Below are 43,784 nucleotides of genomic sequence, written 5' to 3' on the forward strand. Positions count from 1 at the left end.
CCAGGCAACGCTCAACCCGATTCATACGCCGGCCGGCCTGATATGGGAAACCACCCCATGATGCCTCCTTATGGAACGGATCATCCAATGGAGCGTTCAGGACCTCATGGATATAACATGGGCTATTTGATGAAACCTCACAATGCCGCCATCCACTTTCTTCAAATGAAAGATGCTCTGGAATTGAGTGAAAAGCAGGTGAACGATCTAAAAACCCTCAGGGATGCTTACCGCGCGGAAAACGGACTGAATGAAGCCAAACTAAAAACAGCGGAGCAGGAATTAAGAGAGATCATGGAGGAAGACACAATCAATCTGGAAAAAGCGGAAGCTAAACTCAAAGAAATCGGCGCCCTTGAAGGACCTTTATGGTCAAGTTTCGTCCGACAGCTGGCAAAAATCAAGACACTTGTTCCCAAAGAACAGATGAAGAAGATGCATGAGATGAAGCGGTCGCATCCCATGATGGAGATGGAATAGCTTTTTAACTACCTTAAATCTTTTTCGATTCTGTCGACGAATCGGTTAATCCCCGCGTTAAAGAGGGGTTCTGGGGGAAGAAGGCTTAGAATCAAACAGGCCTCCCGTGTAAAATCGTAAAAATGTCCCGGATGAACCAGAACCCCTTCTTTTTGCAACATTCTCACTGCCCATTCATCGTCTGTCCGGATTTGGGGCAATTTTAAAACGGCATACCATCCCCCTTCCGCATTAAAGCAGACACAACCCGGTATTTTTTTTAATTGTCGGATTAAGAAACGACGGTTTGAAAGAATCCGATGCATGACTTGGGATTGGATCAATAGCCGATTTTCAAAAATTTTCTTTAAACCATTCTGTACAGGAGTATTGATAGACAGATAGGTATCGGCAATCACTTCCAACCTGTCGACGGCCCTTTGAACCTCTCCCTTGGGTCCGGTAATGACAATCCAGGCTAATTTCATCTGGGGCAACCCCGCCACCTTGGATAGACCGTTTAACGTAAAGGTTAACGACCTGGCGTTTGCAGAAAAACTTTTAGGGAGAGCTTGGCCCCCGGGATAAAGATAATCAAAAAAGACTTCATCAGCAATGATCGGAAGGCGATGTTTCTTGGCCATCGAAATGAGCCTGTTCCGGTCCTCTGAATCTGCATAAGATCCTGTTGGATTATTGGGATGGACGATTAAAATTCCCCTCGTTCTCGAATGGATCGCTCCGGACAGAGAATCAAAATCTATTTTCCAATGTAAACTTTCATAACTGAGATCAAAAAAATCGACGTCGATATCGTTTAGCTGGCTCAAATAGCCAATTAACGGATAGCTGGGGCGTGGAACCAAAAGATGGTCGCCGCTATCGAAAAGAAGACGAAACAGGTAATGGTAAGCTTCACTCGTACTGGCTGTCAGAAAAACCTGTGTTGGATCTAATTTCACCCCTTTCAGATGATAATAGTTCAAAACCGCTTTTCGAGCTTCGAGACTTCCTCTGGGGTTCGGATCATATTTAAGATTGAGTGGATCTAAGAAAATCCTCAATAAATCAGGAGGATAGGTAAATTGACATCGAATCGGGTTGGACTCGGTTAGATCAATGATCCGCGCTCCCGCCCCCTGCTTGCGCATGAATGTTTTTGATAATCGGTTCTGCTTTTGGCTGAAATTCGACCGGGCTGAGAACATAGAAAGGCATTTTAACATGATTTTTATAGAAATTACGTTAGAATATAGAAAAGGACTCGACGATGAAATCCAAAAAGAGAAAGAAGATTGTCACTGCTTTATTATTATTAATCCTTCTGGGGTGCGGAAGTAAAAGTGATTCAAGCGGCGTAAGTTTTGTTTCAATTGATGTGAGCCCGCCGAGTCCAAGCATTATCTCATTCCCATACACTCAACAGTTTACGGCAATTGCCAGAGATAGTAGTGGAAACGGAGTTTCAGGAGTCGTTTTTACCTGGAGTGATTCTGGACCAGCATCCTGCATTGATCAGAAAACGGGGTTGGCTTCAGCAAAGCAGACTTTTGGAACGGATACCATTACAGCAACGGCAGGTAATATTGCAGGGTCTACCCCTCTATTCATTAATATACAAGGCTCCCCTCCTCCGCCTCCTCCACCTAATTGTCTTTAAAATCACCGGGTATTATCCAGTCCAATCGCTTCAGGCAGATTGAGTTGATAAACACCGCCGGTACCGGAAGGGCTTGAAACAAAAGCGCCTGAAATAAAAGCCTGCCCGTTGACTGAGGAGGCCTGATTGAGAATCAGGAGAGAAGAATACATTTGATACAAACCCAGATCCGACAAATAGAGTTGATCTGATGAAAAATCAATGACAATCGAAGAAGGGGCGTCAATCGAATGAAGAATATCAGCCGTATTATAAATTGTCCGATCAGGGGCGATATTACAGTTATTCGTTCCCGCGTTGACAATACAACTCTGGGGCTGGTTAAAAACTAAAACATCATGATAACCTTGATTGGCAATATAAAGCTGGTTTTTTGCGGAATCCATAAAAAGACCTGCAGGCGTAAAAAGGGAGGTTTGGTCTCCCTGAATTATTTTTGTCGCCGGCACCGATCCCGACAGCGTACTGGAATAACTAAACGACACTAAAGACCCCGGGCTGGAAAAACTTGACTGGCCGCGGTTTGAAACAAACAAAATGTCTCTTGGCTGATTGTTAGGGCCCAATCCCTCGTCTACCCATATTCCTGCCGGATTATCAAAATCCGCGCTATGGATCACCCGGACTCCACCGGGAATTAAATCCATATCGCAAAAGATTGTATTTGCCGGGCATAATGACACATCAAAAACCAATACGGCAAACATGCCTGCAAAGACTCCGGCCGGATCTTTTCTGGAATTCACCACATAAACCCATTCACGCGACTGGCTGGAATCGACAAAAATTCCAAAAGGGTTTTGAATCGCCGAACTGGTCATTATTTTATAAATAGAAGGATAGGCATTGCCGCTTAACGTACTGACCCCGTCCAATACCACAATCGAATTGTTAAAAAAGGCACTGATATAGAGACGGTCTTTTTGAGTTCCATTGATATCCTTAGAATTATTCAGGAAAAGTCCGGAAGGGGCTGAAATCGAAGAACTAATCAGTCGTTGGGGAGGAAATGAGCATTGAAAAGGAGGAAAGGTTCCGGAACATTGACTAAAATTTGCAGCGAGTTGATCAAAAAATAAAATTTGATCCCATCCTGAATTGGCCACATAGAGATTATCGACACCGGCAGAATCACTCACTGCAATCCCCACCGGTTTTCGGATTTCGTTATTAAATCCATGGAGGATTTCATTGGGCGAGGTATTATAAGAAACAGTCGTGGCGCTAAATAAGGGATTTGGCGAAAAGATACTGACATTATTATAAGAATAATCCGAAATGTAAAGTGACGGCATGCTGCTGTTTAAGCTATTGGTCATCGCCATCGTTACAGGCCAGAGGAGCCCTGTATTCGATCCGGCCAGATACTGAGCCGCAGGAGAAGAGGGAGGAGGACTGATCGTGCACGGGTTTGAAATTCCTGGAATAGACTGCGGCCCAGGCATGATCAAACTTACGTTACAGATGGCTACAATTCCAGGATAGGCGTTTAACGGTCCCAGACTGGCGCCCGGATTGGCAATATAAAGCGTATCCATCGGGCTATCGAGCCACAAACCGGAGGGCGAATTAAATCCTGAGATTGTTTTATACGCAGAATAAGTGCCGGGAAAGCTTTTCAGAATTGAGCCGGCGCCGTTATCGTTAAAAACTGCGACGGTTGAACCGGGAACAACCGGAGTGATATTCCCGGTATTGGAGTCTATGACCCGGAACGATTTAATATAGTTGGAAACGTATAAAAATTGCTTAACCGGATCAAATGCAATTCCAAAGGGGTTTGTTAAATCAGGACTTGTAAAATTGGCGCGCGGTGTGACCGAACAGGTTTGACTACCTAAAACTAACGTCTTCTGGCAGGATGACCATACGTTATCATAAATCGTTACGGAACTACCCACAAAATTGGCGACGTACAGAGTATCTCTTCTCTTCCCTGAACTATCCAGAGAATTATCGAGAAACACCCCGACAGGACCATTTAACCCGCTATTAACCAGCGTCCAGTCGGGCAACTGGTCTTTTCCCGGCAGGGTTGGAGTATTATTGTATACTGCGATCTTGCTGCTTCCAGGCTGGCAGACAACTGGATCCAGGGATTCAACCAAACTATAAAGGGAAACCGTTTTACAGGTGGAAATAAACAGCCGGTTGTTTACCTGATCATAAAATATTCCATAGGGATCAACGATATTGTTCAGAGAAGCTTTAATAGAACGGACAGTCGTCGCGGTCGAACTGCTTAATTTTGAAGGGTGATCGAAAGCCAGAATCTCGTTATTGCCGAAGTTGGCAACATATAATTTTCCGCCCCTGGTCTTTCCATTGACCACGACTGTGTTGGTGTCCCGGTTACCGGCAAGATCCTCAACCCTGACGATAAAATAATAAGTTGTTTCCGGCTTAAGTGATTTGACAACATAAAAAAAGTTTCCATTAGAATCGGTCGAGACGGTAGAACTTGATAATACGGGGGCATATCGGGTTTGACAGACAAAGGCATTGGTCGCATAACAAATTGAAAAAATGAGCTGGTCGGACGGCGTTCCTCCTGGATTGTCTGTTGCCGGACCCCACGTTAATTTAATGGACCCCATATCCACACCCTGGGCAGCGCTGAGGCCATTAAACGCCGGAGGTGTAAAATCGGCTGAGTTATTCGTTTTAAATGACCAGGTATTTAAACCGGTTTGAGCGTCTCCAGCCTGGCTTTTAATCCCTGCCCCTAACGCTACGGTATAGGTGGCGTCAGGATTTAAAAAAACCGGGGGCGTTTGTGAATAACTTAAAGGCGTAAGGATCAAAACAAAAGTCCCGCTTCCCGGAAAAGGGGTGTAGTCCAATTTGCAAGGGACCTTGTTTCCGGAAGAATCCATTAATAAAAAAAGATCGGGATGAATAGATTGAGGATCAAGAGGAGACTGGAAAACGGCTCGTATCGTCGTATTGATCGGAACCCGACGAAAATTATTCGCGGGAAATGGGGAAAAGCTCAGCTCCGACGGCTCGGATTTTCCCCCTTTCAGGTCACAACCAACGATGAACAAAACAAAAGAAAAAACGATTAAAATTGGGATTTTAGCCCAGTTGTCAAAGGTATAAATCAACTACTCCTTCTAGAAAAAATTTCCGTCCTTCTTAAGGAAAGCAAAACTCGTACCACAGGCATTCAGTTTCAACTCTTAAAATAGTCTATTTTTCAATTAGATAGATCGAGAAGAGATCTTTTCAAAAAAACTTTGACAAAAGAAGGAGACTTTTTTACATACAGTCAACCCTTCTGTTCCTATAAAACCTTAAACATCAATATTCTTGACCGAGGGTTTCACGGAATGTAACGGATCCTCTATTTCTTCCAATTTATTGTAAAAACGGTCGAGTTTTCTAACCGCATCCTCATATTTTAACCTGGAATTATTTAAATGTTTACCAAGAATTTCAAATTCTTCGTTGAACCTGACAAAATCTCCTTTTAAACGGGAGAGGTAGTCCAGAATTTCTTTAGCCGAATTCTCAATACGAAGCCCTTTGAGTCCCAGCACGATGGCCTGAAGATAGGCATAAAAACAATTAGGAGAAACAGGAATGACCTTCCGTTCAAGAGAATAAAGGGATATGGAAGTTTCCTCTCCTTTCAACTCTTCTTTGATAATCGTTTCATAATAGACATTCTCGGCCGGGATATACATCAAGGCAAAATCAAAGGTTCCCTCATCCGGAAGAATGTATTTGAGGGATATCTGATCGATGTGTTTTTTGACATCCTGAACAAACTTTTTCCGATACCCTTTTCGTTCTTCCTCATTCATAGATCCGATCATTCTTTTAAAATTTTCGAGAGGAAACTTGGAATCAACCGGAACACCCCCCTGTCCAAGGTGAATCAGAGCATCGACGATATCCCCGCTTTTAAAGACGTGCTGGAGAGTAAAACAAGAAGATGGGAGAATTTGTCCTAAAAGTTCCCCCAGGAAAAATTCCCCAAAAGATCCCCTTAACTTGGGGGTTTTTAAGATTTCCTGAAGGCTTGCAATATCTTTCCCGACCTCGTACACGTTTTCTGTCGCTTTGGAAAGCGCCCCCAGATTCTGCTGAACCTCACCCACGACGCAAGCGGCGTGATCTAAACGCGCTCCCATCTGTCCGGCGGCGCTATGGATCTGTTCGCCCATTTTTCCCAGTTGAGCGTGCATCTCTTGAACCAGGTTCCCCATTTGCTGATTCAATTGAAGGGACTGCTGGGTGAGGTGCTCATTGACATGCGTCAGCGTCTGGGAAAATTTTTCCGACATTTCCGTTCGAACATAGTCAATTTGCTGCTGGATGAGCAAGGTGGATGGAGAAATCAATTTGCTTTGAAAAAAGACAAAAAAAACCAAAACGCCGATTAAGGTCACTAAACCCGTTATCATTATCCACTCGATCATTTCCAAAAAACCTTTACCTTCCCCTGCAATTGTTCTATATGAATTATATGAAATGATTCAAATTGTCAAATTAGATTTTATTTGAACTGAAACGGCTTCCTTTATATAGTAAACCCGAACCATGATGAAACCTATTAAAAAACTCTTTCAACATCCCTTTGTGATCGCCCACCGGGGGGCGTCCGCCTACGTTCCTGAAAATACAATATCTGCCTTTGAAGCTGCCGTAAAGATGAAAGCGGATATGATCGAACTCGACATTCAACTGACCTCAGACGGTTACTGGATTGTCATGCACGATTTATCCTTAAAACGAACCTGCGGACTCAGAAAGAAAGTTCAATCCGTTACGTTAGGCCAAATAAAAACGCTTGATGCCGGATCATGGTTCTCCCCTCAATTTGCCGGTGAAAAAGTTCCGACCCTGGAAGAACTTTTAACCTGGGCAAAACATAAAGTCAGGTTGAACCTTGAAATTAAAGGCAGAGTAAAGAAAAATTCCCCCGCCATCCCCTCCCTATTAAAAACTTTATCAAAACATGGGATGGGAAAAGAAATTATCCTCTCTTCGTTTGATTGGAAGATCTTAAGACAGGTCAGGGCTTGTGATAAAAAAATAGCTTTGGGGCTCCTGGTTAACCGACAACCTCGATATCGTTATTTAAGAGAAGCAATTGATTTAAAAGCATTTTCTGTTAACTTACCCCCCCATAAATTGAAAAAAGGGGTCTCCGAAAAAATCCATCGTTTAAAAATGGTTGTCTGGGTCTACACCCTCAATTCTCTCCCTGAGGTTAACCAATACCTGAAAATGGGCATCGACGGGTTTTTTACCAATTTTCCGGACCTTCCGGTAAAAAAGAAAATATTGTTTAGCCGGTCAGGCTGAAAATTCCGTTGGGATTTTTTGTTGAAGAGCCCTGCCTGACATGTTATGATTTCTTTCATGGTTATTAAATCGACAACTTCCCCGGTTGAAGAACCTCCATCACTTTCCCCTGACCAAACCGATTTAAAAAATTTCTGTAAAACCGTTAAAGACGAACTCATTCGAAGTCATATTCCCCTCTCCTGGCGTGTGTCTCCGGAACCTTACGGGCTTTCTTCCCGGGAAGTTGAAACCCTTCAAAGACTTGGCACATCCATTTTTCGATTTTATAAAACCCAAAACAAGCTTTATTTTGAGAGCGTAAAAGGGACTCAACCCCCCTGGATCGCCTATTATCTTGACCTGGGAAAGCCCCAACAGATTGTGGAATATGGGAGAATGAACCGGTTTAAGTCGAATCTTCCGGGAATTCTTCGACCCGATTTGATCCTGACGCCGGAAGGAATGATGATTTCCGAGTTGGATTCTGTTCCGGGCGGATTTGGTTTAATCCACCAGTTGAACACCTCTTATTCAAAACTGGGATATCCGGTGATCGGAGGTTCTGACGGGATGGTTTCCGGTTTTAAAAAAATGATCTTTAACCTAACCGGGTCATCCTCCGACTCTCCCCTGAATTTAGGCATTGTTGTTTCTGAAGAGTCAAGGGATTATCTTCCAGAAATGGCCGCTTTTTCTAAAGCATTAGACGAGCCCGGATTTTCCGCAAAGGTTTACCGGCCCGAGGAACTCACTTTTACAGAAGAAGCGATTTACCCCAGGGGAGGCGAGAAAGAAAGTGCCTTAACGGTTTTATACCGTTTTTTGGAGCTCTTTGATTACAAAAATATCCCAAAGATTGATCTTTTGCTCTATGCCACGAAAAAGGAAAAGGTCGTCACGACTCCCCCTCTAAAGGCATTCCTTGAAGAAAAAATGTGGTTTGCGCTTTTTCATCATCCCGCTCTTAAGTCCTATTGGGAGAAAGAGCTGGGAGAGGAAACTTTTCATTTTCTGAAGGAGTTCATCCCGAAAACATGGATTTTAGATCCCAGGGAACTTCCTCCCTATGGAATCATTCCTGATTTGATTTTCCGCCAAAAACAGGTCTCTCAATGGACGGATCTTTTTATCGCAGGGCAAAAGGAGAGACGGTTTGTCATTAAACCGTCAGGATTCTCGGAATTGGCCTGGGGGGCCAGGGGGGTTAAAATCGGACATGATCTTTCAAGTCCGGAGTGGCAGGCGAGCCTGACGGGCGCGCTTTCTTCCTTTTATCAATCCCCTCATATCCTGCAGGAGTTTCATCAAGGGCAAAAGGAGGATTTTAACTATTGGGATGGCGGGACCGAATCGCTTGTTAAAATGAGTGGCCGGACCCGGGTTTGCCCTTATTACTTTGTCACGGGAGAGGAGGTCGTCCTGGGAGGGGCCCTGGCAACGATCTGTCCATCCGATAAAAAAATTATTCATGGGATGGCCGATGCCATTATGGCGCCCTGCAGTATTAAAAAACAGGGGGGGAGAAATGAAACTCTATAGTTTGGAATCATGTCCTTTCTGTGAGCTCGTCAGGGATAAGCTCGATGAGCTATCCCTGACCTGCGAAATAACAGAGGTCCCGGGCCCGCGACAGCTTCGGAAAGAAGTGTTTGAAGTTTCGGGACAATATCTTGTGCCGGTTTTTGTGGATGGAGATATCGTCCTGAATGACGAAGACAAAATTGTGAAATATCTTGAGGAAACTTACGGAAAAAACAAGAAAGAGAACATTGCCTAAATGATTCCTTCCGAACAATGGAAAAAAGACTTAAAAGAAAGCATTGAAACCATTGACGAATTGGCCCAACACTTTCCATTGCTTGAAAATAAAGAAGAACTGGAAAACCTGATCAAACAGTATCCCCTCCGAATCACCCCCTATTTTCTCAATTTAATGAAGGAAAAAGGGGATCCGATTATTAAACAGGTGCTTCCGATGTTAGAGGAATCCAACTATTCGGCCTCGTGTATGGACGATCCGCTTGCCGAAGGGCATGACAGTCCCGTGCCTAATCTCGTGCACCGTTATCCTGACCGGGTACTCCTTTATCTGACGAGCCAATGCCCGATTTACTGCCGTTTTTGCACCCGAAAAAGGTTTGTGGGCGAACCCGGGTTTATTCCCAGGGGAGTTCTTGAAGGGTGGGTCGATTACTTAACCGTCCATACGGAAGTCCGCGATATTATCATGTCGGGCGGAGACCCTCTTTTATTAACCGATGAATATCTTGAAAAGATCGTTAGGAGTTTAAGAGAAATTCCGCATATTGAGATTATCAGGATTGGAACCCGGGTGCCCGGAACACTCCCCTCCAGGATTACGGACAAACTCTGTCAGATGTTGAAAAAATATCATCCTTTTTACATGAACCTTCATTTTAACCATCCGGACGAAATTACTCCGGAAGTGAAAGAAGCCTGCGCAAAACTGGCGGATGCCGGAATTCCTTTAGGTGGACACACCGTGCTGTTAAGGGGAATTAATGATGATCCCGAGGTCATGAAATCTCTGATGCAAAAGCTTCTGGCGATTCGGGTAAAACCGTACTACCTTTATCAGGCAGATTTAGTTTCGGGAACTGATCATTTCAGAACCTCCGTTGAAACGGGCCTTGAAATTATCAAAGCGCTGAGAGGCCATACTTCCGGAATGGCGGTTCCTCACTTTGTCATTGACGCGCCCGGCGGAGGAGGCAAAGTAGCGATCCTTCCGGAAGATGTCTTGATTCACAAAGACACAAACCAGGTCATCGTTAAAAATTACGAAAATAAAATTTTCATGTATCCTCAGCCGGAAGAGTCCAAAGTTTCGGCTCCCGCCGTCAATCCCTGATCCCTGGTGTTCTGGCCTGCAAACGGCTTTTTTCGTAAAGGTTTGTTTGGCGAAACCCAACCGTCCGTCTCCCTGAAATCAGCCCTAAAACAGAGATAGAAAGTTGTCATTGCGAGCGAAGCGAAGCAATCTCAAGACTTTACGATAAGATTGCCACGCACCCTTCGGTGCTCGCAATGACATGATTAATAAGTGGGTGCGAAGTCTATCGCTGGTCTTGAAAAAGGAAGATTTATGGTTAAAAGCGATCGATGGATCACAAAAATGTCACTTGAAAAAAAGATGATCACCCCGTTTGAGGGAAAGCAGGTGCGAAACGGGGTGATCTCTTTCGGGGTATCTTCCTATGGTTACGATTTAAGGGTCTCGGATGAATTTAAAATTTTTACGAATATCAATACGACCATCGTCGATCCCAAAACCTTTGACCCCAAATCGTTTGTCGATTTTAAAGGAGAGGTCTGCATCATTCCTCCCAATTCATTTGCCCTTGCACGCAGCGTTGAATACTTCAGAATTCCCAGAAATGTCATTACGATCTGCCTGGGAAAATCAACCTACGCCCGTTGCGGCATTATCACCAATGTCACCCCGTTTGAACCTGAATGGGAAGGCTATGTCACACTGGAAATTTCCAACACCACCCCCCTCCCGGCAAAAATCTATGCCAACGAAGGACTGGCGCAGGTTCTTTTCTTTGAAAGCGATGAAATGTGTGAGTTTTCCTATGCCGATAAAAAAGGGAAATATCAATCTCAAATCGGAGTGACCCTTCCCAAAATTTAGGAGCCTGTCCCTGTTGATTTTTTTTCAAAAATATTTTGGTTTGCTTGTTTCTACGGTTTTTATTGTTACGGGCTGTACTCCTTCAAAAATTCCTCCTCCAGAGGGAATGGTGGCAGTTCCCGCAGGAGAGTTTATCGCGGGGAGCAATAAAATTGATAAAGACAGAGTTTCTACCGAGTTTGGAATGCGGCGACCCATGTTTGTCGACGAACACCCCGAGCATAAAATTTATCTCCCTCTCTACTTCATCGATCAAATTGAAGTGACCATTGCACAATATAAACTTTTTGTCGACGCGACCCGGTCAGTTTCTCCCCGCAGCTGGCCGAACGGAATTTTTCCTTCCAAAAGGGCCAATTATCCGGTAACGTCGATTAATTGGTACGACGCCTCTCGTTATTGCGAATGGCAAAAGAAAAGGCTCCCGACAGAAGCCGAATGGGAAAAGGCCGCGCGAGGAACAGATGGCCGCGAATACCCCTGGGGGAACGAATACCAAAAAGACTTTGCTAACATGGGAGATTCAGGAATCGGGGATTTAACCCCCGTGGGAAGTTATGAAAAAGGGAAAAGCCCCTACGGAGCCTATGACATGATTGGAAACGTCTGGGAATGGACCTCCGATTGGTACAAACCCTACCCCGGCACAGATTATAAAAGTGAAGATTTCGGGGAGAAAAATAAAGTCCTTAGAGGCGGCAGCTACGGCGGAGTGGGCCATTATACCCTGAAATATTTCTATCGAACCTCCTACCGGTTTTTTTCGGAACCTCAGGCGTCTTTTCAGGATGTGGGATTCCGATGCGCCAGGACCCCGGTCAGATAAAGTCTATTTTGATTTTATAAACTCGTTTAGTCTCTTTTCCTGGGCGATTAAAAATTCATAAAGATTCGGTTGATCCTTTGAATTGACCGGTTTTTCAAACTGGATCCCCACAACCCCAAATTCATTTTGTCTATCGTTGTTCCGGACGTGTCCCGCTAACACATAATTTAAAGAGATCGTTCCCGTGAAGCTGACAATCTGCAACGACACACGCGTTCCCGTCTCAATTTTTTCCTTGGTATAAATTCCAAGTCCTTCCATGGCAATCAACTCTATCGTCCCTGAAAATTGAAGATTTTTACCTGGAACATTAACGATGACCAGACCGGAAAGGGGAAAACGTGGAAATTTTCTTTTGTGGGATGCCATGAATTCTCCTTAACAACTCTTTTTTAGTGAATTTAGCGGGAAATATTGGATTTGTCAATAAAATGAAAGAAAATCCGCCGCTCTATCCTACAAAAGTTGGGCGATGTGTCTAACCTCAACCTTCCCGTTTAGACCATTCCGGAGCTGAATCATGCAGGCCGGGCATGAGGTCGCCACCACTTCAGCTCCGCTTTCCAGAATGGCTTTTTCCTTCCGCTTAAAAATAGCGGCAGATTGTTCAGGGTTTTTGATGCAAAAAGTCCCGGCCCCGCCGGCACACCTGTCGGCATCGGCCATCTCAACAAATTCAAGGTTAGGGTTTTGGCGAAGAAGATCCCTCGGTTCTTTGGAAACCCCGGCGGCGCGAAGATGGCAGGAAGAATGATAGGTCACCCGTTTTTTCTGCTGGACGGTTTGAGGGCGCTTGATTTCTAACTCTTTAACGAGAAATTCAGAAATATGAACCACTTTGGAGGCCAGGAGAACGGCCTCGTCGTGAAATTCCCCAACGGGAAAAATCGACGGATAATCCTTTAACATGAAGGTGCATGAGGCGCATCCGGTGATCACTTTTTCAAATCGGTTCAACGAATCAATATTAAATCGGGCATTTTCCTTCACCTGGTCGATTAAACCATAGGTCTGTATGGGTGTGCCGGAACATTTCTGAGGCGGTAGGGCAACCTCTATCCCGTTTTGGCCGAGCAAACTTATGATTGAATCTCCCACCCCGTCGTTAAAATAATTCGCGGCGCATCCATGAAAATAGGCCATCGAGCTTTTCGATTCCGTCAAATCCGCCTTCCGTTCCCGAAGATGACGTCTGGCCAGGCGGGGCAAAATCAAATCGGCAGGAATTCGCGCTGTAGGGGCTAGTTTCTTTAACCAGGGGAGGGAAAGATATTCGATCAGCCATCGGCCGATGCGATTATCCCAAAGGGGCTGGGTCCACGCCGCTCCTTTTAAAAGCCTGTTAAATAACTTTTCCTGGGTCTGGAGCGAAAAAATCTTACCCGCCGCAAGGTTGGGGTGCTCGGCTCTCTTTTTTAAAATGAGTTCCGAAACATCAATTCCTGCGGGGCAAACCGTTCGGCACGACTTGCAGTTGAGGCACGCCTCGACCACCCGACCTGCCTTTTCATAAGAATAGTCGGAAGCCGTTACGATGTGAAACCAACCGCGGGCCGCATTTGATTCTTCTCCGGTCACATCATAAACCGGACAGACGGTATTACATTTTCCGCACGTCGCGCACGATTTGGCATACCGTTCATAATCAATTTTTTCAGTAAAAGAACGGTCAGAAAGTTTCACCCCCGGGTTTAGGATCTGGTCGGGATCCAATAACTGCTTTACCTCCTTAAAAAGGCGATATAGCTCAGGGCCGTAAAGTTCGCTGAGGAATTCTCCCCTCACGCGCCCGTCCCCATGTTCACCGCAGAGAGAACCGTTAAACCGGTGAATCACGGCTTCATGGATTTCTTTGGAAAGGGAAACCATCTTTGAAAAATCGGCCGGGTCATTTAAATCAAGCAGAGGATTAATATGAGCATTGCCATTCCCGATATGGCCGTAAATGGCGACCACCACATTTTTCTCTTCAAATAATTGTTCAAGATAGGGGATGAGTTCGGGAATGCGGTCCACCGGAACCACGACATCATCTGCAAAGTGGATCGGTTTCTTACGGGCATCATATCGATACAGCGCCGGGTTAATCCCTTTTCGGACCCTCCAAAGTTCAGCCTGTTTTTCGGCGTCATAAGCTTCTGACGCAGGAGCACAGAGCTCGTACCGGTCCAGTACGGCGCGGAGGTTTTCCATTTTACTTTTAACAGATTCGTCAAATTCCGCGAGGAGCATCGCTTCGGCATTAAAAGGAATCCCATATCGTTCACGGCCAACGAGGTTCAGCGTATTTCGGTCCATCATTTCCAGCGCGCTTGGTGTAAGTTTCAAAATATCATTGACTGCGCCGCTCATTTCAGAAAGACTCTTAAAATAAATTAAGGCGGTCCCGGTCTCCTCCGGGCGGGGAACGAGTTTAATTTTCGCCTCTTTAACCAAACCCAGCGTTCCTTCACTCCCGATAAAAAGCTGATGAAGAGGGAACACTCCGTTTTGGAGGCCTTCGGCCAGGGCAAAAAGATTATAACCGCTCGAGTTCTTCGAAACTTTTCTTTTCTTCTCCAGAATCAAGGAACAATTCTCCTGAACCAGTTTGATTAAATCCGAAATGGCAGGGTTGCGGCTCTGAAGAGCTTTCAACGCGGGGTCATTAAGCGGGTAGTTTTTTGCCGTGATCCAGTTTCCATTGGTCAAAAGGAGTTCCATTTCGAGAACATTATCTTTCGTGGCGCCATATTTTAAACTATGCGCTCCTGCGGAGTTGTTCCCTAACATCCCCCCGATCTTGCACATCTCTCCGCTGGAAGGATCAGGCGCAAACATCCATTTATTTCCGGCCAGTTTGCTGTTTAATTCAGCGTAAACCATCCCTGGCCGGACCCTTGCCCACTTTTCACTCGAATTGATTTCAAGAAGCTGGTTGAACCTGGAAAATTCCAGGATGATTCCCTCTCCAATGGCATTACCGGTTAAATTGGTTCCTCCGCTTCGAGCCGTTAACGGGACATTATTTTCCCTGGCATACTTCAGCGCCTTTTCTAAATCATCACCTGATTCGACGAGGACAACAGCCTTTGGAGGTATTTTATAAATGCCGGCATCAATAGAATAAGCCGTGATCGAGGGAGAATCGGATAAGACTTTTTCAGGCCCCATGACCTGCTGAAGGGTTTCCAAATTAAAAGACATATTTGAATTATATCAACTTAAAATTGATTTGAACAATATGGAATTTCTTGACAGAATATTTTCATTAGGAGATGATTCAACAATGGAGTTTACGTTTACCCCAATTGGCTTGTTTCATACCCCCTACAAAACCACCGATTCGATCCCTAAAACCTTTGGGGTGGCTCCTGCCGCTGAAGGAATTGTAGAAGTTTTTCCCGAATTTGCAGAGGGTCTTCTCTATATTGAAGAATTCTCACACCTCATCATTATTTTTGTCTTTCATAAAAGCACCCAAAAACCTCTTAAGGTCGTTCCTCCAACTCAAGAGAAAGAACGAGGTGTCTTTTCCAGCCGTTCCCCCCACCGGCCCAATCCGGTCGGCATATTAACGGTCAGGTTATTAAAGCGCGAAGGAAACAGGCTTTATGTGGAAGGAGTCGACCTGCTGGATGGCACGCCTATTTTAGATATCAAACCCTACCTGATCCATTTTGACTGCCGCCCCGGCGCCAAAGCCGGATGATAAGAAAGTGGTTAAATTCTTTGTCAATTTCTTGGCCGCAATTTACGGGTTGATCGGCTTTTTTTCGATCATTCCATTTCTGATTCTTTTCCTTCTCGGACCCGGCGTCAATGAGCTATCCCAAAATAATGGCGGACAACTCTATATCGCCCTCTTATTTTCCCTGGGCGGAACCTCTATGGCAGGAATTTCAATCGTCTATTTAGTTAGCCGATTCAATGATTTAGGAAGAAAGATCATGATCGGTTATAGCTTTTTTATTTTAATTTTACTTCTCAGGCTGATATGGAGAGGAAGGATGGGTTCCAAAATTTTAACGCTCAATAACGATTTTGTCCTGGCAGGGGGGATTCTTGTCATTTTCACGACAATCTTTTTTCTTTTTCACCCCAGGGTGAAAGAATTCTTCATTCATTCATGAATATTTTCAGTACACTATAGGGTAGGGTGTGTAAATATCAAGGATTTCGGGAATGAATTCTTAGTCTCGCTGCGGGACCGCTCGCGAGCAAGCTTATTAGATAAACCTAGAAAAGATAAGATTAGTCTCGCTGCGGGACCGCTCGCGAGCAAGCTTATTAGATAAACCTAGAAAAGATAAGATTAGTCTCGCTGCGGGACCGCTCGCGAGCAAGCTTATTAGATAAACCTAGAAAAGTAGTCTCGCTGCGGGACCGCTCGCGAGCAAGCTTTGTGGCTCCCCGGGACGGATTCGAACCGCCGACACGGTGGTTAACAGCCGGGGAAAGCTTACTACGCTATGTCTACATGAACTACTGTGATGCTACTTTTGCCCTTGATTTAACGATATAATATGATACTATTACCCACCACGTCTACTCTATAAAAACCCTTAATTCGCTGTCTCCCGTCTACATGGCGTCTACATGGAACCAAAGAAAAAAATAACAAAAAGAGTGGTAGATTCTACCGAACCTCCGGAAAATGGGCAAGCTTTTATTCGCGACTCAGAAATTCCTGGCTTTGCTCTGCGAATAACCTCTACCGGGATTAAATCGTTTATCTGGGAAGGAAGGATCAAAGGACAGGTAAAACGAATCACCCTGGGACAATATGGTCCGCTCACTGTTGAAGAAGCCAGAAAGATGGCCATAAAGACAAAGAGCAACGTCTTGCAAGGGGGCGACCCAGCAAAAGAGCGTAAAGATAAATTTAAGGAACCAACTTTCAAAGAATTATCAGATATGTACCTCGAACGCTATGCAAAGATTCATAAACGCTCATGGAAGAAGGATGATCAGACTCTAAGAAACCATCTTGATATTTTTAACGGAAGAAAGCTTTCCTCAATTACCCGCCAAGATATCGCCAGACATCACCAGAAAATAGGCACAAAAGATGGAAAAAAGAACGGAAGGTACGCCGCAAACAGAATGCTTGAGGTATTACGTAAAATGTTTAATCTAGCCATGGATTGGGGAATGATGCCGGAAACCATAAACCCCGCCACCAAGATTAAAAAATTCTCGGAAGAAAAAAGAGAGCGTGTCTTATCTGATGATGAACTAAAGGCTTTTATTACTACTTTAAGAACAGAGCCGGACCCTCATTTGAAAGCCTATTTTACCCTCCTGGTTCTATTGGGCCCTCGGAAAAATGAACTTATATCTGCTAAATGGCAAGATATGGATCTTAGCTCCAATAAACCTCAATGGAGAATCCCTGAGACTAAAGCTGGGAGATCCCATTTTATTCCTCTTCCCACTCCCGTCGTTCGTATTTTAGAAGATTTAAAAAGAAAAAGTACCTCCCCTTTTGTTTTCCCGGGAAATGGAAAATCAGGTCACTTAAACGACCCCAGGAAAGCATGGCTCCGGATTTGTGAAGTAGCCAAGATCAAAAAAGCAAGAATTCATGACTTACGAAGGACATTGGGAACCTGGCTTGCCAATAACGGAGCTTCTTTGCTCCTCATTGGAAAAGCCCTTAATCATTCCACGCCTACTTCCACAATGATTTACGCAAGAATGACTCAAGACCCGCTAAGAATTGCATTGGAAGAAAATGCAGAAAGAATGTTGAAATCAGAGACGGGATGAAAGCGGATACATTTCTAGAATCATAAGATATCCTGCAACTTAAATGCCTCGAGTAAAACTTTTGGATTTTTGACAAAATGCGTGACAAGCTCATTACTCTCTTGAATAACGTGGTAAGCGAGGCGAGAAATCAGGACAATAGGAGCCTTGCAAACCATTTAAAGGAATCGGACAAAGAACAGCTTTCATTGCATCTTGGAATCAGCAAAAAAACTACTTGGAATGATATTAAGGGCTTTGACCTTAAACTAGATTTTCCTGAATTTGATCTCTCGCTCAGGCTTATAGAAAAAAGCCCTTATGATTCAATGGTTGTTAAGGTCAACATAGCAATCGAGAATTATTTTTACATCTTGAGGCTCGGGTCTAAGCCAGGCGGCACTTCTCTTGGCGAACTATATAAGGGAATAGTATCTCTACGCCGCCATGCGATAGATCTGCGTGACTTTATGACTAACTTTGACCCTCCTTTTCAAAAACGGCTCTACGGAGCAAAGAATATTGACTTTTACAAATACACTCTTAAAGCGCTAGATCATATTATTGCGGCAACCAACCTGCACGGTTGGAAACCCTCACTGAAAAAAGGCCCCGCTAAAAATATTGCCCTATCCAAAACCGTAAAGGTATTGTCCGACATCTACGGAGCTCATGTAAACCGACATGTTAAAAAAAGACAACGCGCTCATGAGTTCATTTCAAGCGCACTTGGAGCTGCAAATATTGATCATCCTGACCTATCCGATCACCGAAGCCGGTTCAATAAACTTCTTCGCAGATAATCTTAAAAACTAACCCCTTTTCCAAAAAAACTTTTTAGGTTAAGAACCTGGCCATAGTTTCAGGAAGATAAGAAAACCATGGCCAATCTTCCTTTCGTAAAACAGTTCATACTGCCACTCCAAGCACCCTAAAGATTCATCTAAGGGCATAAAGAAATTATTAATGCTCAAAAAAAGGAGATTTTTATGTTCCAAATAGATTCGGAACTTATGAGTGAAACAGAGGCCGCTAAATTTCTAAATATCACGCCAAGATGCCTGCAGAATTGGCGATTGCGGGGTGGTGGACCCCAATTTATCAGATACTCTCGCCGGTGTATTAGGTATCGTAAAGTGGATTTGGAAGTTTGGCTGGAATCACGGGTAATGACATCAACGTCGGAACAGTTATCATGATTCTGGAGGATTTCATTCAATTATTAGACCGTCCTCGACGTCAGGGACGAGGCTACATTTCCAGATGTCCAGCACACGACGACCGGAATCCTTCACTTTCGATCCGCGAAGGTGAAAAGGGAATTTTAATCCGGTGTTGGTCCGGCTGCTCTCTGGATGATATTTGCCGGGCCGTTAATATTGAAAAGAAACACTTATTTTTCAACTCCCAGATTTCAACGGAGATCCGAAGAGAATCCGTCCGCCGGAAAGAAGTGATACGAAAACTGGAGCGGGTCAACGGTTTAGAATCGGATGTATTTCGAGCTGCTGACGAGATAATAGGAGCGGCTCATGGGATAGATATCTCATCGTGGACACCTGAAATGATCGACCGAGCTTTGAATATGTTAGCTCCCGCATATAGGCTTCTTTTTGAGGAGGAAATGAGAGAATATGGCAAACGAGACACTAGAAACACTTGAAATAAAGCGGTCCGAACTTCAGGCTAGGGCAATCAAAATGTTGGAGACTGTTGGGTGCATAGTTCCTGACAACGCTAACCTGCCAGGAGCCATTCAATGGCCAAACCCGGAGCCAATAAAAACAGAGCTCCCTCCCGTGGAACCGTTACATCCTGAGCTGATTCCCCTTCCACTCCATGATTTCATAATGGATGTTTCGGAGCGCCTTCAATGCCCTCCAGATTTTCTGGCGGTTGCACTAATGACACAAATCTCTTCTGTGGTTGGGTCTTCCTGTTCTATTCAACCAAAAATAAATGATGACTGGAGGGTCATCCCAAATCTATGGGGGGCCATTATTGCCAATCCTGGAGAAATGAAAACACCGGCCATTCAAGAAGCGATCAAACCTTTAGTCAAACTTGAATCTAAAGCGTTTGAAGATTTTTCGATGGGTCAGAAAACCCATGAAATAGATCTGATGGAATCTAAAGCAAAACGGGACGCTGAAGAACAAAGAATGAAAAAAGCAGTAAGACATGACAATTCAACTGAGATTTCTCAAATAAAAAACCGTTTGCAAAATATGAGCCAGCCGGCCTCCCCAATGTGCCGCAGATATCAGGTGAATGATTCTACTGTTGCCAAATTAAGCGAAATCATGGCCCAAAACCAGAGAGGGCTTCTTTATTTCCGAGACGAGTTAATTGCTCTTCTCTCATCCTTAGACAAAGAAGGGAATGAAGCGGATCGGGCGTTTTTCCTCGAGACCTGGAACGGAAACGGGAATTTCACAACAGACCGTATAGGGCGAGGAACAATTAGAAACGAAAATCTATGCCTTTCAATCCTCGGAGGGATTCAGCCTCAAAAACTCGAATCCTACCTTTTCAGGGCTATTAAAGGAGGCGAAAACGATGGCCTCATCCAACGATTTCAAATGATGGTTTATCCTGACCGGAGGAAAACTTGGCACCCAGCGGATTTTAAACCTGATTTACAGGCAAGAGAAAGAGTATCTAAAATTATCGAAACATTGGCCAACCTGGATTTTACAAATGCCGGAGCAATAACAAATGGAACAATGGCTCCCCACTTTCAATTTGATTCAGAGGCTCAAACTATTTTCTTTGAGTGGTGGACTCAATTAGAAACAGAAAAAATAACAATAGACGATCAGCCCATTATCATCGAGCATTTGAGCAAATACCGAAAGTTGATGCCGAGTCTGGCACTCTTATTCCATTTAGTTGACGTTGCGGATGGTCGAAAAACCGGCCAAGTCTCAAAGCAAGCGACTATTCTGGCCGTTCAATGGTGCAATTATCTTGAGGGTCATGCCAGACGGATTTATTCACTGGTCGGGTCTGTTGCCGTGCAAGCGGCCAGAAAATTAGCTGATAAAATAAAAGCAGGCCACCTTAAAGACGAATTCACGATCAGAGATGTCTATCGAAAAGAATGGGTCCTTTTAGAGGAGAAAGAGCTGATTAAAAAAGCCTGCGATGAATTAGTTGAGGCGGGCTGGTTACAGATGATTGAACAACAAGCTCAGTCGGGCGGGCATAAGGTTTTAAAATTTATTATTAACCCTAAAATTAAAGAGTTAAAACTGGGTTGTTAGTGTAAGTTGACACAACAAATCATGTTGTTTACGCTCGTATGGCAAAAACTTGTTGAAAAGATTATAATAAGTCAATCAAAAAAGGAGGAATATATGGAGAAACAAATGTTAGACCGAATTACCTTCAATCCAGAGATCATGAGAGGAAAGGCCACCATACGCAATATGCGAATTACAGTTTCCCTTATTTTAAACCTGATCGCCAACGGAATGACAACGGAGGAAATAATCAAAGAATATCCGAGTTTGGAACCTGCAGATGTTCAACAAGCACTAAATTATGCTGCCGTTCTTGCCTCAGAAGAGGTCTTTCCTCTTGTAGCAGGCGGCTAACTTGAAGATTCTGGCGGACATGGGGGTATCGATGACCACCGTTAAAGCACTCAGAGATAATGGCTTTGACATCACCCATCTTTTGGAAGAACGTTTGGAACGCCTTACTGATTCTAAAATTATCGAAAAAGCAAAAACCGAAGGAAGAGTAATCGTTACGTTCGATCTTGATTTCGGAGATTTGTTGGCCCTTAATAAGGATTCCTTGCCAAGTGTGATTCTTATTCGATTGGCTAACGAAGCCCCAAGATCTGTTACCCCAAAAGTGGTCAGCGTCTTACTAAATCATAAGGACGCCCTCTCCTCTGGTTCTATCATCACCTTATCCGAAAATAGAATCAGAGTTCGAAAACTCCCAATTCTTTAATCGAAATATCTTCTTTCCCAAATTTTACCGCAAACACAATTGGAGACACAGCACTACATTTTTCAAGGGTTATTTGGATAAGAGATGTAAATTAGTATGGAATGAAGAGCAGTAAATCTCCTGAAACATTCATTTTTGAGGGTTGACTGAGAAACGGGCAAATGTGCGGATTGGCATTTGCTAATGTTGGATAAAATCAAGAACGGAGGAAGGAGGATTGTTCATTTGATTAACAATTTTTTCCTAAGAACACCAGAACAGACCCGACAAAACCGACAAACGACTTAAAAATGGTCGAGTGTCGGGTTTGTCGGGTGTTTCCAGTCCCCTCCTCGGAACATAAAAACTTGCCCGATGGAATTAAATGGATAACTCAAAGCCTCTATTTGATTTTGTCTCATCCCCTCTTTGATGAAATTCTTCTTTCGAATGTTCCTTCTCAGATTCAACGACTCTCCCTTTCTCATAATTTTGAGTCGATTCTTTTCCCTGCCAATGGCTAACCGCTTCAGGAAGTTTCTCCTTATTGTCGGTATAAACTTTGGCTTCATGGCTTGCCCGGCTCAGCCCTACATAAAAAGCATTCGCAGAATTACTGATCGCCTGTCCGGTATCAATATTCATCATTACCCGCTCGGCAGTCATTCCCTGTGATTTATGAAGAGTTGATCCATAAGCATGATCGATATAATCATATTTTCTTAAATCAACCTCTTTCGTCCCGTTCCTGGTTTCAACCTTGAGAGAATCCTCCCCGGTTTTTGCGACGATACCGACAGAACCATTCACAACTCCCAGGTCTTTATCATTTTTTAAAAACATCATCTGATCGCCGGGCGCAAATTGTCTCGGTTCAGCCGAATAGACTGTCAGCTTATGATATTTTTCAAGATCAACCAAGACAGTTCTATTGGCCCGGTCCAAATGAACCGTTAGCCTATTCCCGTCAATCTGTTTTACGATTCCCCTTTCACCGGTTGCGATTTCCATTCCCTGATTGGCACGGGCAAATCGGACCAAATCTCCAGGGCTATAGCTTTCCCCCCGTTTTAGTTCCCCCTCAGGAATTGTTTTAGGAATGGCAACTGTAAAGATTTTTTCTAGTTTCTCGTTGATCTGCCCCTGTTGCTTCAATCCATCCCGAATATATTGGTTGATTTCCAGCCGGTCAGCATTCCGGGCCGTGACAATTAAAGTATTCTTCATCTCTTTTGGAGAGAGGGCGAGATAATCCTTGGCAATGGCCATATGACGCTCAAAACGATTATTAATTTCTAAAATTTGCCCTCGCTCATTTAAGATATTGACCGCTTTCCCGGTATCCAACTCCTTGGCAATTGCCTGGACCGCCTCTTTTAATCCTTCTGTTTTCTGCCGTAAAATCTCATCCATTTTGGCCGTTACCATGATTCCCCGCTCTTGGAGCATTTGAAACGGCTTTCCGGCATCAATGGCCTGAAGCTGATGAGTATCACCGATTAAAACCACCCTGGCATTTTCACGGTCGGCCAGTTTTAACAACCCGGCCATCTGTTTATTCCCAACCATGGAGGCTTCATCCAGAATCCAAACCTGAGATTTGCTCGAACCAACCTCTTGTCCCTGAGCTTTTTCATTTAAAAAGGAATGGAGTGTCTGCGACTTAATCCCCGCTTCATTCTGAAGGACCTCGGCGGCTTTACCCGTAAAACTCAAACCCCGCGGATCAAATCCTTCCTTCACCCAATACTGATTGGCCACGGATAACATTGTCGTTTTTCCAACCCCGGCATGGCCTTGAATTCCGACCACACCGTCGCGAGTCTCGGTCATGAGACGAACCGCTCCCTGCTGACCCTGATTAAAATGAGCGCCAAACTCTTTTAGAGCCGTATTAATCCGGTTTGAATCACCCGGCAAAAAAAGATCCTGCCGGTTTTGAACGAGATCGACAATCTTCTGTTCTGTCTTAATGGCTTCAATGGATGAATATTTATTCTCTCCTAACTGAACCAGTTCCCGGCTCTCCAGAGCCTGATCAATCCGTTTTTCAACCTGATTAATGGTCAGCCCTTCGGAAAGGCCGCTTTTAAGTGCAGATTTAACCATCTCCTCTTTTGACCAGACTGCGGTTTGAACCTCGAGGAATTTGATCGCTTCGCTCAAATGTTCCAGTTTTGGAGTCTCTTTACCTATTGCCTTCCCAGCCTGTAGAGCCTGTTCACGAATGGTCTCCCTGGAATAACCCAATTCTAAGGAGCGATTCAGCCACTCTTGTCTTAAAGCCACCCGGTCAACGTCATGGGTTTTGCCCTCCCGGGTCATCAACGTGATCTTCTCGGCCAAAGCCCCTCCAGACTCCCGGCCATTTAAGGCCTGTTCAATCTGATCACGGCGTGTGGAAAACTCTTTTATTAAAGCTGGATCCACCCCTTTGATTTCAAAGAGACCGTTTTTTCCAACCTGAATTTCATAGCCAAGCGCTTTAAGATTATTGGCTAATTCATTCCGGTAAATCTGGCCAATCAGCAATTTATTTTCATAAAGTTTTTCATTGGATAAGGCCCGCCATTCTCCATCCGCCCTCTGAGTCATATTCATTACAACGGCATGGGTATGGAGCTGCGGATCGAGAGCCCTGGAAGTGTCATGGTCAAATTTAGCAATCACCAGATTTCCTGTTTGAACCCGTTCGGTAACCCCTCCCTCGGTGATTCTCGCCTGACTGAAATGGGTTTCAACATATTGAAGGGCTCCGGTGACTGCTTGTTGATGAGCTTCCCGTATCCTGATATCCCCGGATATCTCTGAAACAATGGAAACACTTTTTGGCGCTGAAAAGGTTAAATCGGTTCCGGCCCGATGATCTCTTCCATTTTGAGAGGTAACTAATACATTCCCTTGAGGATTCCGCCCCAGAGTCAACTCCTTAAACTCATCCTTTTCAATGTAACCGGCTAGACCAAGGGCTTCGGCTCCTTTCCCCTGCCATTCCCCCTGCTCTTTGGTATAATAATCATCTTTTGTAAAATAGGAGGTCGCCTTTGTCGCGGTTACCCCTGAAATCGAAAGCATTCTAATATTCCTCCCTTATGGTGATATTCTTTTGGTTATTAAAACGAAAGGGGTTCATCCTCTTCCGGTATTATCGTTTTGTCCAGATCGAGGCCCTTTCTGATTTTCAAATCGGGATTTCTTTCAGGAAAGATTCTCAAAGGAGTATGAATCCGTGCGGGATTATGGTGAAGCATTTTTAAATAGCAATGGAGATTGGGAAGGGTTGAAATTTCGCTGCCAAGAACAACCTTTTCAATCCTGGTCTTCCGTCCCAAACTCAGTCCGTCCCTGTTATTTTCGGTTCCCATCGTAAAACCCTCTTCCGTTACCAGAATCTCACGTTCTCCAAACGCCTGTTCAACGAAGGATAATGTTTTGGGGGCATCAACCCGAAATATGACCTTGGTCCCGCAATTATTGAACAATGTTTCTGTATCTTCCTCTCCATAGACCCGAAGGATTGAACCAAGGTCCTGCGCCGCCAGCCAGACCGATCCGCCCCGTGACCGTATTGTGGCTAAAAGCTTGACGATAATATTGAGGCGATGAAGAGTCCCGAATTCATCAAACATAAAGACGACTTTTCGGTTGAGATCATCAGGCATTTCAGCCAAACCATACCCGGCCAGATCCAGGAAGAGAGTGAACACACCTTTGACCTCATCCTGAGCAGAGATAGAATTAGTTAAAAACATTGTTCCGGGTTTCCCGTCTCTGATCCATGAGGTAATTGAAAAACTGCCGCGAATATCCTGCATATAATTAAATGCGCTCATGTACTGTGCCAGACCGCTTAAAACCCCAGCGGTCTGCGGTAACAATTGGCCATCCGTCCCTTCCAGATGTCGAAGGCCCATTAGACCTTCCGGAATTCTTTTCAATCGTTTTCGTATCTCTTCAACAGGGAGGTTAATCGCGTTCCAGATGTCTTTATTGGTTCTCTGATTGGTTCTCCATAAATAATGTAACAATCCGCTTGCAACCTCCCGGGGAGCAACCCTCCAATAGGGTTCCCGTTCATTAGCCGATGGAGCAAATAGACTTCCTGAGGTAGCCGCTACAGACAGTTTATTGGTGAATTCGTTGAATGGCGTCCACGCAATAGAGTCTTGGCATTCATGAACAGGATCGAATAACAGATCCCGGCCGGGACGAAAGTGACGTTTGTAAAGTTCTCTCTTGTAATCGTAAAGAATGATCTTATAACCCTGCTCCACTAATGATTCGTACATTCCTGACTGGAGGTTTGTTTTCCCGGTTCCATTGGCTCCCAGAATAAGACCATGTTGAAGGTTGTAAGAACTTAACATCGGAACAGACCCGATAGAAAAGGTTGTCTTTTCATTCTTATTCCTGATTTCGTTTTGAAGCTCTTTTTCTGAGATAACCTGCGCGCCCCTCAAATGCTTTAATTTTGAATTTTCGTTTGAAACGGATCGAAAATAATATTGAGCAAGGAACCCGAATAGATAAACCGAAGAGGTGCTGACGAAGATTTTTCCGCCATGTTGCAAAAATTTGGACATTAAACTTAATATCCAGTCGCGAACGTCTGTTGCCAAATAAGTATGAAGCCCTTCTCCTAAATCAAGCACGACGACCGGATGATTTGGAAACGTCGCCCATAGGGAAGAAATGATCAACTGGGGCCAATAACGGAGCGGAGTAAAATCGAGTGGAAACCAATGTAATACCAGAAAAAATAAAAATATCTGAATTATAAACAGCCCGAAGAAAATCCAGAGATTCATTTTAATCTGCATGAACCAATCATTGACTACCCGTTTAAAACCTTCAGATGCTTTACGTCTTGGTTGGACTGACATTTAATACTCCTTTATTTTTTTGCCAGGTCGTTCATTTTTTTGATGAGATTTTCCGGTTGGATCGCTTCAATCGCAGCCTGCTTAAAAATTTTCTGAGCTTCACTGGGATCTGTTTTTGAGACGCGCTGAATGAGCGAGATCAACATGCTCAACTGGGAAACCAATAGTTTGAGATTCTGAATGTTCTGATGTTCGATGACACTTAGGCGGTCGGTTATTTGCACCTTCTGAGTTTCCTCGTCCTTCTCTTTTAAAAATTTGAGAAGGATATCCCTTATCAGCTTGCTTGGATTGCTCCCTCTGTTTTTGCAAGTCTCTCTCAAATGATCTCCAAGATCTTTTGAGATCCTAATGGTTAAGTGGATATCCTTTTTTTCTTCCATGTTTTTTTAAAACAACCGATAAATTTAATTATATTTTATTAATTTAAAATTTTATAAGTTATAAACTATAAAATAATAATAACATTAATTATAGTTACATTTCAAATTATTATTGACAAATATACTTAACTAATTTATTATCTTTTTTATGTATACTAGACCAATTTCAGAAATAATAGAGTCTATAAAAGCCCTTAAGGGAGTGAAAACAGATGGGGAAGTCGCCGCTTTACTCTTCATGGAGCCGAGCAATTTAACAGGACATAAACATAGAAATTCGGTCCCCCTAGAAAACGTGATTACATTTTGTCAAAAAGAGCATATCTCGCTGGATTCAATGCTGTCAGGAGAAGAAGGGGTAAAGATAGAAAATTGGCCGGAATTTTTTCTCAATCATATTAGGAGAGCGGGTATGCGGAATGAAGAACATTTACGGATCATCATCGGCCAAATTGAAAATGCTTATTATTATAATCAGGAATCCGAAGCGACTACTCGCTGGGCCGCCAATCTTGCCCGGGCCTTTATTCTTACGGCTAAAAATATCACCTTCTCTAAAACAGGATCTTTTTTTTCTCCCGTCTTTAAGAAAAGATCGTCTCTCACAGGATACCTCCGTTTTTTTGGAACGCATTGGCCATTCAATATAAAAATTGAGCAACCGGCCGATATAGAAAAGTTTTTGGAATTGGCTGAACTCTCTATTGGAAACTATGAAAACAGAGAGAAGATTAACGGTAAAATTCCGTATCAAATTTCGACCTGCTTCTCTTTCCTCCTCCGTTATAACAGCGCCTTTTCAATTCGCGATGAAATATTCCAGGAGATTAAAAGGTTGTTGGAACCTTGGTGTTTTACAGTCGCCCAGAAATCTCTTCACAAAGAACTTCCTTCTGAAGTGAGTCCGATCATTTTATCCGATGAAAAAACACCCAAAACATCAATTGAAATATCAGGCGGAACCGTCAATTTTCATGCATTACTCGACCCCGGAAGGGGTCAGTTTAGTTGCTTATTTTCTTTCGAAAAAGGATCAATAGCCTGTTCAATCCGCTCATTAGTCTCTTTATTGAATCTGCGGAAGAAAATAACCAGTTATGACTTCTATGTGGAAGGTGATGCCTGGGTCTTATCAAGGAGACTGGACACGGGGGCCTATATACGACGGGACCTTTATTCTTACTCGCCCTCTAAAGAAGAAATGGAAGATTTCTTGACCTTGATCAAGAGTGTTGAGCAACGGGAAGAAATTAAAACAGAAATCGATAGAGCGGTGATCGAAACCTATGGGGCTTTATAAAAATAGATTAAGACAAGCAATAACACCAACAATAAAAATAGGAGGTAAAACAAATGATCGATTTTCTTCGTGAATATAGCCCGGTAATTATTAGCCCTCTCATCTGGATGGCTATCATTTTTGGTTTGATTGCAGCACCCCCATTCTTTATGAAAGAGCCTCTAACCCTGGCCGCTCTGGTATTTTTTGTCTACAAAATGATATGGGTCAATGTGCAGTACTATCGATACGGAACGGATGGTTGGGAATAGCGTTCAAGAAATTCTTCGTTGGCCAAGGGAAAGAGGTAAGCTTTAGGTATTGATTTATTTTAAGGAGAAATAAAAATGAAAAAATATCTGGCTCAAAGATATGATCTTAATGAAGGCACTGCCCATTATTTTGAAACAGAAAAAGAGGCGGAGCAATGGTTGAAAAATAATGGTGGCGGCAGTGTATGGAAATTCTTTAAAGAAATAATCGGAAAGAGGGAAAACATTTCTTAAGAAACCTTCTCAAAAAAAGGAGGATAAGATGGCAATATACAAATGTAAAAACCATCCAGAGGATTTGATGACGGCAGATGAATTTTTTGGAAATAGAGTTAGAGGTAAAAAACACCAAATCTGCGAAAAGTGTTATATAAAACTCATGGAGAGACATGACTCAGAAGATAAGAGTAAAAATAATTAGAAGTTACTATTGACCGACCGGTATTGATCGTATTATTAATTTTTTCTTTCTCACAAAGCATCTCCCCTTTTTGAAACTCTTGAAGATCAATTTTTTGCCGTAAATAAATGGCTTCAAGAAAAGTATTTTGGAGTTCCAAGCAAGGTACTTGACGACGAAGAGAAATCAACAATTATCTGGGAAAACGACCAGTCTTATGTAACTCTCACTCATGAAATATACAGTTATAATCTTTATCTGGTTTATGGTGATAAAAAAATTGATCAAATCATTACTTTAGAAGATGATCAGGCATTCAGAGATTTCTTCGCTGGCCACAAGGGGGAATAGCGAATGTTGTTTGCACCTATGATTCCGCAAGATTTGAAAACCTGAAATTTGAGAAATAAAAAATTAATCCGCAGCCTTGGTCCGTGAAATTTGTTTGGAAGCCAAGTTCAGCGACCAGCCTTTTTTTAACAGGTTACAGATAGGGGAATTTCAGGTGGCCATGGCTGGGGGAGGGTGGCCGCCGAGGATTTTGCAATTAAAACCATCCCCATTCTCCCCTAATTTGAGATGCAATTCTATTGGCCGGTTGCTGATTAGAGTTAGAGATGAAAAGAGGCGCAGATACTCCATCTGGCAAGACAGTGTGATTCGGAAGATCATGTCCGCCAAGAATAACAATATGCTCGATATGCCAATTAGCCTTCATGAATTCTTGAAGGTATTCATTTCCAGATGGGAAATTTCCACGCTTTCTTCCAGATATCCAAAGCGGGATCAAGACGTTTTGATAACCACCCTTTTTTACAAAGTCAATGAATTTCTCTGGAGAAATCTCTGATTCCTGAAGCGCGGAAATTAGGGTAAAGACTTTTAGGTTTCCGCTATTAGTTGCGATTTCGAATTCCTTCTTTTGGCCTACCCCGGTGAGAGCCCGGACCGTTGATGACTTCTTCATATTGGTGTCACCAAGTATTACATAAACTGTCACCATCGAGAATGTTCTCCAGGTTCTGTTTTGTAGACAATCCGACTTTACTTATTTTTATTCAACCACCTTTAAACTTGGAATGACTTTTTTGGCGCCTAGCACCGTGCTATATTCAAACGCCCCTTGCCCTTTGGCTAACATTCCATTCAAAAATCGAGGTGCAGAGCCAGATCCAAAATCAACATAATAAAATGATTGTGGGTCGCCATTTAAGGAAAAAATGGCGGTTGTTCTGTTTAAAAGCTGTTGTTGTTGTCCAAGAAGCCGATAACATCTACCTTTAGAGTCATAAGGATTGCCAGAATAATATAGTAATTTAGCCACTTCCTCGACTCCGTAGGGGCACACTTTTCGTAAAGCCTCCTGTTGTTTTTTTTGTTCCGCCAAGTTTTTCCTGTTTACTTCTGCTAATATTGTCTTAGCTCTCTCCGGAGAAATTCCCTTTTTTTTAAATTCCACTGCCTGGGTCACATTTGCTCCTGCATTCTTCCATTGAACCGCCTCCTGGATTTCGAATTTTGCGTCAGTCCAAGAAGTCGCATTCTTTAAATTGAATTTCGCACTCTTCCACAAAAATGCCTTTTCAGCAGTAAAACCATCGTGCTGCCATTGCACAGCCTCTTCGGGCTTAAATCCCTTATCGTTCCACAATTTGGCATCTGCAGGGTTAAACTGCTGGGTCTCATTCCATTTGCTTGCTTGCGGGGCAGTAAAACCAACTGCACGCCACTTTGCTGCCTCCTCTGGACTCATTATAAATTCCTTCATCCATTCCGTTGCTTCCTTTGGAGTAAATTTGGCATTCCTCCAACCCTGAGCATCGCGAGGTGCGATTTGAATTCCGCCCACCATTTTGGCTTCATCCAGCCACTTTCTTGCTTCTTCAGGAGTGAAATGGACAGCCTTCCATTCGTCCGCCTCATTTCGGTTAATTCCAACTTTTTCATAATCTTCTAAGGGATCGTGAAAAAGTGAGAAGGAGTGGCCACTCGAAATTGCATTATCAATCGTTGAACAACTTGAAAGAAATGCCAAACCAAGAAAAGCTAAAACCAGTTTTTTCATAAAAAGACCTCCAGCATTTGGTTTTAAGAATATAGATAAAAGATAACAGAAGTATTACATTTGTCAAAAAAAACTATTTCTTAGGTTTTACAATATTATAGGCAACTAAAGGATGCCAATGAACATCTTTCATCTGAGTACAGGCAGCATCCATGACTAAACGTAACTCGCCGTCCACATTATACCAGGCGTTACTATCTTTCTTGTCTGAAGGCTTGTCGATAGCGGGATGGCCGTCCTTGTCATAAATATTCGTGAATGAATATTTTATCTGTGCTTTCAAGCAATCGAATTCCGTCCAGGATTTATAAAAAAAACCATCGTCAGAATTTTCAATGATATTCACTCGCGCCATTTTATGTAAGTCAGGCCCATTATCGTTTGACATTTCAATCATTATCGGCTCAACTTCTATACTATAATGGGTGCTTATTTGTGCAATTTTCCCATCGAATTTCCTTTTATTTGCCCATTCCTGACCACTCTCTAAAAAGTTTGAAACAGCCCATAGTTCTACCGCCAACACTATAAAAAAGAATATGATTCCTCTTAAAATAATCATCGAGTTTCTCTCTTTAAGATTTTGATAATTGAGCGCTTAATTACTTGTTCTTATAGATGACCACCAGTCTGAAAAATGTTTATCTATTCGCATTTATTGAGGACATATTTTGAAATACCTCACCACACTTTAAACATAGGTAACCCTTTTGAATATATTTTTGATAAGCTGGCGCTACCCTAATTAAATTAATTTGTTCTATTATGGACAGAAAAATAACCAAAATGGGAATTAATGCAAAACCACCAAACAGCCAAACCTTTCCCAAATTTATATCTGCATTTGAAAACCCACCGATAACAACAACTACTAAGAACCAGCCAACAGCTAACAGAAGCATAAAACCCAAACTCCCGAAAAAATCTAGTCTCCGTTCTGGCGGAGCAAAACGTTTAGCAAGGTTAGTTTGTAAGGTTGTACTTCCTCCGAACGCCATAATTTCACGCCCATCCAAGCTTAACGGACTCTGGCCCATCTGGGATCCTACTCCGATACCGGAAACCCTGCCCGTAGAAGTTCCAGAGTCAACCAACATCGCAAGATTCTGAACATTGTCCGAACGGCATCTGGGACATGAAAATCCATTGGATTCTGATAAATTAGAAATCGCATATTTTCCTTGGGCTTTAGCTGTCTCAAATTTGATTTCTTGATTAAAAAAAGAATTAACTGGAATATCCTCTTTTATGGTTGGACGACCTCCATACTTTTTAATGACCAGAAGCGGAATTATTAAATTACAGGGTATAAAAATTGCTAAAAATACAAACACATTTGAAATTAATGAAAGAAGTATACCAAGAGACGCGACAAACACGAGTAAAGACATAAATCCTGCAAACAAATAAACTGTCCGTTTCTTCATGCTAGCCACGATGCCTTTAGTCTTTTCTTGTTCATGTTAATCCTTATATCCAGGATGTTTGCTCACTTGAAATGCGATTAAGAGACCGGAAGCTTGGCCCAAACCGCCCCTTGATTTAAATTCCCGTGAATTTATTCCTCATGTTCGTCCTGAAACCATTGTTTTTGACCGAGCGTTTTTTCCAAAAGAGATTTTATTGTGCGCCACTCGCTATTAACAGTCATCTGTGAAGCATATTCCCAGTGATCTTCTCCAGCGCGACGACGGTAATAGGCAAGGCGAATCGAATAGCTTCCGTCATCCCATTTGATGTGCTGTGAACAAAAGGAATAATCTCCCCAATCCTGATTGTTTCTAGCTGGTCGAGGTAGCTTTTTATTGATTTCTGGATCCGCCCAAACCTCGTCAACAATAGTACCTCTCATGGGTTTTCCTCCCACTTTACTTATATCCTGAGGGGCTCCAAAATTTACTTCAGAGTCTATTCGTGAGGTTAGCTCTTTAATTTTATAAAAACCCATGACAACTTTCTTCTACTTGATACGAATATTATTTTGCTCCAGCTTTTTTTAATAAATTGACCAGCTCAATATTTTTATCGTTTTCCGCATATTGTAGAAGTGTAAATCCGTTTCGGTTCGGACTTTTAAAATTTGGATTTGCTCCAAGCTTTAGTAAAAGCCCTGCGATTTCGACAGATAGCTTTTTATCGTTTTCTAAAGATAAGGTGCCGCGATTCCTATCACTAAGGAACCCAGCAGCGGATAAGGGAGTCACGTCAAATTTATCTGCGACATTGACCTTTGCTTTGTGCTCCAGCAATAACCTTACGGTATTGCTATTCCTTCGACCTGCGGGTGCAATGGATAAGCCCTTTACCGCATTTAACAAGGGGGTGGCACCGTCTTTATCTTGTACATTTACAAGAGCTCCTCGATTGAGCAGGATCTTCACTATTTCGGCGTCGTTGCTATAAGATGCGGTCATCAATGGCGTGCCTCCACCTGTCCTGGAAGAATTGACTTGAGCTCCTCTTTTCAAAAGCGAGTTTATAATTTCTTTGTTCGTGTCTATTCCGATAATTGATGTACCCACAGCAATATGAAGAACTGAAGTTCCATCATCGGTTGTTGCATTGGTATCTGCGCCGTGAGCAATGAGCAATTTTGCAATTTCATATTGGCCCATAGACAACGCAATCATCAGGGGTGTCATGCCTTGGTAATTTTTTTCATTTACATCCGCTCCACTTGCCAGCATAGAATTAATTTTTGTAACATCTTCATGTTCAGAGTTTTGAATCGCCCATACAAGCGGAGTATTCGGAACAGTTTGTGCTGAAGACACAGAAACAAATAAGAATAATGCTGTTAAGAAGCATGCTAAATGTTTCATGTTTTTACTCCTTATACCAGGACCAGGAGACATATTTTTCATATGGTTCTATGTTGGAAAGTTGATTTTGACCATTGCCGTAATGGTAGCTTCCTCTGTGGAAAGAGTTCGACAATCTGACATTGCAGTCTTTTCATCCCAATGAAACTGTTTTTCATCTCTATAGAGTGCCACGAGTTTACAATCTCTAATAGTGGCACCAAAGCTGTTCTGAGCGTCGTATTCTATATGTACAACCGCAGCAGGATGCCCATTATTCGTCTTTCCCTTCCAAACGACTTTACCATCAATAAAGTGGAAACTTGAGGGCGATTTTAGAGTGTCCTTAATTATAACGTTTGCATCAGCAATATCTTGGTCCATAAGGCTACAGCCAGATAGGGCAAGAACTACTGTAATGATGATTACCATTACATCTAATTTCTTGAACATAATGCCTCCAATTGATTGAATTTTGTTATATGCCCGCTTGCCTCTTATTGGCTGAGACATGCTGCAATTCTTCAGCCAATGCTTTCTGTTCGCTAGATCGATAGATTTGATTCCATTAAATCAACACCATGTTACCTTTAATTATAACCCGATAAAAATACTCGTCAAATTCAAGCAATCATACTTTTATCTGGTTTTGTAACATAATGAGTGATTGTCATGTATGTTGGCATGAAATACCTGAAACCGGTGCGCCGGTTAAATTAAATTGACGAATTAAAAAAATGGATATTAGATCAGACGGCAGATTAGAAATGAGTACAAAAAGAGAGGAAGGAAGAATTCTATTTTCGGAAGACTATTTCATTACTGAGGGTAATACACGCAGTTTGTAATCTACATGGCTTTTAATTTTAAGCCGATGCAAGAGATCAGGAAGAAGTTGACATTTTTAATTATTTCTTCTTCCTCCACTAATATCATACAAATGATCATTCCCTTTGCTCTCAAAAAAAAATTTGGATCGGTTGCGTATCCCGTAAAATATCGGAAATTTTTCTATTTGTACTGCTGTTGATAATGATTTGAGAAAAGCGGACGCGTAACACAAAATGTGTTACAAAAAATATCTGAGAAAACAATTCACTCACCCTCAAACCCGTTCTCCTGTAGTGCGGAATGTGTTACGAAACGGGCAAAACCATTGCGTTGGGTGTGAGAAAAACCCCGCCTCTATCTTTGTGATGTTAAAAAGGGAATTCTATTTGCGGAAAACCCCGCCTTCGGTCCCGGCGCTCTTTAAGTCCGGAGGACTTTATGAGCGCCAGAAGGCGGATCTAATCAATCCGAACAGGGTGCAGTGTTTCCCTTTCCAAAGGAAGGGTGAAGCGACAGCGGAGGGAAACACAATCCCGGAGGTGGTAATGGAAAAGCAAGGCTTTTTCATTTCGACCGGAGCCGACCTTTTAAAAATAATAAAAGGCGGCTGAAGGATTGATGGAGACTTTAAAGATTATTAAACTCTTCGACTGATAGACCAGCTTGGCGAATAAGCTTTCGTAAAAGACCCGGTCCAAGCTCATTGTGTTGAGGAATCGAAAGTGTATATTGATAGTCCGGCTTGGTCATCATCACGTGTGACCCCTTTTGGCGGGAGGTTGTCCAACCGACGCGTTTAAATTTCCTTATTGCTTCCGATCCAGAACATAACCTAATGGCCGGAGCCATTACACAGAAACCTCAACCAACTTTGAAAGATCAAGCTTCTGTTTGGATTCCATTACTTCCAACCATCCCCCGATAGCTTCCTTAATATTCTCAATCGCCTCTTCACGGGTTTTCCCCTGGGATAAACATCCTGGAAGAGCTGGAACCTCTGCCGAATAATACCCTGCTTCATCTTTTTCAATAACGATGTGAAGTTTCATTCTTTCCTCTCTCTATCAAGTATCCTTGACGAATAAATCAAATATGTTATTTTTTATTTTAGCCTTTTATAGCAGAAAAATCTACCAATTGGGGAAAGTAGAAAATAAATATAAGCCTAACCTTAATCCAACTGTCTACATAGTGTCTACATGGAGCTTTTTTTGGTTTTGGTGAGTTATCCCTAAGTCATTGATAATAAAAGCTCCCCGGGACGGATTCGAACCGCCGACACGGTGGTTAACAGCCACCTGCTCTACCGACTGAGCTACCGGGGAATATAGGCCTCAAATGGGAAAAATGAATTTGAAACGAGTTGATCTCTATTTGGAAAAGCTTAAGGAGGGTAAATCTAGCACATCAGGTATTTTTCTTCAATTCAAAAATAACCTGTTTGGCAATTTCTTTGAGCGTTTCGAAAACGCCTTTCCCTGACATGGCGACCCCTTCGAAATAAGGGACCCCCTTCGGATTGAGAACTTTTTGCATCTCCTCTAAAGGAATGACATTCGGAAGATCCCGTTTATTATATTGGATGACGTAAGGAATCGTAGCCAGGTTAAGATCATGTTCGGCCAGATTTTTTTGAAGATTTTGTAAAGACTCGATATTGGCTTCCATTCGTTCGACCTGCGAATCAGCCACAAAGACAACGCCATCCACGCCTCTTAAAATCAGCTTTCGGCTGGCATCGTAAAAAACCTGCCCGGGAACGGTATAAAGATGAAAACGGACTTTAAACCCTCGGATTGAACCCAGGGATAATGGAAGAAAATCAAAAAAGAGAGTCCTCTCCGTTTCGGTGGCCAGGGAAATCATTTTGCCTTTATTATCGGGATCCGTCTTTTTATAAACAAACTGAAGATTGGTCGTTTTACCGCACAGGCCCGGGCCGTAATAAACAATTTTGCAATTGATTTCGCGGGCTGAATAATTAATAAAAGACATAAACGGAGATCCTTATAAAAAATTTACCCAAAAAGTTTTTCAATATCGTCTTCTGTAATCTCCGCAAATGGAGATTTTGAAGCTTGTTTCGAGTTCCTGTCTTTTTCAACTTTTTTAAAAATATTCTCAAAAACCTGGCTTAAGGTTTCTACACTCTTTTTAACGCGAAGACGAACAATTCCAAGGGCAGATTTATTATTAAAAATCGTCACAAGAATCATGCGGGATCCTACGAGGGCAATGTGAATATTATCCTTATCGCCTTCGTGAAACAATATTGAAAATTCCTTTTCCCCCAGCAGTTGAGCCATTCCGGAGGTCGCCGCAATATTCCCTGCAGTTAATGAAGCAAGGGCGGTTGTGTCGATTCCTTTGGTCTCCCCTGAGGAAGCGATGAGTTGTCCATTTTTATCAACGAGGAAAATAACCTTTGCGGTCACCTGCTCATTCAGCCTTTTTAATTCAGTTTCAATGAGCGTGAATTCCTCTTCACCCATAATCATATTTAAATCAGACACGATTCTTCTTCCTAAAGATAAAAGCTCGACAGAATTTCATTCTGAGGGTTTGTGATTTCCTTGCGCGGCCCAAACCGGGTGCAAAAGGTCCCGTCAATAAAATATACAAGATTTCAGGCTATTTGGCAAACCGCCCCGTAAAAGAAAACGCTGACCCGTCGAAAAGGCGGTCAAAGCTCCCGTCTGCCTTCGATTGATTTCATCAAACTCACTTCGTCGGCGAACTCCAGATCGATCCCTACAGGAATCCCTAACGCGATGCGAGTGGCCTTTACACCCAAAGGACGGATCACCCTGGATAGATAAAGCGCCGTCGCTTCCCCGTCCATGTTAGGGCTGGTGGCGATAATAACCTCCTTAACTTCACCGTTTCCTAACCGATCCATTAATTCTTTAATATGAATATCGTCGGCCGATACCCCTTCCAGTGGAGAAATGACACCCAGAAGCACATGATATAATCCCTTATATTCCCCCGTTTTTTCAATCGCATAGACAGTGCTTGGCTCTTCAACAACCACGATTTTTGTTCGATCCCTCTGCGGGTTTGAACAGATCGAACAAAGGGCCTCTTCTGAAATATTATGGCAACTCGAACAAAAGATCAGCTTGTCTTTAATATCGATGATGGCCTGACCGATTTCTTTGGCCTCTTTTGGAGACATTTTCAATAGAGCGAAAGCGTGGCGCTGAGCGGTTTTTTGCCCGACACTCGGCAGTTTGGTGAGCTGTTTAATGAGATGGGCAAAAGCCCCTTTTTGATCCATTAAAACATTCCTGGAATGTTTAAACCGCCCGTGAGCCCCTTCATCTCTTCCGCCATCATTTCTTTGCTTTTTTTCAAGGCTTCGTTCATCGATGCCAGAATAAGGTCCTGGAGCATTTCAATATCCTCCGGATTAACGACCTGAGGATCAATCTTTATCGAAATAATCTCCTGCCTGCCATTTGCGACCACGGTCACCATCCCTCCGCCGGAGTTCGCTTCAACCGTCTTTTTTCCGACTTCTGCCTGGGTTTGCGCCATTTTTTCCTGGAGGACCTGCGCTTGCCGCATCATATCTCCAAGCATTTTTTTGTTGAACATAAGTCAATCTCCTTAGACACTAATTATATTCAGGGGCCCGTGCGGTTTCACTTCATGAAATCCTCCGATGCCCCCGAACCCCGCGTTCCGCTCGGTCTAACTACGACCATTCCACAGTCCGTCACAGGCTAAGCCTATTGCTTCACTTTAACTCTTTAACCTCAATAATTTTTCCGCCCAACGTCTCTTTGACTTTTTCGACAAGCGATAGACTGTCAAGTTTTTGAGGATTTACCCCTTTCCCAGGGACCGGTTTTTGGTCGGACTCTTGAACGGCCAAAACCTGAATTGAAAGCGTTTTATTGAAAACCTCCCGGCATTCTGCCATAAGAGATTTTATACTTTCCTCTTTTTCTAAAAAGAATATGAAGGGAGAAGCCGCCGGATAACCGATTTTAATCAGATCTTTGTCCTGAGTCACCCATAAGCTTTGCTTTAAATACGACTCAAGATTAGGCTTTTTCTGTTTCAAATTATGCATCAGCCTGGTCCAACATTTTTGAAAATCTTCCTCCTGAACGATGAAGGCTTCCACGATCGGCGGTTTTATCTTTTCCAGGGATTCTGCCCGCTCCGGATGACGCGTCGATTGAACCGGAGAGGAGGAAAACGAAGATTCGGCGTCCGAAGTTTTCGGAAGAGAAGAGGCCAGGCCGTTAAGGCGGTCAATTAAATTCTGCAGGGGCTCCAACGCCTGAAGCGACGCCGACTTGATAAAAGCGACTTCCATGACCAAAGCGGGTTGTGAAGAAAAACGGATGTCTTCCTCCACCTGGGTAAAGATTTTGAAAAAGCGCTGGAGCTGGTCCAGCGAAAACAGATGGGCTAATTTTGAAAGATCGGAAATTTCGTCATTCGGAAGGTCTAAAAACGATTTTGGATCCGGCATTAACTGCATCATCATCAGATTCCGGACATGATTGATCCATTCCTGACAGAAATATTTTAAATCGTGCCCGGCATTGATCACCCCCCTGAAAAGGGTTAACACCCCCGGGAAATCTTTTCTTGAAAGCGCTTCGGTCATGTCATAGATTGTTTTCATATCGACCACGCCCAGGATCGACCGGACATCGTCGTCAGACACATCTAAACCGCTAAAAGAGACCACCTGGTCTAAAATACTTAAGGCATCCCGCATGCTTCCATTAGCCGACTTGGCGACGACTAAAAGCGCCTTCTCGGAGACCTGGATCTTTTCCTCCTCAATAATCCGCTTAAGCTGTGCCATGATTTCGAGGCGGCCGATTTTCTTAAATTGAAACTGCTGGCATCGGGAAAGGATCGTCGAAGGAATTTTATGAAGCTCCGTCGTCGCCAGAATGAAAACCGTATGAGGGGGAGGCTCTTCCAGAGTTTTCAGGAGGGCGTTAAAGGCCTCCGTCGTCAACATATGAACTTCATCAATAATATAAACTTTATATTTTCCTTTTAAGGGCACATATTTAATTTGATCCTTTAATTCCCGGATATTATCAATTCCCCGGTTTGAAGCGCCGTCGATTTCCAGCACATCGACCGAAACCCCCGCGGCAATTTCCTTACAGAGAGAACACTCCCCGCAGGGATTAATCGTCGGCCCCTTTTCACAATTAACCGCTTTTGCCAATAAACGGGCCATTGAGGTTTTGCCAACACCTCTGGCTCCCGAAAACAGATAGGCATGAGCAAGGCGGCTGGATTGAATGGCATTGAGCAAGGTTTGAGCCACGGGAGCCTGGCCAACCATTTCTTCAAATTTTTGTGGACGCCATTTTCTGGCGAAAACCTGATAACTCATATTTTTCTATTGACGATTCATACATGGGGGCCCGTCCGATGCTTCGCTTCTCCGATGCCCCAAACCCCTCGCTCGCACAGGCAAAGCCTGATGCTCGCTTCTTCTTAGAATTAAATAAACAGGGGGATTTTGTAAAAGAAAAAGGTCAATTCCAAATCCATGGTTAAGAATTGAGACATCTAATAACCTGACCTTTGAGAAGGGCCCTTATAGAAGGCCGGAACCCAATGAATACGTTTAAAAGGAGAGACCAGGCTGACTGCGGCGCACAAGAGGCTTCATTTACCGCTGCTTCCTTCCGGACCTGACGGGAGTTCATAAATTCCTGTCGCACAGAGCCCGGTCTCTCCATTTAAAAATATTACCTCCGCTCTGGAACCGTAAGCGAGGAACCGGCTTTGCCAGACCGAGCGCCTGGGTTCGGGGGCATCAGAAGATTTCACGAAGTGAAACCGGATGGGCCCCTGAATCTAATAAGACAGCCAGCTCGGACGGAGAGAGGGGGATTTGAACCCCCGAGACAGTTTAAGGCCGCCTACACGATTTCCAGTCGTGCTCCTTCAGCCGGACTCGGACATCTCTCCTATTGTCATTGGGGGGCCTCTCCGGGTTTGCTACGCAAAATCCTCAAATGCCCCCCAAACCCCGCGCTCCCACAGGCAATGCCTGATGTCCGCTTACAAAGCTTGCTTCCACAAACCGCAGACATGAGACTATAACAAAGTAAGATTTCTACGTCAACGTGAATTAAAAAAAGCGCTTGAGCGCGGGAAACAATCATGACGAGCGGATGAATTTGCGGGTCACCTGCATTAACTCCGCAATCGCGTCCTCCCCCCCTCCATGTTGAATCGCCTCCTTAACGCACCCTTTAGTATGGTCTTCCAGGAGCCGCAACCCCACTTCATCTAAAGCTGATTTTATGGCGCTCAGCTGGGTCACGATATCTACGCAATAACGGTCTTCTTCAACCATTTTAGATACCCCCCTGACCTGTCCCTCAATCCGGCTGAGCCGTTTCGACAAAGCTTCTTTATCAGGTTGAACCACCGTTTTATCGCGCGGATGGCATTCTTTTTCAGGAGATTTCATATCCGGCTTCCTCGACGGCGGTTTTAAATTGATCGGTCCGCGCCTGGGCGGGATCGTAGACTACGGTGACTGTTCCCTTTTCCAAAACAATGTCGACGCTTTTTACCCCTTTAATTTGCCCGAGGGCCCCTGTAACGGTTTTAACACAATGCTGACAGGTCATCCCCTTCACATCCAGAATCTTAGTTTCCATCGTTTTTTTCCTTTCCTGATCCCCCGGTCGGGGGAATTTGAAACGGCTTCCAACGTTTTAATAAAAGCGAGTTTGTGACCACTGAAACAGAACTCATCGCCATCGCCGCCCCCGCAATAACGGGATTGAGCATCCCAAGTGCGGCAAGGGGAATTCCCAAGATATTATAAATAAAGGCAAAAAACAGGTTCTGACGTATTTTATTAAAGGTTTTTCTGGAAAGTTTAATGGCATCGACGGCACTCAATAAATCGCTTCGCATCAGGGTAATATCGGCTACCTCGAGAGCAACATCTGCCCCCGCTCCGATGGCAAAGCTGACATCAGCGGTTGCCAGGGCAGGGGCATCGTTAATTCCATCTCCAACCATGCCGGTTATTGTTCCCTGCGCTTTATATTTTTCGATCACCAGGGCCTTCTGGTCCGGTGCAACCTCGGCTGAAAATTGAAAAATACCGGCCCGCTTTGCGATTGCTTTTGCCGTCCCTTTATTATCCCCGGTCAACATGACGACCTGAATTCCCATCGATTGCAAAACTTTAACCGCTTCAACCGACGTCGGCCGCAGAGGGTCGGTAATGGCCAAAATCCCCGCTAACTGTTTTTCTTTTCCCAATCCGATAACCGTTTGTCCTTCGGATTGAAGCCATTCAACCTGCTTCAACTGGTCTGGATTGACGTCTACCCCGTTTTCCGCCAAAAAACCGGGAGACCCCAGGAAAAATCTTTCTCGTTCGATCCGGCCTGACACCCCTTTTCCCGGAGTTTCTTTAAAATCAGCCATCGCGGCGGGCGTTATTTTTAATTCCTGAGCCTTTTCAAAAACAGCTGCCGCCAGCGGATGTTCTGACCCTTGTTCTAAAGTAGAGGCCCATAGAACAATTTCCGACGCGGTCAATCCGCCAAAGGGAGTCAAACGGGTTACCATGGGCTTGCCTAGAGTCAGAGTTCCCGTTTTATCCACGACGAGGGTTTTAATTTTTTCGGCCCGTTCAAGCGCGGCCGCATTTTTGACCAGGATGCCTGCCTGGGCGCCCCGCCCGGTCCCGACCATAATGGCCGTTGGGGTTGCCAGTCCCAAAGCACAAGGGCAGGCAATCACTAAAACGGCAACCGCATTCACCAAAGCAAGGGTGAAATTTCCGTCGATCAACCACCATAATCCAAAAGTCATCAGGCTGATGCCAACCACGATGGGAACAAAGACGCCTGAAATAGTGTCAGCCAGCCTCTGGATTGGAGCCTTGGATCCCTGGGCCTGCTCGACGAGCCGAATGATTCTCGCGAGGGCGGTGTGAGACCCCACGCCCGTGGCCCGGGCTCTCAGCATGCCGTGCTGGTTTGACGTTGCCGCATAGATTTTGTCCCCTTTTCGCTTTAAAACGGGCATGCTTTCGCCGGTTAACATCGATTCATTGAGGCTCGACTCCCCATCCAAAACTTCTCCATCCACCGGAATACTTTCTCCGGACCGGACAAGAAAAATATCGCCCACTTTCATCAAGCTGACGTCACGGTCTACCATAAGCCCCTCATGTTCGACGCGGGCAACCCCGGGTTGTAAATGCAAAAGCTTTTCAATCGCTGAAGATGTTTTTCCTTTAGCGCTGGCTTCAAGGAGTTTGCCCATTAAAATCAGGGTAATGATGGTTGCACTGGCTTCAAAATAAACATGCTGATTCAAATTAAAAAATGTCACTATGGCGCTGAAAAAATAGGCCATACTTGTTCCGAGCGCGATGAGAACGTCCATATTCGCGCCCCCTCCGCGCAAAGCATGGTAGGCCCCTTTATAAAACCGCCACCCGATCCAGAACTGGACAGGGGTCGCCAGGCCAAACTGAAGCCAGCGGGGAAGTCCCCCGGCTAAACCAAAAAACATACCGATCATTTGAACCAACAAGGGAAGGGTTAAGGCCGTGGAAAACCAAAAACGTTTCAATTCTTTCCGGTAGGCGAGCTCGTGCCTTATTTTTTCCTCGGCAAAACCGGCTTGAACCACTTCGTGAGCCTCATAACCTGCCTTTCTAATCGCCGTTAACAGGGCGTCGACGGGCACGGTCCTCGCTCTGGCGCGGACATAGGCTTTTTCGGAGGCAAAATTAACGGTGGCTTTGACCCCTTCTATCTTATTTAATGCCTTTTCAATTCGGCTGGCACAGGCAGAACAGGTCATTCCTTCAAGGGCGAATTCAATATTTTGCAAAGGAACTTCATAACCAGCCTGTTCGATCGACTGAACAAGCATGTCCGGGGTGACTTGCGAAGAATCATACTCAATTAAGGCTTTTTCACTCGCAAAATTAACTGCGGCCTTTACGCCGGGAAATTTATTTAACCCCTTTTCAATTCTCGCCGCACAGGCAGAACAGGTCATTCCTTCAATCGGAATTTCGATATGCTGTTCGGTTTCCGCGGCCATGAAGTTGCTCCATCAAAATTTTAATATATACCCCTATGGGGTATATATTAAGAATATCATGGGAGAATTGATCTTTTCAATTGAAAATTATTTTTATTAGATTACCCCAGGGAAAAATGTTAACGCCGTTGCGGAACCATAAGCGAGGAGCTGGCTTTGCCAGACCGCGCGCCGGGGTGATGGACCCCTGAATCTAATAAGCCGGCT

Annotated in this window: 46 protein-coding genes, 2 tRNA genes and 1 other RNA gene (1 of these 49 only partly in view); 21 read left to right on the forward strand and 28 right to left on the reverse strand. The window is 43.7% G+C overall.

From position 1 onward, the window contains the following. Nucleotides 1-480 carry the 3' portion of a hypothetical protein gene (locus tag HYR79_05375; GenBank protein MBI1821123.1) on the forward strand. 60 nt of this gene lie to the left of the window's left edge, so 480 of the gene's 540 nt are visible here — the last part of the coding sequence; its start codon lies beyond the left edge, outside the window; its stop codon occupies nucleotides 478-480. A gap of 8 nt (nucleotides 481-488) precedes the next feature. On the opposite strand, the gene HYR79_05380 is transcribed toward HYR79_05375, so the two are convergent. Continuing rightward, nucleotides 489-1,610, reverse strand: a complete 1,122-nt coding sequence (locus tag HYR79_05380) for a pyridoxal phosphate-dependent aminotransferase (GenBank protein ID MBI1821124.1) — start codon at nucleotides 1,608-1,610, stop codon at nucleotides 489-491. A 119-nt stretch (nucleotides 1,611-1,729) separates the two neighbouring features. On the opposite strand from HYR79_05380, the gene HYR79_05385 reads away from it, so the two are divergent. Further along, nucleotides 1,730-2,119 carry an Ig-like domain-containing protein gene (locus HYR79_05385; GenBank protein ID MBI1821125.1) on the forward strand — a complete coding sequence of 130 codons (390 nt, stop codon included), beginning with the start codon at nucleotides 1,730-1,732 and terminating at the stop codon, nucleotides 2,117-2,119. A gap of 2 nt (nucleotides 2,120-2,121) precedes the next feature. Here HYR79_05385 and HYR79_05390 read toward each other — a convergent pair whose 3' ends face one another. Both HYR79_05390 and HYR79_05395 read right to left on the reverse strand, forming a co-directional pair. Further along, entirely contained in the window at nucleotides 2,122-5,226 is a 3,105-nt protein-coding gene (locus tag HYR79_05390) for an Ig-like domain-containing protein (GenBank protein MBI1821126.1), read from the reverse strand. 189 nt (nucleotides 5,227-5,415) lie between these two features. Further along, nucleotides 5,416-6,546, reverse strand: a complete 1,131-nt coding sequence (locus HYR79_05395; protein ID MBI1821127.1) for a DNA recombination protein RmuC — start codon at nucleotides 6,544-6,546, stop codon at nucleotides 5,416-5,418. Between the two features lie 121 nt (nucleotides 6,547-6,667). Here HYR79_05395 and HYR79_05400 point away from each other — a divergent pair, with 121 nt between their 5' ends. From HYR79_05400 to HYR79_05425, 6 genes are all read left to right on the forward strand, one after another. Further along, complete coding sequence (locus HYR79_05400; protein MBI1821128.1) at nucleotides 6,668-7,435, forward strand: hypothetical protein; 768 nt, start codon at nucleotides 6,668-6,670, stop codon at nucleotides 7,433-7,435. A gap of 57 nt (nucleotides 7,436-7,492) precedes the next feature. After that, nucleotides 7,493-8,956, forward strand: coding sequence for a hypothetical protein (locus HYR79_05405; GenBank protein ID MBI1821129.1), 1,464 nt, complete (start codon nucleotides 7,493-7,495; stop codon nucleotides 8,954-8,956). Continuing rightward, a complete protein-coding gene (locus tag HYR79_05410; protein ID MBI1821130.1) occupies nucleotides 8,898-9,194 on the forward strand; it encodes a glutathione S-transferase N-terminal domain-containing protein in 297 nt (98 codons plus the stop codon). The genes HYR79_05405 and HYR79_05410 overlap by 59 nt, the downstream gene beginning before the upstream one ends. Beyond that, nucleotides 9,195-10,289, forward strand: coding sequence for a KamA family radical SAM protein (locus tag HYR79_05415; GenBank protein ID MBI1821131.1), 1,095 nt, complete (start codon nucleotides 9,195-9,197; stop codon nucleotides 10,287-10,289). It abuts the gene before it with no gap. A 234-nt stretch (nucleotides 10,290-10,523) separates the two neighbouring features. Further along, nucleotides 10,524-11,075 carry a dCTP deaminase gene (locus tag HYR79_05420; GenBank protein MBI1821132.1) on the forward strand — a complete coding sequence of 184 codons (552 nt, stop codon included), beginning with the start codon at nucleotides 10,524-10,526 and terminating at the stop codon, nucleotides 11,073-11,075. Nucleotides 11,076-11,088: 13 nt separating this feature from the next. Beyond that, nucleotides 11,089-11,901, forward strand: coding sequence for a formylglycine-generating enzyme family protein (locus tag HYR79_05425; protein ID MBI1821133.1), 813 nt, complete (start codon nucleotides 11,089-11,091; stop codon nucleotides 11,899-11,901). A gap of 3 nt (nucleotides 11,902-11,904) precedes the next feature. On the opposite strand, the gene HYR79_05430 is transcribed toward HYR79_05425, so the two are convergent. Both HYR79_05430 and HYR79_05435 read right to left on the reverse strand, forming a co-directional pair. Beyond that, nucleotides 11,905-12,270 carry a PilZ domain-containing protein gene (locus HYR79_05430; GenBank protein ID MBI1821134.1) on the reverse strand — a complete coding sequence of 122 codons (366 nt, stop codon included), beginning with the start codon at nucleotides 12,268-12,270 and terminating at the stop codon, nucleotides 11,905-11,907. An 87-nt stretch (nucleotides 12,271-12,357) separates the two neighbouring features. Then, the gene (locus HYR79_05435; GenBank protein ID MBI1821135.1) at nucleotides 12,358-15,087 is read right to left on the reverse strand and encodes an FAD-binding oxidoreductase; all 2,730 of its coding nucleotides are present in this window, start codon (nucleotides 15,085-15,087) and stop codon (nucleotides 12,358-12,360) included. 82 nt (nucleotides 15,088-15,169) lie between these two features. Between HYR79_05435 and tsaA the strand changes: the two genes are divergently transcribed. The 9 genes from tsaA to HYR79_05480 all read left to right on the forward strand — a co-directional run bounded on the left by tsaA (nucleotide 15,170) and on the right by HYR79_05480 (nucleotide 21,597). After that, nucleotides 15,170-15,592 (forward strand): tRNA (N6-threonylcarbamoyladenosine(37)-N6)-methyltransferase TrmO, encoded by a 423-nt coding sequence (tsaA, locus tag HYR79_05440; GenBank protein MBI1821136.1) that lies wholly within the window; start codon nucleotides 15,170-15,172, stop codon nucleotides 15,590-15,592. Nucleotides 15,593-15,599: 7 nt separating this feature from the next. After that, entirely contained in the window at nucleotides 15,600-16,013 is a 414-nt protein-coding gene (locus HYR79_05445) for a hypothetical protein (protein ID MBI1821137.1), read from the forward strand. Nucleotides 16,014-16,479: 466 nt separating this feature from the next. Next, nucleotides 16,480-17,652, forward strand: coding sequence for a tyrosine-type recombinase/integrase (locus tag HYR79_05450; GenBank protein ID MBI1821138.1), 1,173 nt, complete (start codon nucleotides 16,480-16,482; stop codon nucleotides 17,650-17,652). A gap of 77 nt (nucleotides 17,653-17,729) precedes the next feature. Further along, on the forward strand, nucleotides 17,730-18,434 hold the full coding sequence (locus HYR79_05455; GenBank protein ID MBI1821139.1) for a hypothetical protein: 705 nt from the start codon (nucleotides 17,730-17,732) through the stop codon (nucleotides 18,432-18,434). Between the two features lie 186 nt (nucleotides 18,435-18,620). Further along, nucleotides 18,621-18,830, forward strand: a complete 210-nt coding sequence (locus HYR79_05460) for a helix-turn-helix domain-containing protein (protein ID MBI1821140.1) — start codon at nucleotides 18,621-18,623, stop codon at nucleotides 18,828-18,830. Further along, nucleotides 18,782-19,294: a hypothetical protein gene (locus HYR79_05465; GenBank protein ID MBI1821141.1), complete on the forward strand. Its 513-nt coding sequence runs from the start codon at nucleotides 18,782-18,784 to the stop codon at nucleotides 19,292-19,294. Before HYR79_05460 ends, HYR79_05465 begins: the two co-directional genes overlap by 49 nt. Before the next feature lie 241 nt (nucleotides 19,295-19,535). Further along, on the forward strand, nucleotides 19,536-20,897 hold the full coding sequence (locus tag HYR79_05470) for a DUF3987 domain-containing protein (GenBank protein MBI1821142.1): 1,362 nt from the start codon (nucleotides 19,536-19,538) through the stop codon (nucleotides 20,895-20,897). 105 nt (nucleotides 20,898-21,002) lie between these two features. Further along, nucleotides 21,003-21,230, forward strand: a complete 228-nt coding sequence (locus HYR79_05475; GenBank protein ID MBI1821143.1) for a DUF433 domain-containing protein — start codon at nucleotides 21,003-21,005, stop codon at nucleotides 21,228-21,230. 1 nt (nucleotide 21,231) lies between these two features. Further along, nucleotides 21,232-21,597, forward strand: coding sequence for a DUF5615 family PIN-like protein (locus HYR79_05480; GenBank protein MBI1821144.1), 366 nt, complete (start codon nucleotides 21,232-21,234; stop codon nucleotides 21,595-21,597). Nucleotides 21,598-21,957: 360 nt separating this feature from the next. Here HYR79_05480 and HYR79_05485 read toward each other — a convergent pair whose 3' ends face one another. From HYR79_05485 to HYR79_05495, 3 genes are read right to left on the reverse strand one after another with little or no spacing between them, the layout of a single operon-like run. Next, nucleotides 21,958-24,651 (reverse strand): relaxase domain-containing protein, encoded by a 2,694-nt coding sequence (locus HYR79_05485; GenBank protein MBI1821145.1) that lies wholly within the window; start codon nucleotides 24,649-24,651, stop codon nucleotides 21,958-21,960. Nucleotides 24,652-24,689: 38 nt separating this feature from the next. After that, nucleotides 24,690-26,459 carry a type IV secretion system DNA-binding domain-containing protein gene (locus HYR79_05490; protein ID MBI1821146.1) on the reverse strand — a complete coding sequence of 590 codons (1,770 nt, stop codon included), beginning with the start codon at nucleotides 26,457-26,459 and terminating at the stop codon, nucleotides 24,690-24,692. An 11-nt stretch (nucleotides 26,460-26,470) separates the two neighbouring features. After that, the gene (locus HYR79_05495) at nucleotides 26,471-26,683 is read right to left on the reverse strand and encodes a hypothetical protein (GenBank protein ID MBI1821147.1); all 213 of its coding nucleotides are present in this window, start codon (nucleotides 26,681-26,683) and stop codon (nucleotides 26,471-26,473) included. Nucleotides 26,684-27,254: 571 nt separating this feature from the next. Here HYR79_05495 and HYR79_05500 point away from each other — a divergent pair. From HYR79_05500 to HYR79_05515, 4 genes are all read left to right on the forward strand, one after another. Next, nucleotides 27,255-28,142, forward strand: a complete 888-nt coding sequence (locus HYR79_05500; protein MBI1821148.1) for a hypothetical protein — start codon at nucleotides 27,255-27,257, stop codon at nucleotides 28,140-28,142. A 53-nt stretch (nucleotides 28,143-28,195) separates the two neighbouring features. Continuing rightward, entirely contained in the window at nucleotides 28,196-28,393 is a 198-nt protein-coding gene (locus HYR79_05505; GenBank protein MBI1821149.1) for a hypothetical protein, read from the forward strand. Between the two features lie 75 nt (nucleotides 28,394-28,468). Beyond that, nucleotides 28,469-28,627 (forward strand): hypothetical protein, encoded by a 159-nt coding sequence (locus tag HYR79_05510; GenBank protein ID MBI1821150.1) that lies wholly within the window; start codon nucleotides 28,469-28,471, stop codon nucleotides 28,625-28,627. A gap of 28 nt (nucleotides 28,628-28,655) precedes the next feature. Further along, complete coding sequence (locus tag HYR79_05515) at nucleotides 28,656-28,814, forward strand: hypothetical protein (protein MBI1821151.1); 159 nt, start codon at nucleotides 28,656-28,658, stop codon at nucleotides 28,812-28,814. Nucleotides 28,815-29,340: 526 nt separating this feature from the next. On the opposite strand, the gene HYR79_05520 is transcribed toward HYR79_05515, so the two are convergent. The 20 genes from HYR79_05520 to HYR79_05615 form a co-directional block, all read right to left on the reverse strand. After that, nucleotides 29,341-29,796 (reverse strand): hypothetical protein, encoded by a 456-nt coding sequence (locus tag HYR79_05520; protein MBI1821152.1) that lies wholly within the window; start codon nucleotides 29,794-29,796, stop codon nucleotides 29,341-29,343. A gap of 51 nt (nucleotides 29,797-29,847) precedes the next feature. After that, the gene (locus HYR79_05525; protein ID MBI1821153.1) at nucleotides 29,848-30,858 is read right to left on the reverse strand and encodes a hypothetical protein; all 1,011 of its coding nucleotides are present in this window, start codon (nucleotides 30,856-30,858) and stop codon (nucleotides 29,848-29,850) included. A gap of 73 nt (nucleotides 30,859-30,931) precedes the next feature. Then, entirely contained in the window at nucleotides 30,932-31,420 is a 489-nt protein-coding gene (locus HYR79_05530; protein ID MBI1821154.1) for a hypothetical protein, read from the reverse strand. A gap of 79 nt (nucleotides 31,421-31,499) precedes the next feature. Further along, on the reverse strand, nucleotides 31,500-32,285 hold the full coding sequence (locus HYR79_05535) for a hypothetical protein (protein MBI1821155.1): 786 nt from the start codon (nucleotides 32,283-32,285) through the stop codon (nucleotides 31,500-31,502). Between the two features lie 131 nt (nucleotides 32,286-32,416). Beyond that, a complete protein-coding gene (locus tag HYR79_05540; GenBank protein ID MBI1821156.1) occupies nucleotides 32,417-32,806 on the reverse strand; it encodes a hypothetical protein in 390 nt (129 codons plus the stop codon). Between the two features lie 28 nt (nucleotides 32,807-32,834). Next, nucleotides 32,835-33,680, reverse strand: a complete 846-nt coding sequence (locus tag HYR79_05545) for an ankyrin repeat domain-containing protein (protein MBI1821157.1) — start codon at nucleotides 33,678-33,680, stop codon at nucleotides 32,835-32,837. A gap of 48 nt (nucleotides 33,681-33,728) precedes the next feature. Continuing rightward, nucleotides 33,729-34,172, reverse strand: a complete 444-nt coding sequence (locus tag HYR79_05550) for a hypothetical protein (protein ID MBI1821158.1) — start codon at nucleotides 34,170-34,172, stop codon at nucleotides 33,729-33,731. A 945-nt stretch (nucleotides 34,173-35,117) separates the two neighbouring features. Beyond that, nucleotides 35,118-35,339, reverse strand: coding sequence for a type II toxin-antitoxin system HicA family toxin (locus HYR79_05555; protein MBI1821159.1), 222 nt, complete (start codon nucleotides 35,337-35,339; stop codon nucleotides 35,118-35,120). After that, nucleotides 35,339-35,539, reverse strand: a complete 201-nt coding sequence (locus HYR79_05560) for a type II toxin-antitoxin system HicB family antitoxin (GenBank protein MBI1821160.1) — start codon at nucleotides 35,537-35,539, stop codon at nucleotides 35,339-35,341. The genes HYR79_05555 and HYR79_05560 overlap by 1 nt, the downstream gene beginning before the upstream one ends. Nucleotides 35,540-35,742: 203 nt before the next feature. Continuing rightward, nucleotides 35,743-35,815: transfer RNA gene (locus HYR79_05565), tRNA-Asn, on the reverse strand. An 82-nt stretch (nucleotides 35,816-35,897) separates the two neighbouring features. After that, nucleotides 35,898-36,485: a GTPase domain-containing protein gene (locus HYR79_05570; protein MBI1821161.1), complete on the reverse strand. Its 588-nt coding sequence runs from the start codon at nucleotides 36,483-36,485 to the stop codon at nucleotides 35,898-35,900. A gap of 23 nt (nucleotides 36,486-36,508) precedes the next feature. Further along, nucleotides 36,509-37,003, reverse strand: a complete 495-nt coding sequence (locus HYR79_05575; GenBank protein MBI1821162.1) for a roadblock/LC7 domain-containing protein — start codon at nucleotides 37,001-37,003, stop codon at nucleotides 36,509-36,511. Between the two features lie 170 nt (nucleotides 37,004-37,173). Then, nucleotides 37,174-37,770, reverse strand: coding sequence for a recombination protein RecR (gene recR / locus HYR79_05580; protein ID MBI1821163.1), 597 nt, complete (start codon nucleotides 37,768-37,770; stop codon nucleotides 37,174-37,176). Continuing rightward, the gene (locus tag HYR79_05585; GenBank protein MBI1821164.1) at nucleotides 37,770-38,075 is read right to left on the reverse strand and encodes a YbaB/EbfC family nucleoid-associated protein; all 306 of its coding nucleotides are present in this window, start codon (nucleotides 38,073-38,075) and stop codon (nucleotides 37,770-37,772) included. The genes recR and HYR79_05585 overlap by 1 nt, the downstream gene beginning before the upstream one ends. 157 nt (nucleotides 38,076-38,232) lie before the next feature. Then, a complete protein-coding gene (gene dnaX, locus HYR79_05590) occupies nucleotides 38,233-39,870 on the reverse strand; it encodes a DNA polymerase III subunit gamma/tau (protein ID MBI1821165.1) in 1,638 nt (545 codons plus the stop codon). Nucleotides 39,871-40,115: 245 nt separating this feature from the next. Continuing rightward, nucleotides 40,116-40,215: signal recognition particle sRNA small type (gene ffs / locus HYR79_05595), an RNA gene on the reverse strand. A gap of 147 nt (nucleotides 40,216-40,362) precedes the next feature. Further along, a tRNA-Ser gene (locus tag HYR79_05600) sits at nucleotides 40,363-40,454 on the reverse strand. Between the two features lie 193 nt (nucleotides 40,455-40,647). Continuing rightward, nucleotides 40,648-40,962 (reverse strand): metal-sensitive transcriptional regulator, encoded by a 315-nt coding sequence (locus HYR79_05605; GenBank protein ID MBI1821166.1) that lies wholly within the window; start codon nucleotides 40,960-40,962, stop codon nucleotides 40,648-40,650. Next, nucleotides 40,949-41,155, reverse strand: coding sequence for a heavy-metal-associated domain-containing protein (locus HYR79_05610; GenBank protein ID MBI1821167.1), 207 nt, complete (start codon nucleotides 41,153-41,155; stop codon nucleotides 40,949-40,951). Before HYR79_05610 ends, HYR79_05605 begins: the two co-directional genes overlap by 14 nt. Continuing rightward, nucleotides 41,145-43,577 (reverse strand): copper-translocating P-type ATPase, encoded by a 2,433-nt coding sequence (locus HYR79_05615; GenBank protein ID MBI1821168.1) that lies wholly within the window; start codon nucleotides 43,575-43,577, stop codon nucleotides 41,145-41,147. The genes HYR79_05610 and HYR79_05615 overlap by 11 nt, the downstream gene beginning before the upstream one ends. Nucleotides 43,578-43,784 lie beyond the last annotated feature (207 nt).

The sequence above is a fragment of the Nitrospirota bacterium genome, from assembly GCA_016178585.1.
Taxonomy (GTDB): domain Bacteria; phylum Nitrospirota; class Nitrospiria; order JACQBW01; family JACQBW01; genus JACOTA01.

Coding starts and splice junctions, on each gene's coding strand:
- HYR79_05540 (MBI1821156.1), bottom strand. CDS start 32,806: ATGGGTTTTTATAAAATTAAAGAGCTAACCTCACGAATAGACTCTGAA.
- HYR79_05470 (MBI1821142.1), top strand. CDS start 19,536: ATGACACAAATCTCTTCTGTGGTTGGGTCTTCCTGTTCTATTCAACCA.
- HYR79_05500 (MBI1821148.1), top strand. CDS start 27,255: ATGCGGAATGAAGAACATTTACGGATCATCATCGGCCAAATTGAAAAT.
- HYR79_05485 (MBI1821145.1), bottom strand. CDS start 24,651: ATGCTTTCGATTTCAGGGGTAACCGCGACAAAGGCGACCTCCTATTTT.
- HYR79_05525 (MBI1821153.1), bottom strand. CDS start 30,858: ATGAAAAAACTGGTTTTAGCTTTTCTTGGTTTGGCATTTCTTTCAAGT.
- HYR79_05405 (MBI1821129.1), top strand. CDS start 7,493: ATGGTTATTAAATCGACAACTTCCCCGGTTGAAGAACCTCCATCACTT.
- HYR79_05490 (MBI1821146.1), bottom strand. CDS start 26,459: ATGTCAGTCCAACCAAGACGTAAAGCATCTGAAGGTTTTAAACGGGTA.
- HYR79_05400 (MBI1821128.1), top strand. CDS start 6,668: ATGATGAAACCTATTAAAAAACTCTTTCAACATCCCTTTGTGATCGCC.
- HYR79_05545 (MBI1821157.1), bottom strand. CDS start 33,680: ATGAAACATTTAGCATGCTTCTTAACAGCATTATTCTTATTTGTTTCT.
- HYR79_05570 (MBI1821161.1), bottom strand. CDS start 36,485: ATGTCTTTTATTAATTATTCAGCCCGCGAAATCAATTGCAAAATTGTT.
- HYR79_05395 (MBI1821127.1), bottom strand. CDS start 6,546: ATGATCGAGTGGATAATGATAACGGGTTTAGTGACCTTAATCGGCGTT.
- HYR79_05510 (MBI1821150.1), top strand. CDS start 28,469: ATGAAAAAATATCTGGCTCAAAGATATGATCTTAATGAAGGCACTGCC.
- HYR79_05450 (MBI1821138.1), top strand. CDS start 16,480: ATGGAACCAAAGAAAAAAATAACAAAAAGAGTGGTAGATTCTACCGAA.
- HYR79_05455 (MBI1821139.1), top strand. CDS start 17,730: ATGCGTGACAAGCTCATTACTCTCTTGAATAACGTGGTAAGCGAGGCG.
- HYR79_05535 (MBI1821155.1), bottom strand. CDS start 32,285: ATGAAGAAACGGACAGTTTATTTGTTTGCAGGATTTATGTCTTTACTC.
- HYR79_05430 (MBI1821134.1), bottom strand. CDS start 12,270: ATGGCATCCCACAAAAGAAAATTTCCACGTTTTCCCCTTTCCGGTCTG.
- HYR79_05605 (MBI1821166.1), bottom strand. CDS start 40,962: ATGAAATCTCCTGAAAAAGAATGCCATCCGCGCGATAAAACGGTGGTT.
- HYR79_05615 (MBI1821168.1), bottom strand. CDS start 43,577: ATGGCCGCGGAAACCGAACAGCATATCGAAATTCCGATTGAAGGAATG.
- HYR79_05515 (MBI1821151.1), top strand. CDS start 28,656: ATGGCAATATACAAATGTAAAAACCATCCAGAGGATTTGATGACGGCA.
- HYR79_05380 (MBI1821124.1), bottom strand. CDS start 1,610: ATGCGCAAGCAGGGGGCGGGAGCGCGGATCATTGATCTAACCGAGTCC.
- HYR79_05520 (MBI1821152.1), bottom strand. CDS start 29,796: ATGGTGACAGTTTATGTAATACTTGGTGACACCAATATGAAGAAGTCA.
- HYR79_05420 (MBI1821132.1), top strand. CDS start 10,524: ATGGTTAAAAGCGATCGATGGATCACAAAAATGTCACTTGAAAAAAAG.
- HYR79_05550 (MBI1821158.1), bottom strand. CDS start 34,172: ATGTCTCAGCCAATAAGAGGCAAGCGGGCATATAACAAAATTCAATCA.
- tsaA (MBI1821136.1), top strand. CDS start 15,170: ATGGAGTTTACGTTTACCCCAATTGGCTTGTTTCATACCCCCTACAAA.
- HYR79_05435 (MBI1821135.1), bottom strand. CDS start 15,087: ATGTCTTTTAATTTGGAAACCCTTCAGCAGGTCATGGGGCCTGAAAAA.
- HYR79_05610 (MBI1821167.1), bottom strand. CDS start 41,155: ATGGAAACTAAGATTCTGGATGTGAAGGGGATGACCTGTCAGCATTGT.
- HYR79_05415 (MBI1821131.1), top strand. CDS start 9,195: ATGATTCCTTCCGAACAATGGAAAAAAGACTTAAAAGAAAGCATTGAA.
- HYR79_05475 (MBI1821143.1), top strand. CDS start 21,003: ATGTTAGACCGAATTACCTTCAATCCAGAGATCATGAGAGGAAAGGCC.
- recR (MBI1821163.1), bottom strand. CDS start 37,770: ATGGATCAAAAAGGGGCTTTTGCCCATCTCATTAAACAGCTCACCAAA.
- HYR79_05560 (MBI1821160.1), bottom strand. CDS start 35,539: ATGAAACTTCACATCGTTATTGAAAAAGATGAAGCAGGGTATTATTCG.
- HYR79_05460 (MBI1821140.1), top strand. CDS start 18,621: ATGTTCCAAATAGATTCGGAACTTATGAGTGAAACAGAGGCCGCTAAA.
- HYR79_05410 (MBI1821130.1), top strand. CDS start 8,898: ATGCCATTATGGCGCCCTGCAGTATTAAAAAACAGGGGGGGAGAAATG.
- HYR79_05505 (MBI1821149.1), top strand. CDS start 28,196: ATGATCGATTTTCTTCGTGAATATAGCCCGGTAATTATTAGCCCTCTC.
- dnaX (MBI1821165.1), bottom strand. CDS start 39,870: ATGAGTTATCAGGTTTTCGCCAGAAAATGGCGTCCACAAAAATTTGAA.
- HYR79_05530 (MBI1821154.1), bottom strand. CDS start 31,420: ATGATTATTTTAAGAGGAATCATATTCTTTTTTATAGTGTTGGCGGTA.
- HYR79_05385 (MBI1821125.1), top strand. CDS start 1,730: ATGAAATCCAAAAAGAGAAAGAAGATTGTCACTGCTTTATTATTATTA.
- HYR79_05585 (MBI1821164.1), bottom strand. CDS start 38,075: ATGCTTGGAGATATGATGCGGCAAGCGCAGGTCCTCCAGGAAAAAATG.
- HYR79_05555 (MBI1821159.1), bottom strand. CDS start 35,339: ATGGCTCCGGCCATTAGGTTATGTTCTGGATCGGAAGCAATAAGGAAA.